Consider the following 57,671-nt stretch of genomic DNA (forward strand, 5'->3'; position numbering starts at 1 on the left):
TCATCGATCACCCTGCATGGTCACCGGAACATTCACGGATCGCATACAGCGCGCATGTGGATGAATATAACACGGAGAAGATCTTTATCATGACTGTCGATGGTAGCGAGAAAAGGCAATTGACTTTTGGCAAAAGTCGCGACAAGTTTCCCACATGGTCCCCGGACGGAAAATATATCGCATACATTGCTTACACGGACAATACGCCAAATTTGTTTGTCTTGGACATCTATGGGGAAAATCAGAAGCAATTGACGTTTGTAGATAAAGGAGAAACAGCTTTGTGGCCAACATGGTCCCCGGATGGAAGCGTGATCGGTTATTCATATAACAAGGCTGGCGATGAGATAGACTTTCGTCTTCGAACCATACGTCCTGACGGCACGGACATGCGAGAGATCATTTCTTCAAACGATCCCGATGTGAGCGATCATGAACCCGCTTGGTCACCGGATGGTAAAACGCTATATTTCCTTTCCAATCGGAGTAGCCAAATGGAAATTTGGAAGATGGACTATGATAAATATTTGCAACTTATCACAACACACGAAGAAATTGATGACAAAAATGTAAACCTTACACAGGTTTCTCATCTGGCAAGTGTCAATGTAAACCCTGATCATCGACCGAGAGTGTCACCGGATGGAAAGAAAATTGTTTTTTATGGTGTTGGTAGCGATTGGCACAATATCGGCACCAATCTCTACATCATAAATGTTGATGGAACGGGTTTGACAAATATTACAAAATCCATTGATGGAAATGAGTGGCCAAATTGGTAATTATTAAATGATAGTATGCATGAAAAAAAGTAAAGCACTACATAAATAATTATAATTAATAATACATAGCTATATGTCTGCGTCACACGACCATAATAATGAAAATGGATCAGAACCTCAAAAAAATATTGTGACGGAACAATCAAAAAAATCCAATAATATACCAAAGATCATCATCGGAATGCTTGTTGTGGTCGTTTTGATCCTTGTTGGTGCACTCTTTTTTGTTATATTGAAAAATAACGCGACTGATAAAAATGATAAAGCACCTGACGTGCAATCATCGGAAAATACGGCTACATCACCAAGTATGGAGAATGTCGCACCACCTGCAGTTGTACCAAGCGAATCAACAGATTCTACTACTGGCACACCTGTTACAACACCATCAGATATTTCTTCTGAGGCGACACAGGTTAAGAAATATCCTGATTTATATATTGAAAAATACGAATTTAATGAGGATCCAATCATGGGCGAGGAGTTCACTGTCAAAGTTAAGATTGGCAATAAGGGGACGGCAAATGCGGAGGATTTTCATTGGGCATGGTATGCGACCACAAATGACAAGGAATGTGAAGGTAAGGTTGATAGTTTGGCAGTTGGAGAGACAATAAAAGTTGAGTGCACATATACTTATGCCGGCTGGTCTCTTTACACTACACAGGTGGTTGTAGATTCTAAATCAGAGATCTATGAAAGCAACGAGAGTAACAACACAGCAACAAAACAAATTACACCGATCCATGATACGGCAAAAGCAGATTTATATATCAATGAATACAAATTTAATCATCCGCCAAAATCCGGAGAAGCTTTTACTGTAAGCATATCTATATATAATCAAGGCAATGCGGCATCCGGTTCATTTTGGTGGGAATGGTGGCCGACGTCGTTTGGCAAAGCATGTCGTGTTAAGGTGGATAACATTGTGGCACACGGAGGGAAAACGGTAACGTGTACATATACGTATGCAAGTTGGTCGACGTATGAAACAAAAGCAGTCGCAGATGCTGACAATGATGTGGCCGAAAGCAATGAGAGCAATAATGAGTATTCATAAGATGTCATACCAATCCATTAGTCGTGATTACAGGACTTCTCCGTGTATTTTTCTACGAATTATTTACATATGATGGGATATTTCATAGAGTAGTTTTTGTTTGACATGTGACTGATTTTTTGATACAGTGCGCCTATATTAAATAACAAATATCTGTTATATAACATGTTCTTACAACGATCAAAAAACTCAAGGAGATAGAAACTGTGAAAAAATACTTGTACATCTTGGATTGTGACGGTCCTTTGCGATCGGTATCATGGCAATTGATCTATGATTCTTATATGCCGATCAGCGAACGTTTTGACATTGATTTTGGTGCACTGTGTCCCGATCTTGTGGCACTCAAGGAATGGTTCGATCATGATTGGAAAAATAATCTCATGCGCATGGGTATTATTACAGAGAGGGATATGCAAGAGGCAGTGAGAATTTTTCATGACCATTATGATCAAAACACGCACACATTTCCATGGGTTGCAGAGAAAACGGAACAAATGAGTATCCATGGACATGTTGCTGTGCTTTCCAATAGCTCAACAGCAAGCATCATGCAATCACTCAATGGTGTCAAAAGACACATTGCTATGATTGCCGGCCATGATTCTGTCCCACGATCAAAACCGCACCCTGATGGTATTCACCAAATCATTGACGCGTTGAATGCAGATCCTGCATACGCAGTTATGATTGGAGATACCAATGCCGATATTGATGCAGGCAAAAAGGCGGGTATACGCACTGTCGCCGTATCGTGGGGACTCAGTGATACACCGGAAGCATTGCGCGCTCTTGGAGCGGATCAGATCATAACTAATCCAGAAGAGTTTTTGTCACTATGGTGATTGATCTTTTTTGAAAAACGTCCAGTTGGTTAAATACCGATTGGACGTTTTTATTTCTTTATGACAGTGTGGAATTACAAAAGAGGGAAGGGATCGTGAAATTTTCTTCAAAAATGGTGTCTACCATGATGTGATCACCTTCGGCCTCCTGCAACGAGAATATCTGAAGAAATAATTATTTCACATTTAAAAAAAGACCTGTGAGTGAAACATTCGCAGGTCTTTTCTTTTTTGTCATTCACTATGCACAGGGAAGAGATCTTTCAATTCCCTAGTTTACTTTACGAAAACTCACTGTGTATATCGGTTCATATAATGCATCATACTCATCGCGCACCTCCACGGTTTCCCCATCCATCATCGTCGAGAGGGAAATGTCAGAGATCATTTCTTGTAATGCCTTTACTTCGCCTTTTAATTCCTCCATGCGTTCCCATCGTGAACCCATGTCACGCTGTGCACTGAGCTCATGCTGTTTTTTGATCTCTCTGATGTCATTTGCTTTCTCAAGAACTGTTTGGTATTCGGCATCTTGTGCGAGGACATCTTTGAATTCTTTACGGATTTCCTTCATTTCTTTTTTGATGCTCTGAAATTCACTGAATACTTCTTGGACATCTTTCATGATATTTTTTGTTTAATTGATTAGTATAAAACAGAGCTAATTCTATCATAAATTTCACAAATTGACAAAATGTTACTTTTGTACTATAATAGGCGCTACAGTATAAATTTCCCGTTCTTTTCTTATCTTAATTTTTGCCAAAAAGGAGAGCAAAATTTATGAAAAAAATCAGCGTAGTATCATTTCTTGTTTTGATGTTTTTCTTTTTTTTGAAAGCATCATCCAGCTTCGCCGTGCAAGAGATCGTTTCCACATGCAAGGACGGCAATTTGTCTGTGTATGTAACATATCCCGTAATTGACACCGTTGGTCCGGGGTTTGGTTCGCAAGCTGTGGATCGCCCACAACAGCTAGGCACTGTTGTACGTCATGCATGTTATGATCCGGCAGAAAAACGAATCACAGCATGGCGTCAAGGCAAATACGGCGTTCACGCACATTATGGCGGGGATGAAGAGGAGCTACCGGAGATTCTCTCCGCGAAGTATGGCATCAATGCCAAGAAAGATCACATTGTTTTTGAAACAAAAACAGTGATCAGTCTCCCGGAAGGGAAGGTGGTCTCTTCGGAAGACCTCCAACTCTATTATTTTGAAAAAGAAAACAAGAACAAGATCAAGATAATAGCACTTACAATACGCTAAAAATTTTTTTTTGCATAAAACTGTTCGGTTCACAATGTGATCGAACAGTTTTTCTTTTTTCAAATTTCTTGGTGGCACAGTCACCAGACAGACTTTATGTCGCACAATGTAGAGCATCTATTTTGGATTTGTAGAAGGGAATTTCTATGTGTGATGTGTAAAAATTTTCGTGTCAGTAATTTATTATGAGAAAATTATCTTTCTGCTATGCAAATAATATCCTCTTGTCTTTTTATTTTTAGATTTTTTTATAATTTATATTTATAAAATAATTTTACAAATATAAAATATTCACGCATGTAAGTAAATAATAATATTTATTATAATGCACGGGATAAAAATATTATTGGAAAAATTTAGCATGAAGAAAAAAGCAAAGATTAGGCCGGAGAGATTCAATATGTGTTATTCTATGTAAAATAGCATATAAACATACAATATATAGATATAATAGATAGTATAAATATGATTACATACCGCATGGTGTGCTTTACTGGAATCTCCCGTGGTATGTACATATCACTCGCTCTATGTCGCACAATGAAGAGTCAGCTTTTTGCGAGAGGAGAGGAGTGATATTGGATTATAAACAATGCAGGACATACAATATCATATGCCTATAGATTATATAGACATGATGGGTGCATGATTTCGGTCATGATAACCATCGACCTGCGAGATCTTTCAAAACCATATAGTATACTTATGGTAAAAATATATGAAATCAAGAGCGGATAGTTATAATCAAGGAGGTTTTGTAAATTTGTTGTATGGAAAGAGAATAGTATGATCATTAGCGTAATGATGGCATCATAGCTTTGATGTGTGCGATTTTAATATAATAAAGGAAACTAGTAACATTGATACGAATATGATGCTATGTCGCATAATATACATTGTGCGACGTAGTATATAGAAAGACCCTATTTGGACAATCCTCCTCCAATACCTCAGTGAACGATCAGACTTTGTAATATTTTTTATAAAAGATTTATTTATGCAGATTTCCTCACTCTTTCTCTGCCTCTGCGGTGTGATGAACATCATAAAACAAAAAGGAGATTATTATCCCCCTACCGCATGCAATTTATTTTAGACAATGTATTTATTGCATGCGTTATGATGTTTTACTTTTCAAAAGAGTTTGTTGTGTGGTTGTCTTTTTTTGTTATAGTACATTTTTGATTCAAAAGAGTATACATATCATACCCATTAATTAATTTAAAACTCCCCTTCCCTTCAAAAAAGTTATCCACAGTTGTCAAATATCAAAAACCGTCAAAGGGTCATGACGGTTTTTTGGTGAAATTTTTTGGTCAGTTATTTTTGATCAATGTTCCTTCAAATTTTTCTCCGTTAAGATATGCGCGTATATTATCAAAATTTGTCCCCTTTAATGTCACCGCTTCCAAATCTTCCTTTTCTGCAAATTTTGCTGCGACAGGATCAAATGGTGCATTCATGCCAGGTATCCAGACGTCGGTTGTCATTTCGCGATATTGTGCCCAAGACATCTCCTCGATCTTTTGGGCATCAGGAAATTCCTTGGGGTCTTTATCATAGACATAATCAATGTTGGAAAGGTTAACAACTTTTTTGATCCCGAGATATCGTGCAAGAAGAGCGGAATCATAATCTGTGGAAAATCCCGGCTTCCATCCTGCGGCGATCATGACCGATTGGGTACATTGATGAAAGTCTTCCAGATCATGGGGATTGGTATTGATACGCGGATGTGCCACATCGCGAAATATTGTGCGAATGAGATGGGCGTTTAAACGTGTGGAATGAATGCCCAACCAATCCTTATCTTCGTCGTTCACATCTTGCAATATCTCTTGTGCCGCTTGCGCATAGCGACGTGCCGTCTTGCCTCCTCCGGTGATAAAAACAAAACGTTGCTGTTGTTCGGTAATTTGCTGCATAATCAGAGCGCGAAAGTCTTTCAAAAATTCTATATTGATATCATCAGGAACGATCAAAGATCCGCCAAGGTTCACAATAAAGGTTTTTTTTGCATCCATATTTTTTTGCATTATTTTATTATTTTTTATAAATTTTGTGTCATTATTATTTGCATGAGGTTGACTTGGTGTATCCTTTTTCAATAGCATTTTGATCGGAACGGAAACACCGCAGATTCTCGGGGTCGATCTTTGTAGCATAGGAACAATCCGGCGGATAATATTTTGTACCCTTGACACTTCCGACATAGACACAATCTTCGGGGCGCATGGCATTTGTTGAATCAGAGGAGTTTTTTTTCACAATGATCGGGTCTTGTGTGGCACGGAAAACCGTTATGGGCCGTTGAGCTGTTTGTGCTCCGGTAAACCACCCGAAAACATAGCACAATAAACCAACGACAACCATACCACTTATTGTCATAATAGCACTTTCATGGTCAAAAAACCATGTGCGGATCTTTTGGAGATATTTTCTCATAATCATTGACAATCTCAACCTTCTCGATTATACTAGCATAGTATATAAATTTGTAAAAGACGGGAAATTCCCTTTTACTTTTAATCGTATAATATTCAATTATGGCACATAGAAAAGCCGGCGGTTCCACAAGACTTGGCCGTGATTCAGAATCTAAACGTCTTGGAGTAAAGATCTATGGCTCACAAAAAGTTAGTGCGGGCAATGTGATCGTGCGTCAACGTGGCACAAAAATTCATCCGGGAGAAAACGTTGCCCGTGGTGAAGATGATACTATTTATGCAAAGAAATCCGGCATAGTTAAATTCATCGACAAAAAAGTTAAGGATTTTACCGGAAAACTCAAAAAGAGAAAATTCGTCAGTGTTGTGACAAAATAGTAACGATCAAAATCTTTCAAAAATACCCTGCCGGAATTGGCAGGGTATTTTTTATTTGGGTGTTATTTTTTTGATACGAGAACGAATGGCACCTTCTTGTCGTCCAAATATCTTCGCAATCGTTTTGATACTTTGGTGTTTTTTGATACATGCTAAAAGTCTCTTATCATCTTCCGGTTTCCATGGTTTACCTGCGTGAGGATACATATTTTGTGAATTTTGATGTGATTTTTTCTCTGATGAAGATGTGATTTTTTTATCCGGTTTCGCATGTATTAAAACTTTTTTCTTTTTCATCTCTTCCTGTTCAAGGGTGGCAGAAATATTTTGAAAAACATGGTCTTTTTTGAAAATGGTAGGATCGACTTGCAGAGCAATATCATTTATACCCAAGAGCGTAATATCTCGTAATGTGCGTACACGAGAAAGAGCTACATAACCCATACCGTACTCAAAACACTTTTTCAGGTCAATCTCTGCAGCATCAAGCGTCATACCTTGGCTTTTGTGTATTGTGATCGCCCATGCTAAGCGTAGAGGCAGTTGTTTGATTTGTGCTAGTTCCTCGCCATCTTCTTCAATGAGCCATTTTTCCGGGGAGACCCTGATCTCTTCTCCGTGTAAAGTTTTTACAATCGGAAAACGATCCTCATCAAAATCAATGACTGTGCCAATCGTACCATTGACATATCCTTGATCGAAATTATTGCGCACAAACATCACAAGTGCGCCTTTTTTGAGAATGAGCTCTTCCGGAGCGAGGCATCCATTTTTGATCGCCTCGACTAATTTTTCATTACCATCCGATACCATCCGATACAAAAAGGACTTTTCTTTGATTTTATGCAATTCGTGATTATTTACCCTATCAACATCAATATTGTGCGTAAAAAGTTTCGTGCGTTCTTGGGCGCTATCTATTTTTTGATTAGTGGCTTTTTTGAGCAAAAGGTGTGTTTTTTCTGTTACACACTTCCCTCTTATATCAGACAAGACACGCGAGAGAGCATCTTCTTTTTGTCGATATTGCTCTGATAAGTAACAAACTTTTAAATCCATTTCTTTCCAGCTCTGTGATTGATCGATGAATTGTACGGTCGTCCCGGCGTTTTTTCGTACAGGAGGCAATTGAAAAAAATCACCAGACAAAATGATCTGCATGCCTCCGAATGATTTTACATTTTCCCGTGCACTGCGTAAGATTTTATTGATCAGATCGATCTGGTACGCATGTAGCATGGAAATCTCATCAATGATGAGCACGTCAGTCTTTGTGAGACGCTTGTGCACAAGGGGATTTCTGATGATCTTTTTTATTTCTTTTTCGCTCAGATCTTCTTTTATGCCAATGCCCGACCATGAGTGGATCGTACGACCACCAATATGTGTTGCGGCAATACCTGTAGAAGCTGTAACGGCATAGGAAATGCGGTTTTGTTTTAAATAACCAATGTATGCATTAAGCAAAAATGTTTTGCCACTGCCTGCCGGTCCAGTTAAAAAGACATTATGCCCTCTTTTCAATATATTCAATGCAAGATCCTGTTTCATATAATGTAAAAATGCGGGCAGTAGTGGTGCAATGGCAAAAACCCTGTGTCATTATCGAATGCATACCCTTTTTAATTGACGTTTATTTTTTATTTTTTGCTGCTTTGACGAAAGCCATGAAAAGCGGATGTGGTCGTAATGGTGCGGATTGAAATTCCGGATGGAATTGCGTAGCAACAAAAAACGGATGTACAGACTGGGGCAGTTCCATGATCTCCATAAGGATCCCATCTGGTGATGTAGCAGGAAAAATAATTCCTGCATCGATCAATCGTGGGACATACGCAGGATTTACCTCATAGCGATGTCGGTGTCTTTCACTGATCTCTTTGGATTTGTATGCTCTGTATGCGATTGTGGATTTATTTTTGATGATCGCAGGATATGCACCGAGTCGATTAGAGCCACCAAAATCTTTTTTGAGAAGTTTTTTCTTTTGTTCAGGCATAATATCGATCACGAGATCTTTTGCTTGAGGATTGATCTCTGCCGTATGAGCATCCTTCAGTCCAAGAACGTGGCGTGCATATTCGATCACTGCGATCTGCATGCCATAACACAATCCAAAATAAGGGATTTTATTCTCACGACAATACTGTGCAACGCTGATCTTCCCTTCTATGCCACGCGAGCCATAGCCACCAGGCACAACGATGCCATCATAATTTTTGAGTTGCTGAAGAAGTTCCGGGGTTTTTTCATATGCGGTACTGTCGAGCCACGCCAATTCCGGTTTGCAACCATTGTGGATGGCTGCATGCTTGATCGCTTCAATTACACTGATATAGGCGTCAGAAAGCACAAAATCACCGGTTTCAAAATACTTGCCCACAATGCCGATTTTTACAGGTTTTTTTGCACTTTCGATTTTTTGTACAAATGTGTTCCATTCCTTCATATCCGTTTTGCGCGGTGTGAGGCCGAGTTTTTTCAAAACGATGCTACTGAGATTATCTTTTTCAAAATTGATCGGCACATGATAAATACTTTCAACATCCGGCGCACTGATCACACTTTTTTTATCCACGCTACAACTCATGGCGATCTTTTCTTTTCGTTTGTCATCAAGTGGCACTTCAGATCGTGCTACGATGATATCCGGTTGGATGCCGGCACCATTCAAAGTGCGTGCTGCGTATTGAGTTGGTTTTGTCTTCATCTCCCCAACCTTGCTTGGTAGCGGGACATAACTTACCAACACAAAAAGAACATCGCGAGGATATTTCAGTTTCATCATGCGTGCCGCTTCCAGGAACAAAATATTTTGATATTCACCAATCGTACCGCCAATTTCCGTGATAATGATTTCGGCATTTTCCCTTTTGGCTGCTTTTTCTATGCGGTCAATGATCTCTAATGGAATATGCGGTACAACCTCAACACATTTGCCGTGATAGTCGCCACGACGCTCACGTTCAATCACGGACTGATATACACGCCCTGTGGTCATATAGTTGGTACGAGGTAAAGATATGCCCAAAAAACGTTCATAATTCCCCATATCTTGATCGGTTTCATCACCATCTGCAAGTACAAATACCTCGCCATGCTCTGTGGGATTCATTGTCCCGGCATCAACATTGATATAGGGATCAACCTTTAGTGCTGTCACCGAAAAACCACGTGATTGCACGATTTTGGCGATTGAAGATGCTGTGATTCCTTTCCCTACGCCACTCATTACACCGCCTACGACAAAAATATATTTCTTTCTATTTTTTTTCTTCATATTAATTATATTAAAAATTGCATTTACACAGACAAAGAGTTGCTCCCCCGAAAAGAAACAACTCTGTGTTGTTATAAATGTATGATGTTGAAATAAACTATTTACTTGCAACCGTAACAATTACTCCAGCAGAAATATCATATCCATAATCGATGCGCACCTCACATGTTGTCAATTCTTTGATCGCAGTTTTTAGAAGAACGCTTTTTTCACTGATCTGCACACCTAATTGTTCACCAATTGCTGTGGCAATATCTTTTTGTGTCACAGAACCGAACAATTTGTCGCCTTTTGCTTGTGCGTAAACAGTAACTTTCTTTTTATCGATCTTTTTTGCATCTTCACGCAGACGCTCTTTCATTGCGTCAAATTCTTTTTGCCTCTTTATCTCATCACGTTTTACTGCTGCAATCACTTGCTCTGTGGCCGGCTTCGCGATTTTTTGTGGGATAAGACTGTTAAAAGCAAAACCGTCAGAGACTGTAACGAGGTCACCTTTTTTTCCGAGCTTCTTATTGTCTTGTAATAATATCATTTTCATCCTTTTGGTATTATACATGAGTTGTTTTTTTCATGCAAGAATCAACATGAACGACATATACCATTGTAAAATATGCCGTTAGCGCCTTAAAAAATTCGATGTCATTTCCCGCTTTTTCGCTATATGGAAGAGCGATACATGTGCGCAAACTCTGATTTTGTGCATCAGAGTACACAAAGAGAATATCTTTATGACGATAGCTTCGCGTTTGTGTTTCTTTGCAAAAAAGCGCATCCGGCAAATGTTTGAAATTATTCGTTCCATTGATCTTCCCCAAAGATTTCTTATCTTCAAGAGACAGGAAACGAAATGAAAAGATGTTTGTATAGGGCAACAATGCCATGGCGCGTGTTACGGCACTGCTATAATCGTCGGCATTCATGTGAGAAAGGTCAGAAAAAATTTCGTACATAATGTCCGTGCGACGATTGCTGTGCCCGATGTATGAATATGACTCGGATAGATCCTTTTGCGCTCTGGCAAATAATCTCTGCAAACGTACACGATCACGCAATGTCTGAAAAACTTGATAATCACGCATTCTATAGATGGTAAAACTTACAATTCCCGCAAGAAGCAAAATCAATGCTTCCACATCATCCTCTGAAAAAAACCACACGCCATGCAATACCATATACGGTGTCGCCACGATGACGACAAATATTGCGAGATAGAGAAAAAACATGATTTTATATATTTTTTAATGATTTAATATATTTTTTTAGACGATCCTTGATTTCTGGATGGTGTAATCCCATTTGAATTGTCGCTTGTACGAAACCGAATTTATCACCACAATCATAGCGCGTGCCATCCACCTCATAACCGTAAATTGGTCGATTATTTTCGATCATGCGCACAAAGGCATTGGCGAGACGAATTTCTCCCTTATCGTTGACCGATTCTTCCAATTTATCAAATATCTCCGGTGTAATAATATACTTCCCCACTGCGATCAAATTTGATGGTGCATCTTGAGTCTTTGGTTTTTCGACAAACCGACGAATTTCAAAAAGTCGATCATCGATTTTTACGGGATCCACAACGCCAAAACGGTGTACATCTTCGTCCGGCACGGTACATAAGGCAATGACCGGATCAGTGTATTTTTCAAAGACGTCGATCAATTGTTTGATTGCGGGGATTTTTCCATCAATGATATCATCGCCAAAAAGAACGGCAACAGACTCATCGGGATGCACGAGATGCCGTGCGCATAAAACCGCATGTCCATCTCCCAATGGTTCCGGTTGTCGTACATAACTAAATTTTGCGAGACCGGAAATTTTACGCACGGCGTCCAATAAATCATGCTTGTCTTTTTCTACAAGTGTACGTTCCAATTCAAATGATGTATCAAAGTGATCTTCTATTGCACGCTTGCCACGACCAGTGACAAATATGATCTCTTCGATACCGGAAGCGACTGCTTCTTCTACCAAATATTGAATCACCGGCTTATCAACAATCGGTAACATTTCTTTTGGTTGTGCTTTGGTTGCTGGCAAGAAACGTGTTCCAAAACCTGCAACCGGTAATATGGCTTTTGTGATCCTTTTCATAAAATATGTGTATTGCTGTTAAATTTTACTCTATTGTAGTAAGAAAAAAGCGATCGTGCAACTATTGTTGCCAGATCGCTCAGAAAAATCAATCTATATCACGACATGCATGCAATTGCGCCTTGCCGATCGCTTTATTGCGGTCAAAGCCTTTGTGTAGCGCTTCCAAAAGAATTGGGTCGAACTTTTCTACAAACCCTTTCTTGATCGCAAGAACATTTGCCTCGTGCCATGATTCGATTGTTCCTGCATCCAACCATTCACCCGCGATCTCATGCAATTGCAGAGTACCTTTCTGTAGATAATAATTGTGCAGATCAACAATTTCGTACTCTCCGCGCTCTGATGGCGTGAGAGTTTTCGCCACGTTAATCACGTCATTATCATAAATGTATGCTCCGGGAATTGCGAGACTGCTTTCCGGTTTGATGGGTTTTTCTACGATGTTTGTGACAATGCCCTTTTTGTTCACTGTCGCAACAGCAAACCGTTCCGGATCCGGCACTTTTTTGGCAAAAATACAGCCACCTTTGCGAAATTTTTTGACTGCATCAGCAATTGCCTCCACATCCTCAAAAATATTATCTCCCAGGATCATCGTCACATTATCTTCCCCGATGAACGGTGCACCAATTGTGAATGCTTCCGGTAATCCGGCGGGAATCTGCTGGACGGATGAAAAGATGGATATGCCATATGGACGTAAAAGTGGTTCAAGCATGTTTACAAAACTGCCACTGTGTTGCGGTGATGTGATGATGAGAATATCCTTAATGCCTGCCTTGAGCAACACATTGAGCGGATGAAAAATCATCGGCACACGACCGACCGGCAACATCTGTTTTGATGTTTGATCTGTGAGAGGCCACAATCGCGACCCTGTTCCTCCGGCTAATATAATACCTTTCATTTGCACCTTCCTTTTGGATTTTTTGATGGTTTTTTTCTTCATATAAAGAACGTTTAATCAGATTAAACAAATATTGGTAAAAAATCAAGTGTAGAGAGGAAATTTTTTGCAAAGTGCGCGTACCTCTTTGTGGATACGTATACTAAGTGCCTTGTTTGCATGATCATTGCATACATCATTGATCCACTGCGCAATCATGATCATTTCTTTTTCCTTCATGCCACGCGTTGTGATCGCTTGAACACCGAGCCGAATACCACTTGGGTCAAATGGACTGCGTGAATCATCAGGGACCATATTCTTGTTAAGTGTAATACCCACAGCATCGAGAGCGACCTCCGCTTGTTTACCGGTAATATTTTTACTTTTTAGTATATCAATGAGCAGGAGATGGTTTTCCGTTTTCCCAAAACAAATATGAAAACCGTGTTTTTTTAATTCCCTTTCCATCACTTTTGCATTGAGAAGAATCTGTTGTGCGTATTTTTTGAAAGATGGCTTGAGAGCTTCTCCAAGCGCAACGGCTTTTGCTGCGGTGTTGTTCATGTGTGGGCCACCTTGAAATCCCGGAAATGTTGCTTTGTCGATCGCTTGCGCAAACTTTTTTTTGCACAGGATCATGCCACCACGCGGTCCGCGCAATGTTTTATGTGTCGTCGTCGTCACCACATCACACACACGTACAGGATTTGGGATCACGCCTCCGGCGACCAGTCCGGCGATATGTGCCATGTCCATCATAAGGACGGCACCAACTTCATCGGCGATCTTGCGAAATTTTGTATAAGATAAATTGCGCGAATACGCAGAAAATCCCGCGAGAAGCATTTTTGGTTTGTGTTCAATCGCCAATGCGCGCAATTTTTCATAATCGATCGTGCCGTCTTTTTCTGTTTTGTAACGGATGAAATTATAGATCTTTGCCGGAAGTGTCACAGGATGTCCATGCGTCAGATGTCCGCCATGACCGAGATCCATGCCCAACACTGTATCGCCCGGTTCCAATAGTGCGCTGTATACGATCATATTTGCCGGTGCACCGGAGTGTGGTTGCACATTGACATGCTCGGCGCCAAAAAGTTTTTTGGCACGATCGATTGCGAGATTTTCAATTTTATCAGTAAACTCTTGTCCGCCATAATATCGTTTACCGGGATACCCTTCGGAATATTTGTTGGTCATCACACTTCCCAATGCCTCCAAAACCGCCGGAGATACATAGTTTTCCGACGCAATGAGCTCCAAACCCTCTTGCTGTCTCTTCAACTCATCGTGAATGATCTTATATACGGTCTTATCTTTCTTTTGTAATATGCTCATAAGGTGTTTTGAATAATCGATCTAAAAACTCTCACAATTATCATCATACAACCATCACACCAATCTGTAAAATAGCGCCACAATCACTTGTTTTGTCAATATTTACACACAACGACAGATTCTGTAGACTTCTTACAATATCGTTACTTTAACAAATTGATGCCAACCTTTAATCAAAAACGACAAGGAGAATAGGATGAATGATCAAGTGAAAATATTTGACCACGATGGTTGTATTGATAAAAAAATTGTCGGAAGATTTTTTGATTTCGTATGTAACACTTTCCCTAAAAAAACAAGGGGGGGCGTAGCGGAAAGAACTTAAGGGTAATTCAGCATATGCAACACCAATTTTTAAGGGACAAGTCCGGATAAAAAGAGATGACCTTGATTCTTTTGCCAAAAAAAATAATACTTCGGCAGAAAATCTCATGATCCAGTTTCATGCAAGTTCCAATTCCGCACCGCAAAGCACAGGAGGATCAAAAGAAACTCGTTCAAAGTTCCTTGCCGGATTACAGGCTTTGCTTTTTGCAAAAAATCCCCATATGAAAGATGGTCGTGTGTTTTGCGGAAAACTCAATGAGGGATCACCTGCCAATGGACAAAATCACTATGAAAGATTTTTGGCAGATGGCACAATGCCGGCATTTTGGCTTGATCTGATTGTGGATCCAAATAAGCGTGAGGCATTCACTGCGCAATACATGTCGCAAGAAAAAGATCCTGAAAAATCATCCGATGCATTACCCCATGCTTCTGAGCCGTCTGCAAACCAGGTAAAGATCATCACAAAATTTTGTGAACTACCGCAGGAATTCATCGATCCATGCTTTGGAAAAAATATTTCCTGCGCACGTGAAAGAAATCCTGTTACAAAAATCTAAAAACGAAACATGATCACAGTCGTCAAATGACAGCTGTGATCATTTTTATTTACGATCAATATGCGTAATTACCGTCGCACTGTTATATCGTCATCTTTTTCAAGTGCCTCAATAATGTACATGATCTGCACATCCACCTCCTCGGAGGCAAGTGTACGATCATCTGCTCCAAAAATAATATGAAATGCGAGTGAGCGCTCTTCTGTTTCTGCATTGTCATAAATATCAAAGACATCCACATCTTTGATGTTGGTGCCACCGGACGCATAAATGACCCGTTCTATATCCGCCACACGCGTGTATTGAGGTACGAGCAGAGAGAGATCACGTGTTACGATTGGATATTTGACAAGTGGTGCATAAAAGTTTTCTGCACGCATTTCCTGAAAAATTTGCACAATATTCAACTCACCCACAGCAACGCGGTCTCTTTTGATCCCATAAAACTTCTGTGTCTTTTTTGCAACTTCACCAACCCATCCCAACGCCTTTCCTTCTGTTGTACGCACGAGTGCGCGTCTCGACGGATGCAAATTTGGTATATGTTCTTCATTCTCATCAAACACATCGTCAAAATAGATTTCGCCGATATTGCATAGTGTGCAAATGTTTTCTATCAAACCTTTTATTTCATAAAACTGGGATCCGTCAATTTCCCGCGATGCAACGGCAAAACCGAGAACTAATTTTTCATCCGGCAACACATGTTTTGTAGGATCATAGATGCGTCCAATGTCACACAACCTGATCTCCGGGAAATAACTCAGGTTTTTTTTGATCGCACGGCATAGTTCTGGCATAAGCGATCGTCGCATGACCGCATGTTCCGGTGTGAGTGGATTGAGCACTGCAACGTGATTTTCATCATTCAAGCCAATCGCTTTTGCATCCTCGCGTGCATAAAACGAATATCCCTTGATCTCATCAAAACCGCTCGCAATGCATGCATCCATAAGCGTACGTTCACATTGTCGCAATTCATTTTTTTTCGGTGTTGAAATGTTTTCCTGCAGTGGTTTTTTTGTGATTTTCTCATAACCATAGACGCGTCCGATCTCTTCGATCAGATCTTCTTGTGTTGTGAGATCACGGCGGATCGTCGGCACAGTTACTACAAGTGTATCATTTTTCTCAGTCGTTTGGATTTGCATGCCAAGTCGCACCAAAATATCTGTTATTGTTTCTTCCGCAACATCTGCACCGAGTAATTTGCTCACCATCGATAATGACAGTTCGATGCCCCATTCCTTGACCGGGAGAGGATAAATGTCGCGTACTGCGACTACATGTGCGTGACACACCTCTGATAATAGCGCTACGGCTCGCTCTGTGGCATATGCGGTCAAATTTGGATCAATATCACGCTCATAGCGAAAAGCTGCATCAGTGAGGAGATTGTGCCGTCTCTGTGTATAGCGAATTGTCGGCGCATCAAATGACGCGCTTTCCAAAACGATCTCTGAGGTTGCTTCTGTGATCCCGCTTTCTTTTCCGCCCATGACACCGGCTATGGCAATCGGACGGACTCCATCCGTGATCACCATATCATCCTGCGTCAACGTTTTTTCTGTATCATCCAAAAGCATGATCTTTTCTCCTTCCTGCGCCTGACGTACAAGAATTTTTTTCACATGATCTGCAGAAAACGCATGGAGAGGTTGTCCGGTCTCCAACATCACATAATTGGTAATATCTACAACAGCATTAATTGATTTAACCCCACAAACACGCAATCGATCCACGATCCACTGGGGTGTCTCTCGGTTTTGTACACCATCCATTGCAACGGCGATATAACGATTACACTTTTTTGTATCGATCGTAACATCATACTGTGTTGCCACATCCGGCACAATGCCATTCAACACGATCGGGGACTTCCCTTCCAGTGCTCTAATTTCATTGGCTATGCCAATATGCGACAGACAATCATGCCCGCGATTTGGCAATATTTTGATGTCAATTACAGCATCATTGCGTCCTGTGTATTCTGTAAAAGATCCGCCAATCGGCGCATCAGGATTTAACACGATGATCGTATCATGGTTATTGCTGATCCCTAGCTCATCCTCCGCACAAATCATACCATTGGATTCCACGCCGCGAATTTTATTTTTCTTGATCGTAAGTCCACATGGCAATTCTGATCCTATCAAAGCCACAGGCACCTTTTGTCCCGCCTCCAAATTTGGTGCACCGCAGACTATTTGCAACGTTTCCGCGCCAATATGTACTGTCGCCACATGCAAACGATCGGCATCAGGATGTTGTTCTTTTGTAAGCACCTCCCCAATTACGACTTTTTCCAATCCTTTTGACATGTCGTCGATGCTTTCAATTTCAAAACTGTGCGTAAGCAATAACTGCGCGATCTCATCAACCGTTTTTGTCGTTCCGCTCAATTCTTTGATCCATTTGTAACTATATTTCATAAAATGTAATATTTAGTACCTTGATATACACATTGTTTAAAACTGCCTTGTAAATCGGAGATCGCCGCCATGAAACAAGCGAATGTCATCGATCTTGTATTTCATCATTGCCAGGCGTTCCAATCCAAAGCCCCACGCAAATCCTTGATATTTATTACGCTCATATCCGGCCATTGCAAAAACGTTTTGGTGCACCATGCCGGCACCGCCAATCTCGATCCACCCTGTTTTTTTACATACACTGCATCCGGTTCCCCCGCATGATGTACACGAAATATCAAATTCAAAACCCGGCTCCACAAACGGGAAATAACTCGGTCGCAAACGCACAGTAATATCTTTTTTGAAAAATTCCTTGAAAAATGTTTCTGCAATTGATAAAAAATTTGCTACACTCACATCCGGTCCCACCACAAGCGCTTCAAATTGATGAAATGTGTGCTCGTGTGATGCGTCAGTCGCCTCATTGCGAAACACACGTCCCGGTACAATGATTCTCAGCGGTGGTGTATGCGTTTCCATATAACGCACCTGCACAGACGATGTTTGCGTGCGCAAAACCGATCCTGCACCTTTCTCTCTTTCCTCCTCTTGTGAGATCCAAAATGTATCTTGCATGTCGCGCCCCGGATGGTCATCCGGCATGTTGACTGCGTCAAAATTATAAAATTCCGTATCGATATCCGGTCCATCTGCGATCTCAAACCCCAGCGATGTAAAAATATCCTCAATATCACGTTGCACGATCGTGATTGGATGCAAATGCCCGCGCAGAGCTTTTTTGCCCGGTGCGGTTACATCGATCCATTCAGATTGCGTATCAATTGCGTTTTCCAAATCCTCTTGTTTTTCATCAATTGCCTGCTGAATTGCGTGTTTGGCGTCATTTGCCAACGGACCAATCACTTTTTTTTCTTCTGCGGAGAGATCTTTTAATCCCTTAAGAATCGCGTTAAATGCAGATTTTTTTCCCAGATATGCAACACGTACTTCCTCCAACTCTCCCGAAGACTGTGTCATTGCAACTTTATCCAATGCGGTTTTTTTTACTCCCAAAATTGTATCTTTCATAGAGAAAATTATTATTGTCATTTGTTATCATAACACATGTGCACAAAAAGTGAAGAATGTCATACATAACTAAAAAGATCGGGTAACGAGTACTCGATCTAAAAAATATGTAAAAATTTTTATCGTATATTGCTACAGGATGACGTACTCCTTTTTTGTATACGCGTAGGTAACTGCCGCAATACCCATAGCCATCATTCCCGCGATAAACGTCGCAATGAAGCCAGGGCCTGTTGCGGGTGTTTTTCTAGTCGCAACTTCTTTCGATATTTTTTCGGTAACAACCTGCGTGTTCTGAGCTGTCTTTACTGTTTCATTTGGCTTTGTCACTGCAGTTGCACCTGCACCATCTTCTTTTTCCGATACAAGTTGTTTCAAAGCATCATCAACGCTCAAGGCAGACTCATCATCACCATTTTCGGCTTGTTGTGCATCATATCGATTTGACGAAAAAACAAGATACAAGAAAACGCCCACAAACACAAATGCGACAACAACCCCTGAAATAACCCATTGATTCTTATCCATAAAGATACGCTCATTAAAAACTTAATACGCCAGTGTACCATGCATCAAAAAATTGTCAAACTTCTTTTCCTCATTTATTCCCCCATTGGCGCAGAGAAGTTTAACGCGTCATCAATAAAACCTTTTACTGTTTCATATGTTGCTACGCCACTCGATACATGCCCGTTGATAAAATATGTCGGTGTAGCGACCACACCAAATTGGGCGGCCTCTGCATCATTATGCGTGACAATCTCTTTTACACGATCTTCCGCAAGACATCCATGAAATTGCTCAGCATCCATATGCAATCGCGTAATATATGCGTTAAACTTTTCATCTGCTTTTTCTCCCGTTGTCATGAACCGATAATCTGCAGTGACCAACCGCATAAATTCCTGATATTTTCCTTGTTCACTGGCACATACAGCACCTTGCGCAAGTTTCATTGCCAGCGCTTGTTGTGCATTTGATAGTGGCTTTACCACAAATCGCACACGATCACCAAATTCTCCCAATAATTTTTCTATAATTGGAAACATCACTCTGCTCTCATCAGTAGAAAAATCATCAAAAGCAATGATCGTTACAGGTGCTTGGGCGTTTCCTATGTGTATGCCATCTTGATCCGATGGTTGCGTGATATATTCACCGATCGGCACACCGGCACTCGGCGCATCAAAAAAATATGCCCCTTGCCCAGCTTCCTTAAAAAGAATCGCTGCTTGTTGATAGAAGTCTGATTCCGTTATATCTTTTGCAAACAAAAACGCCGGAATATATTTGATACCCTCTTTTTGCGCATACCGTTTCCCTTCCTCTGTGCGCACATCGATGCGATGTGCTTCTAATGTTGGAATATATGAACGCAAACGCATCAATACTTCATCTGTCACACAATCGGAACAATCATCCGCATCAAAAAAGTCAACCACGATTTTTGGATCATCATAACGCACCCATGTACTACCATCATATTCGATCACCTGTGCATCCTTGATCCCACGCGCTGAAAAGCCCTTTTGCGCAAAAAGCTGCACAACATCGATAAATAATGCACCCCCTGCAATTCCGCCAAATAACACGATCAGTGCAATATAGCTTTTTCTCTGTTTGCGCAGTCGGCCATTTTTTTCTTGACATGCAGTATTGCTTTTTATCACATCTTCCCGCTCCTCAACTATTATTGCCGCGTCATCAAATGTTGATGTACTTTTTTTGTCATTGTTTACCATAAGCATCTCGTTTTAAAAACAAAAAATGATCAGTGCTAAAAAAACAAAATTTCTACTCTGTGACCGCAGTAGGATCGCTATCTTCCTGCAGTACCGCTTGCTCTGCGCGATCAATATCATATAAGGTGCCATAGTCAATGACCGTTTCCGGATCATTAAACCCCGTCCGTACATGATTATTTATTACCCTTTTGGCGATTGCGCCCACAAGAAATGCTACAACAAAAAGAAAAATCAAGTTCCCACGAGAAAACCTCTTTTTTTCTCCCATAATCGATAAAATTACAAAAAAAACGATTTGATCCTACCCGCAAAATTATTATCATTAACGCTAGCATAATTAATTCGCATATGCAACTTGACATATGCGTTTTTTGTGATTTCTGTTTTTTTGGGATATTTCCCTTTCTATGCTAAAAAAGTTTCTGCACCGATGCATCAAGTGCGTGATTTACCAATGAATCAGCAACCGTGTTTTGCGCACGTGGCACGTGATGGAATGTTACCGCACCAAAATCAAGCACGCCGTTCCACACAGTGATAAAATACTTTTGCATAGTGGGTTTGGTGATCTTGTATTCATGACGCAATTGCTTTACGACCAATTCGCTATCCAATCTGCAGATGACATGCGTATTTTTTGCCTTTTGCGATCCGAGAAGCGCTTTGCATTTTTTGAGTGCAAAGATCAATGCCTGATATTCCGCATCGTTATTAGTTGCATCTCCAATCGTTTCACCATAACGCTTATCATACGTTTTGATCCACACACCAATTGCCGCCGGTCCTGGATTTCCCCGTGAACCACCGTCCGTGTATACAATAATCTCTTCCATAAAAAATCCTTTAAATATTTTACTCGCATTTCATTATATCATTATTTGCATTTTTTACTACACAAAAAATGAAAACCGCTTCGTTGTCGTTACAACAAAGCGGTTTTTTGAGGAGAATTCCCCAATGAATCATTTTAAAGGGATCTGAATGCATACATCCGTCCCCAGACCGGCACCGCGACTTGATATAGTGATTGTCCCTCCACACACATTTTCAATGGCTTTTTTGCAATATGCAAGACCAATACCCGATCCGCAACGACCTTTTGTTGAAAATCCACAATCAAACACATGCGGTAAAGTGTCTGCGGAAATTCCCACACCATTATCAATAACATCAATAGTGACTTGACCATCTTCTTCATAGACATTGATCCATACATAGGGATCCGTTATGCTTTCGCCAAGCGCATCAATCGAATTAATGATTGCGTTGAGCATGACGCGTGTATAGATTCCGGCGTTTTGTGAGACAACAACACGTGATTCTTCACATCGATCTCTTTGAAACCGGATATTTTGTTCAGATAGACCACGACTGCTACATGCACCCTTAAGCGCGCTGGAAATAATATCTTCGAAATTTCTTACACATGCAACATCATTTGATGAATACATCCGCACAACAATGACCTGTCGGAGTATCTCAGCACAGGCCAACACATTATGCAGATCGTCCTGACTGAGTTTTCTTTTACATAACTTGTACATCTGATGCTGTCCGCTCAATCCAGTAATGGCATTGTTGATATCATGGATATCATATTTCGTAAAAATACCAATATCCGGATCACACAACAAGCTAACCTGCTCAACAACTTTTCCGATGATCCCATACATTTCGTTGATCTTTTCTTTGCCCCTTTCCCCATGTGGCGTAAGAAGTTCTTGCGCCACCTTGGACATTCTTTCGATGCCCCACACCAGATAAGTCAACAGTGTGATTTTGTTGACAGGTTTTTCAGATGTGGATGATGTATCCTGAGCATCCTTTGCACTGCATGCCATACCAACCATTCTCGCAGAAATCAATGTCTCATCCATGCCAAATCCCCTCTCATAGCTATATTTTATTGTTAATATACATTGACACATTTTCAGTTCATGTCATTTTGTCTCATAATGACTTATTACCTTAACACATCTTCATAACAAAACCCGAACATCCAGATGAACTGTAGATTAACTTTTTTAGCTAAAAATAAGTGGCTTCCCAAAAAGAAAACCACTCCGATGGATCATTACACATCAGAGTGGCAAATATTTTATTTTACATTTCAATTGATCGTGGATTCCTCCCGAATACATATGACATTTTTGCGATGATTGTCCGAAGGAAACACTGTTGCGACAACGCCACGATTATTGCCGTAAAAGTTGACCAGCTCAATGAAGTCCTGACTTACATCATGCTGTCCGATCACATTGATCATTACTCGCTCATGTTCGATACTCGCCTTGATCCGGATTTCACTCTCCGCATCATTATGCGTGCGTACCAAATTGATCAATACTCTTTTCAATACACACAGACAACCAGATGCGTTATGGATGGTGGCATTTTTATCACTTTCAAAAGTACAATTGAAAGCAATATTATGCGCACCTACGAGCTTACCGGCTGATCTGACGGCCTCATCCACAACTTCTTGCAAGCCCATTGGTTCTTCAGCAACATTGATTTCATTTTGCAATCGCGACGTGCAATCTTTGATCGATTGCATCACAGCGCACAATCGTTTGGCCGTAATGCTCTTGAGGTCCGCGAGTTTCATGCCAAGAACGCTTTCCAAATGCTCCTGTAAAAAAGCACTGACGCTGTCAACACCTTTTAAATAGACATTCAAAACATCCACACAGCAGAGTAGCCCGTTGTTTGTTCGCTTGAGCTTATCCACGATACTTTTTTTCCACAGGTCGCCCTTGTTGTCGATGCAAAAACTGAGCACGCGACTCGCAACATTTCGTGTCAGCAGATATAATCCGTTAACATCTCTCTTTGCTACAACATTGGCTTGCACATCTTTTCCAAAATTTGCAAGTCTTTTTTGAGCCGCGTTACCTACCTGGGACAATGCCCTGGAAAGCTCGCCTAATTTTTTGAAAAACTCGTTTTTGGATGACTTGTTGATGAGGTCTCCACGCTCAACACATACCCCATTCTCACACAAGCCGCTTTCAATCGCAGAAATCATTTTCATGGCTATATCCTCTATACGTTTGATTGTTAAAAAACAATTTCTTTCTATTCCACCATACCTTATTATGATGATTTGATAGCCTACCATACTCAGATAACAAAACACGAACATCCAAATTAACTGTAGATAAACTTTTTTAGGGCTTTTTTGACAAAAAAAGCCCTTAAAAAAGGCTTTGAAAATAATCATGTTTTGAATAGTCTTTGCTGCTTTTTTACACAATCCTCCAACGATTACTCTTTGATCATACTCAATCAAACATCCACCCAAAGAGACTGAATTCTTTTTGTTGCTGCGTACAAAATCCATCAATAACATCCCGTTTTTCCAAAAGATCATCCAATTGTTGCTGTAAAACACGTTTTTTTGTTTGATCAGTCATATCGACAATTGCTTTTTGTACCGATGCGGATCCTTGCTCATACACAGTTGCACGTTCTGCAATGGCAGAAATATCTTTTACGTGCGGTCCGATCAAAAACAACACAAAAGCATTGCGTTCTTGGGCATGTGCGACCGACGTCATATCCGCGTCATATGCCGTCTGCATTGCCGTAATAGCTGCTTGTGCATTGGTTTGCAACTCCGTATCTTTTTGCAATAGTTCACGATTTTTCTCTTGCTCTTCCATGTCAATGGTATGCTGTTTTTCCTCATCTGCCAGCTCTTGCTTTGTTTTGATCTGTTGTTTTTGTTCTGCTAATTTTCTTGCAGCCTCTTCTTTTTGCATTTGCTCTGCCGCTATTTTTTGTGCATGCGTCATGCTCGCATCGGAAATTGTTGATGCAGATAATGAACATTCCGGCGCAAAATTTCCATTTTTATTTCCTGACAATTTGTTAGATGACATATTGAGCGAGGCTTCCCAAAATTCTGCTCCTGGATTTCCTCCGCTTGGCACCTGACAATTCATGCCGTATTTAGCGTTGTCCGTAATTGTATTGTTTTTGATCTTGACTGCACCGGATCTCCCCGTGCCTTTATAATATTGTGCCGTAATACCGCTTGCCTTATTTTTTTTGATTTTATTATCACTGATCGTCAAATCAGCTTTGCCCAAGATCACTTCAATACCGCTTTCGCCGTTACTAAAAATCTCATTGTCTGTAATTGACCCGGCGACATTTGATCGCACGTCAATTCCTTCTTCATCATTATCATAAATCTCACAACCGGTCACCGCAACCGTAATGCCTGATTGCAAATACATACCCTTATTGCCAGCATGGATATCTGTGTCACGTACCGTCACTTTTCCGCTTCCCGCAACCGTGGCAATGCCCACATCTGCGCCGACAATTGCGCTGTCCTCAATCTCTATGCTTGCATCATTATCCACGTCAATGCCATTTTTTCCAGATACTGTTACACCGGACAGCGTAGCACCATCTTTCAGTGTCACGGATCCTGTGATCGTGACACTGTCACGACTTTTCCCCTCTACACTCACATCCTCACCGATCACGATATTATCACTATATTCTCCCGCAGAGACAATGATCCGATCACAATCCTTATCCAATGCTTTATCAATATTCTGATAGGGATCATCATCACTGCCATCGCCACCACTATCTGCACTTTCATCAACATAACACTTATCGGATGCGTACACAAAAACAGGATCTCCTGCAAAGATCGATCCGAAAAACACAAAAAAAATCATCAAAAGTAAAAATAGGATTTTTTGTTTCATGAAGAAATTATAGCAAAGACTTATATGTCTTGCAATTGTGCCTTGACCATTATGCGTCGTGCGTTTGTGCCAAGTGGCCAACACGTCGTCAATGTTAATTCTTGTGATCGTGATTGTGCAAAGATCCGTGCATCATCCGAAGAAACTTCTTCTTTGAGCGACACAATATAGTCATAGGAGATCTTTTTGCCATTTACAAATGCCATCGTTACCGTGATCTTATCTCCTGGCGCAAGATCATTCAATCCTTTGAAAACATAATTATACGCACCACCTGACCATGCATAATTACTGCTATGTCCCGCGATATAGGCATTGCCACGTTGTCCCGGAAGCGCCGTGCCAGGATAATGTACAACACCGTTTTCAAGATCTTTTTGCAGGGCGCCTTCATCCGTGCTTGCAGAGAGTACAACCGGTGCTTCCACATCAATTTTGTCGATTGCGATCATAAAAGTGATTTGCGCTTTTCCTGGCGCGACAGGATCATAGCCATTGGCAATTTCACGTCCATCCGTATAGCCATCGCCATCCGTGTCGGCTTTTTTTGGATCAGTACCAAAAATATATTCATCATAATACGTCAGTCCATCATTATCAGGATCATCATCACCGTCGTCAACGACACGTCCGATCATTTCAATCTCCCATTTGTCAGGAATGTGATTATTATTTACATCCAGCACGCCCTCTCCGCTTGGAGAGTAACCATTCTTCACTTCACGTCCATCCGTATACCCATCACCATCCGTATCAGCATTTTTTGGATCGGTGTTATATGTATATTCATCAAGCAGCGTCAATCCATCATGATCTTGATCCAATTTGAGATCGATCTCATTTTTTACAACAACATTATATTTTTTCATCCACGCTTGTGCAATACCAAAATCTCTCTTAGTCGCAACGTCTTCCTCGGCGACATAAGCGATTTTGCGTGAACTATATGCGTTCATACCGCCGGAAATCACAAAATACACGATAAAAAACGTGATAACAAATGCCCCAATTGTCGATAAAATTCGCATATTCATTTTTTTACGTGATCAGATACTGATTTTTAATTATAACATTTTTTATTAGTTTTGTCAACGGATTGTTTTTTAACATGATACATGCTAAACGACAAAAAAAATTAGTGACCCGGAAAATTACCAGGCCACTATTCATCTTTTTTCCTTCGAAGCAACTTCTTTTTCAGTATAATTGCTTCCTGGGCTGTCTTTGGAGCGAGTTCTGTTATCTTACAAACGGCCTGCATCAACAGGATCGTCTCTCGAAACTCTTCCTCGGAAAAGTTACTCAGGATTTCCGCAATATCCACTTCAGTGCAAACATTGAAATATTCTGATATGGCACACTTTCGGGAACAATACCCATGAGCTGTAGCGGCATTCTCATCCTGCAACGCTATCATATACACATATTTGCACTTATGACGACGGTCGCAAGCAAAGCAATTCCGTTGTTCCCTCTTGTCCTTTTTGTCGCATGCAGAAAATTCAGGACACTCTTCACAATGACAGCGCTTCTTTCCGCCGATGCTCTCTATCGGTATCAAAACGTGACGATTCCCGCATCGAAGCACATCGTCGCATGCTAGACATCGTTTTTGGATCACACCACCGTCTTTTGTTAACAAGGTGCATCCATAGATGCAATCGCATCTGATGCATCGCGAAACGAGGACGTGCCTTCTAACTTTTCCGCTCATTGGCCTCACCTCCAGTTGTTAAAGTTTTAACCCATAATAACAAAGTACTCTGTGGCAAGATTATAGATGATAACTGCATTTTTGTCAAGTCAAAAAGGCAATGTCCAAAAAAAGAGCTGAGTACAAGAATTCAACACAATCCCTGATTTAAGATAGAATGGATTAATGAATATGCATCCAAAAAACACCTCACAATCACAATGTTGCAGGGTGCTTTAAAAGTGATTTTTCTCGATTCATCCTCATTTATTGCTGATCACTGTTTTGATCAAAAAACGGCGATGGTTCAGCGGATTGTTCCGATTGTGCATCTTGTGTATCACCATGATCTTCAATCGTTTCTTGCTCTTGCGGTTCAGCAGGAACGTCCTGCATTTCTATATGATCATCTCTGCCAAATAACCGAGAAAAAAATCCCATATGTCTTTATCATTAATTTTTTACAAGAGTATTATACCACAACTTACAAAAGTGGCGATAAGAGACGCACGATCGAATTACGCAGTCTGATAAAAAAATTCTTTTTTTTATGATCACCAAAAGTAAACCGACTACACATGATTAAATCATCTTTGAAGTCCTTTTCCATTTTTTGTGTAACATCACGATCAAAGATCACAACATTATTTTCATAAGAAAGTCGCAGGCTGCGAATATCCATATTGGTCGTACCGATCGAGCATACACACGAATCCACCATAACGGTCTTTGCGTGAAGAAATCCCGCATTGTAGTGATAGATTTTCACGCCGGCGAGAAGCAGTTCTTCAAAATATGTAAACGCCGCCCAATAAGGGATGCTTTTATCCACAACGCCCGTGATCATCAGCCGCACATCCGCACCGGAAAGTGCCACGATCTTCATCGCCTCAAAGAGATTGTCATCAGGGATGAAATACGGCGTTTGAATATACACATGATCTTGTGCCGACAAAATCATCGTAAACAATGACTGTTTGATCGGTTGCCAATATGAATGTGGCTCTGAGGAAATGATTTGAATTGGCAGATCACCATATACCCTACCAACATGCAGAGGAAAATATTTTTCTTTGAATACGGATTCTTTTTGTGCCTCTTCCCAATTGATCGCAAAGGCTGCCTGCAATGATAATACTGTTTCCCCATAAATACGCATATGCGTATCACGCCACGAGGGATATCTTTTGCCTCCTGTGATGTATTCTTGTCCCATATTCATTCCGCCCGTATAACCGATCACGCCATCGATCACAACGATCTTTCGGTGCAAAAAATAATTGATCGTTGTGATCTTGAGTGGTGATAGCGTGTTGTAAAACGGCACAACACGCACACCTGCTTTACGCATACGACGGAAATGTCCTCTTTGAAAGAAATTTGTAAAAAAAGATCCAATGGGATCAAAAATGATACGCACTTCTACACCTTCTTTTGCCTTTGCGATCAAAATGTCACTTATTTCTTGCGTCAGAGGATCCTTGCGCCAGATAAAATATTCCATGTGAATGAATTCCTGTGCGTTTCGCAGATCATTTTTGAGCGCATCAAATTTTTCTTCACCAGATTGAAAGATCGTAATTGCATTATTGACTGTGAGCAACGCATCGGAATTATTTTGCGAGATCTGCAACATACGCTCGATGTCAACAGAAAAACCACATTCTTTGACACTTTGAAAATACTCATTTTGTCGCGCACGGATCCCTTCCAAAAATTTTTCTGATTTTTCTCGCAATTCTTTGATCCGATTTTTTTTCTGTGTATTGTGCACTTTCCAATTGCGTCCAAAAAAAATGTAAAGGAAAAGACCGATAATAGGAAAAAGCAAGAATATAAGGATCCACGCAAGCGTTGAGCTTGTATCCCGGTTTTCCATAATGATAAAGATCATCACGACAGAAAGATAGACATAGATCAACAGAAACGCAAAAGCGGAAAAATCTTCTGCATGTGAGATAAGACTGTACATGATCTTTGATTGATTATTCTTAAACTATTTGCATCATAACTCACTTTTTGCATTCTGTCACGAAACAAAAACTGCCCTATTGTGTGGGCAGTTTTGAGAAAAAACAATAAGGATGTCCCTATGACTCATCCATACATCGCGCTTTTTGCATCAATTCCGGTGCGCAATATTTCTTTGCACAACTAAGTTTCCCATCATCGCTCACTGTACATGTATTACATCCGTCAAACCATGTCTTGCATCCCGGCATGACAGCATTTCCATTGCCATCTGTGATCACAGGCTCGTCTGCCGTCATATTTTGTTGTGTACATATGATATTTTTGCCATCGGACTCCATCATGAGAGTGGCTTCTCCTTGGTGTGTCCAAAACGTTACCACGCCATCGGAATACTTTGCACCGGATGCCGACATAACCAATGGAAGGATCACGTTTTCATGCACTTTGCCTGTAAAAAAGAGTTGTGCTGTTTGAGGCTCCACAGCATTATTGAAGTCAACTTTTACCTCCTGACTCTGACAATTATAGATCACTGCCATATCACTTGGTTCGCTCGTCACTTGTTCTTTTGTTGTATCCTTTTGTACGCTGCAACCAGCGAGAAGGATCACTGCGCCCATTATCCAAAAAATCTTTTTCATACCGTCTTGTCATGTAAATAATTATCCTCACACCCCCGTACCGTTCATGATAGATGAGCCTACTAAAAAATCAAGCGAGTTATCCACAGATGACATTTTGTGCTAAAATTCGACTATGCATAAAAATAACGATCAGTATGATGTCATCGTAATCGGTGGCGGACCATCTGGCATGATGTGTGCCGGACGCGCAGCACAATTAGGTGCACGCGTTTTGCTCGTGGAAAAAAACGCCACACTCGGCAACAAACTCCTCTTGACCGGTGGTGGCCGATGCAATATCACCAATGCAATCTTTGATACTACTGCCTTTCTCAATAATTTTTCTGAAAACAAGAAATATCTTCATTCCCCATTTGCACAGTTTGGCGTACAAGATACATTTGATTTTTTTGCCGCACATGATCTGCCACTTGTCGTAGAAGCACGCAATCGCGCCTTCCCCAAAACACAGCGAGCACAGGACGTTTTGACTGTTCTAATTGATTATATGAAAAAAGGCGGCGTCACAATACACACCAATACACGCATCACGTCTCTCCATCATGAAAATCAAACGATCATTTCTCTACGCGATCACAGCAACAAAGAATACTTTGCAAAAAGATTTGTGATCGCGACCGGCGGGCTTGCCGCACCGGAAACAGGGTCAACGGGAGATGGCATGACATTTCTCAACGCACTCGGACACACAACACAAAAATCCAATCCCAATCTCGTACCACTCAAAACTCCATCAAAATGGATTCATAACCTTTCCGGCATTTCGTGGTCATTTATGAAAATCCGTTTTATCCAAAACGGCAAAACATGTATCCGCAAAACAGGAAAAATCCTTTTTACACACTTTGGCATATCGGGGCCGTTAGTGATCAATAGCGCATATGAGGTCAAGAAATTGCTCGAAAAAGGTCCTGTGGAGGCCGTGATCGATCTTTTCCCCGATACAGAAGAATCTGAGTTGGATCGCAAAATACTCAAACTCCTCACACAAAATGGAGACAAAAAATTAAAGAACATCCTCCCTGATATGATCTTTAAAAAAATCGCCCATGAAATTCTCGACCTCCCGCACGTGCAATTGTCTGAAAAATTCGCAAAAGACATCACACGTGAGGAAAGAAAAAACCTCGTTCACACGATCAAAAATCTCACCTTTCCCATCACTGGCACGTGTGGCATGGACAAGGCGATCGTTGCTGATGGCGGCGTCGTGCCTTCGGAAATCGATTTTACCACAATGACATCTCGCCTCTATCCCAACCTGTCAATCCTTGGTGATGTGATCAACATCAATCGTCCGTCCGGTGGCTTTTCACTACAGTTATGCTGGACAACCGGTTTTGTCGCCGGGACACATATTGCATCCTCACTCAAAAAATAACTATGACGACACATCCACTCAAAGAAACACTTGTTGACATCCGAGATGGTTTGCATCTCACACGCAAAAGCCTCTTGCGCTCGGTCGAATTTCAACTTTTTTTTGATATTGCCTATATTTTCTTTTTGATCTTTATTGCAAACATGTTTCTGCGGATTTCCGTTGATTTTTTTGACAAGATCCTCTTTCATCTCCGTGTCGGTAGTGCCATGGAGCACATACCCTATCTCTCTTTTATCAATTTTCATGCAGTATTTGTCCTCATTGGCGTTTTGTTCTTTTTTGCCCTCTTTTATTTGATCGAAACAAATGCGATCATCATCATCACATCGTCATACTACCGCAATACGCCGATTTCCTCTCTGCGCGCGTTTTTGCGTTCATGCATCAAAACACCTCACGTTCTCATGGTTCGCATCATTGAATTACGGATGCATTTTTATATTTTGATCGGACTATATTTCTTCTGGCAGATCATTTTGCAGGTCTTTCCACATACATCCTTTCTGCATTGGGGAAATATCGGCCTCATGATCTATTTGGTTATATTGGTCATTGCGATCCTTTTTCACTACACCATGAGCACCTATGTCATCTGCCTGGAAAAAAATGAATCTCCCTACGACTTTGACGATCAAATCACCGTACATGCGAGTAAAAAACGCACACGATCCACGATCGCTTTTTACATGCTCTTTTTACTGATCGCGATCATCTGGATCATCTTTTTTTCCATGATCATGAAGGGCATGATATTTTTTTCTCATCATCACCCCCTTTTTGTGTCTGATATATTGACACTATTCATTGCAGGAACGATCATGAGCATCTTTGTATTTTTGTCGATCACCAAAACATTGCGCATCAGTATTCTGACAATTATCTACTATGACGAACGCTATGCACAACACAAAACAACGCCAATTATCGTACCGATGCGATCGCGAGGGCAAAAGAAGATTCTTACGATGATCATTATACTCACCATTGTTGCTCTGGGTATGTGTATCATTACATTTTCTGTTTACACCAAAACAGCATTGCTTGTATCGCATACGGAGGACTTCCTCCATGAACAACGGTCATACTCACTCAAAAACGTACCTCGTTCCAGTGATGCGATTGCCAATCGTTTTTTTTCCAAAGACTATACGACAATTGACATCATCGAAAACACATTATTCTCCTATATTTCTATCCTCATCAAAAAATAATAACCCATGTGCTACTCACAAAAAAACCGCACGACATCATGCGGTTTTTAAAATACTATGTATACACCTTTATTTACGCCATTGGTGTTGGATTTGGCGTTGGCATTGGTGGTGCCATCGGTTGCAACGGCTTGGTATATGTTGCCGATCCAAACGCAAGCATCGGGAAGAAGATGATGCTCAGAAAGATCAGACCCAATGTATACCCAACCCCCTTGCCAAATGCCTTGCTCAACTCATGATAGATCATGATGATCACGACGAAGTTTACAAATGGGATAAAGAGAAGCACGATCCACCAGATCGGCTTATTGACGATTTGTAATAATACGATTGCATTGTAAATTGGAATGATCGATGCCCATCCCGGTTGTCCCGCTTTTGTAAAGATCTTCCACATGGACACAAGCATCAACACAATAACTGCAAACCAGATGAGAAACATCACAAGTCCCACACCCGCCATAGCAGCTGCAGCTGCCGGATCGATCTCTTGTTGTGGCATGCCGGTTCCTGTGTAATAACCGTCTATCGTATAATTATCTCCCGTCGTATAATCTGCGTCCGACGCAGTATAATCACCGCTGTAATACATATCTTCTGTTGTGGCATTGGCGATGGCCAGTGTCACACCGTCACCAACATGCAGTGTTGGAGTTGCTGTAGCATCCATATTTTTTTATTAAATACTTATGCGTCCATTATAGCAAATATCGCAAAAAATGGACAATCACATTATTGTTTCTCGTCGGGGTACGCGGGATCGAACCGCGACTACAAGACCCCCAGCCTTGCGTACTACCACTATACGATACCCCGCATAATCTTTTTTATATTATAACATTGTTTTCCTGTCGGGGCGCCGAGAATCGAACTCGGTCTACATGAACCCGAATCATGCGTACTACCGGTATACTACGCCCCGCACTACAAACATCATCCATTCTACCCAAAAAATAGGATGATTGCAACCGATGACCATCCATCGCATTTTTTCACGCACATTATGTGCACATATTATGAACAGACGCTTTTTACAAAGGTCTGCTATAATACGTACATCGTTAAATACTATCCTTTTTCCCCTATGGCAGAAAAAACAGAAATGCGTATGCCCCCTCAAGCGTCCGAAGCAGAAAAAACCGTCCTCGGCGCACTGATGGTAGACAAAGATGCGATCACCAAAATTGCAGATTTGATCGCGGTTGGCGACTTTTACAAAGAAGCACACAACACGATCTATGGTGCGATGCTCAAACTCTATGAGCACAACGACCCGATCGACGTGTTGAGCTTGTCCAATGCCCTCGAGGAAAACAACAAGATCGACTCGGTTGGCGGCGCATCATATCTCGCGTCACTGGTGCGTGGCGTCACAAGCGCATCTAATATCACCTACTACGCCAAGATCATTCAAAAAAAGGCGGTACTTCGCCGCTTGATCGCCATTGCGTCAGAGATCAATGAGTTGGGTTATAATGAGGCTGAAGATATTGAAAAGGTTCTGGACGATGCAGAGCAAAAGATCTTTAGCGTGTCACAAAAATCTCTCAAACAAGAATTCACACCGATCAAAACCATTCTCGGAGAAGCATTTGATCGCCTCGATGATCTCCACAGGAACAAAGGTGTGATGCGCGGCGTCCCTACGGGATTTCCCGATTTGGATGAATTACTCTCCGGATTGCAACGATCCGATCTTATCATCCTCGCGGCGCGCCCGTCAGTCGGTAAGACGTCCCTTGCCCTCGACATCGCGCGACAAGTGGGCACACAATCAAAAATTCCCGTCGGGATCTTTTCTCTGGAAATGTCCGCGGATCAACTCGTTGACCGCATGATCGCGGCTGAATCAAGTCTAGACCTCTGGCGTCTGCGCACCGGCAATCTCAAGGATTCCGATTTTACAAAGATCAATGAGACAATGGGTGTTCTTTCCGAGGCACCGATCTTTATCGATGACACGTCAAGCGCAAACATCATGGAGATGCGCACGATGGCGCGTCGTTTGCAAGCGGAGCACAATCTCGGTCTCATCATCATCGATTACCTCCAGTTGATGGAAGGACGTCACAATGAGAACCGCGTGCAAGAAATTTCCGAGATCTCCCGCGGACTCAAGATGCTCGCGAAAGAACTCAATATCCCTATTGTTGCCCTCTCACAGCTTTCTCGTGCCGTTGAATCCCGCCCGGATCAACGACCGCGACTTTCCGATTTGCGTGAATCAGGATCCATCGAGCAGGACGCCGATGTCGTAATGTTCATCTATCGTGAAGACCGTGTAAATCCTGACACTGAGAACAAGGGTGTCGCTGAGATCATCGTGGCAAAACATCGCAACGGCCCCGTCGGCGTAAAACAACTCTATTTTCACGAAGAATCCGCCTCCTACAAAAGTCTCGAAAAGCACCACAACACATAAAAAAGATCACTAATTCCCACACTTTCAACTTTCAACTTTTAACTTTATAACTCAAATGTATCATTTCCCCCTACTTTCAACTTTTAACTTTCCACTCAAATCTATTATTTCCTCTACTTTCAACTTTCAACTTTTAACTTTCTACTTAAATGTATCATTTTCCCGTACTTTTAACTTTCAACTTTTAATTTTATAACTTGAATCTATCCTTTTCCCGTACTTTTGACTTTCAACTTTTAACTTTCTACTTATTATATGTTTCCCAATTCGTTCCAAAAACTCATCAACCGCTTCAGTGCCCTGCCCGGCATCGGTCCAAAAATGGCAGAGCGCCTCGTCCTGCATCTGTACAAAAACAGCAAAGACCTCGTTGATGATTTTGCCACAGACATGCTCAATATCAAAAACGTCACAACGTGTACGCAATGCTTCAACATTGCCGAAGACTCCTTGTGCGCCATCTGCCAAAATTCCGCACGCGATACGACCAAATTGTGCATTGTCGAAGAGTCGCTGGATATTATCCCCATCGAGAGATCACGTGCTTTTGACGGATTGTATCATGTCCTCGGAGGCACCCTCAAAAAACAAGAGTCCCACCACCTCACGATCGATGCCCTTCTCACAAGAGTGACAAAAGATCATTTCTCAGAGATCATCATCGCGACGAATTTTACGACAGAGGGCGATTTTACAGCGATGCATGTCCAGAAACTCCTCCTGCAAAATACCACAGGTGTGACGATTTCTCGTCTGGCACGCGGACTTGCGACAGGATCGGACATTGAATACGCCGACGACATGACCATCCGCAGCGCCCTCACCAACCGCCAAAATTTCTCGTAAATGTCTGAATCCTATATGGGTCAAAAAAAAGGACCTCACTTGCGTAAGGTCCAGGTTGGCGTGAAACAATTGGTTTGGAAGTTTATGTGGACAAGAGCATTGCTCGTCCATCAATTGTTTCACTATATATTATTAACAGGGTGCCCCTTCCGGGACATTTTTGATTGATCGCATTCTAGCATCATTGCATTTTTTGTCAAGGTCATAAGAAGTGAGCAAGTCATTTTCACTTACTATCCATTGCATAAGATAGTTCGAACTTCATCCCATAGAACCATCAAATTTTGGCAAAATTAAAAAGCAATTCTCTTATTCGATGGAATTGCTTTTTTTCAAATGACGTTTGTCATCTCATGCCAAAGAGTTGATATCATAGATAATATTACCATCACACGCAAAAGAAATTACACCACAATAACGACCGCTGAATGGTACCGTGATTGGAGGGATGTAAATTTGTTCATGATTTATATCTGTAAGAACTCCCACTTCCATTTGCATTTTGCCGTCCCACAAAGAAATCACTTCTACCTTTTTATTGATAAAACGACGCATTGTTTCAATTTCTTCTCCTTTTGGCCGCCTCATCTTTGTCATCAATTTATCATAATCCTCTTTCACCATTGACTGTAACATAAATTCTCCTTTTGCGATGAATGATTGGGAAACTATTTTTTTTGTAAATAACGATTATATAATTTATCATGATAATAAACACTTGTCAATCTAAGTATTTTATTGCATAGAAAAATTCAAACTTCATCCCACAAGGCCAGTAAATAAAAACATACTTTGCAAGGTAGTTATTAAACTATAGCTTATCTATTTTTTAATCTTTCTTGCATTTTTTCAATAAATTTTTCTTTTTCACCATCAATAAAAGTATATTGTATTTCTTTGTCAAAAATATCTTTTACGGTTTGCCATTGTATGTTTTCTGGTACAGGATAAATATGAAAATGAAAATGTGATTCTAATCCACCGCTTTTAAGAATTATTGATTTTCCTACCCGCAATTCTTTCAATAATTCTTTTTCTACTTTATATACAGCATCAGAAAAATATTTACTCTCAGATTCTGTAAGATCAGAAAAATTCAGTTTATGATCTTTCCATACAACCAAAACATGCCCTTTTACAGCATCATCTTGATCCATCATCACAAAAACATGATCATCCTCAAAAAGAATATCATCTCGTTCTTTCAACTTATCGACAATTTTGCAGAAAAAACAACACATAGTAAATTCATTATATCAATAATTCATGTTCAATAAAAGCTCAAATTTCATCCCTTGCCTGCCGGTAGGCAGTCTTTAGCAATGGCATATGGAGCGAAGATGGGCAGAACTTCAATAAAACTTTTTTTCTTTGTAAAAAAGAAAACGACTTATGCAGGAGCATAGTTGTACTATGCTCCGATATTTTTGTTATTATATGATGAATGAAAGGAGCAGGTTATAAAACCTGCTCCTGCAAAATGCTTACACTTTTATTGTGTTATAAATAAAATTAAACGACCCTATTCATTATGAATGGGTCGCTTTAATAATTGGGCTTTGGAATATCTTATCGATGGATGATCTGACCATCAATAAGAAACGCCTCTTTACCGCCTCTTGTACTTACACCAACAGGCACTTTGTGCACTTCATCACCTCTCAAAAAATGAAGACGTCCACACGTGTCGCATGGAAAGGCGACGTCTGAACAGTGGCAACCCACTTGTACAGAAACACTTCCATCCATATTTATCTTCCCCGTACAATCATCCACAATGCATTTCATGTCACCCTCCATTATGAAGAACTTGAATTTCTTGATTTGTGAGACTATTCTCAAATAAAAACAATATCACAGCATAACATCTTCTGTCAATAATCGTTTTTTCAATTAAATAAACGCATACTATAAGAAGGGAGTAAAAATAAAGAAAATAAAAAAAACGACCCTGCTTATTATGAGTGGGGTCGTTATACGTTTTTGCTAATACGATCATTTCGTTGGATAAATGATCATCGTTGCTGACCAGTTCGTGTGTTGACCCGTTTCGAGCATTTGACCGCCGACGTGATCACCTCCGAGATGTTCACCTGTAGGAAGCACTGTTTTCAGTGTAAAATGAATTTTTTCTTCCTTGGTGATACAAAATATCTTTTTATCACGCGACTGCCAATGTATTTTTATTGGCAGGTTGCCGTTATTTCCTTTCAAGACAGTGTCGATGGGAGCATCATTATTATCTTGCGGAATTTCTATGACACCCTCATAGGTCGCCTCAGGAAATTTATACTCTGATCTCTTCTTTTCCCCTTTTTTAAACCGCCTAACAGTTAATGCAATTTGCATGGCACACTCCCTTGTCAGTTGATATTTTACCTCGTAAGAACGCATATCCTGTTTTCTATTATAGATTTTTGAAAGAATTTAGCAAACATAGACAAAAAAACGACTCTGCCCATTATAAGCGAGTCGTTTTTATTCGATTTTTTGATCACCAATTCTTTTGGCATTCACTACTGCCTAAAAAAGGGTGCTCCTCAGACTCGGGTATTAGGACAATTACCTGCCCGAGATAGCGAGTGCTGACTTCATAGGTTTCCCCGGCAGAGTTTCTCAACTCGCCTTTCCACTCCTCATGAGAGATACAGATTTCATTGAAAAGCTGTATCTTACCCAGATGCTTGCCTTTCCATCTGCCGAAAAAGTACGCAACAGCAACAAGTGCTGCTACAAACAAATAGACCTGCCATTGTTCCATGACGTCCTCCTTTTTTCATGGTTCAATCATCAATCAACATCGGCATCATTTTCCTGATGGCCGCCTGCATGATGTCCGCATATCCCAGAAAGGCCGTCTGTTCGATCACGTATTCACAATCCGACCGCGTGTTCAAGAATTCTTGAACGATTTTTTCCAGAATTTTCCGAGCAAGAGACATCCTCCCCATGTAGCATGCTTTATGAAATGCAAGAGAGGCCGTAGTTACGTCAGTTAATCTGTCCAAGTTCTCCTCTTCGTTATTGTCACATACTCGGCTGATGCCATATGCATCCGCGATAATCTGTGGCGGCAAAATAGTCCTTCTGGAAATTTTGGCACAATCCGTCCAATCTCTTGGTTTGTCCATGATTCTATCTCCTGCGATGAATTTTATGGTTTTTTGCTAATGAACTACTAACTGTTAACGATAGCACATTTTAACTATTCTGTCAACTGTCTTGCAAAAGTTCACTTGTGCTATTTTGAAAAAATAGGTGGCATGGTTTATATTTTTTTACTCTAAAAAATTAAAAGGTCACCGACTTATCGATGACCTCGTGATTCTGCTTTGCAGATATCATTGTTCAACTTTCTTTTTGCAAATAACCCTCGGGGAGATACACGATCGATAAACCCGGCTCCTTGTCCTCCCATGCGATTTTATAGCCCCACACCCACACATCGCCACGGTTGTGAAATATCCATTTGATATCCTCGACCTTCCCAAACAGACCGTGACATTGGACCCGCTCGGAAATCGTATATTTAGGATCTCTCTCCGGCTCAGGTCTTTCATCAGAATTTTCTAACATTTTTTCCTCCGTATGTTATGTGATAGAAATATTATGCCAAGGAACTGAAAGCGTATGGTACACAGGATATTGAGAAATGTCAATGCATCAGACACAAAAAAACCACTCTTTCGAGCGGTTTTGAAAGTCTTTATGCAACTTTTGTGATCTGTACTTCTGTATACGCCTGACGGTGTCCGAATTTGAGTTTGTAGCGCTTTTTGGCTTTGAACTTGATGCCCCACACTTTGTCATGGCGATCTTGTTCCGTGATCTTGCCTTCTACCGTTGCTTTTTCTACAACCGGCATACCGACTGCCACCTTTTTCTCATCACCGACAAGCAAAACCTCCGCAAAGGTCACTTTATCGCCGACCTCTCCTGCAAGTTTTTCTACCTTGATTTTATCACCTTCAGAAACTTTATATTGTTTTCCGCCTGTTTTGATTATAGCCAACATGGTCTTAAAATATACATAAAAATTACACCCAAAAACGCAGTGACATCCTGTCACTACAGTCCTTCCAATATACTACGTTTGTATTTGTGTGTCAATATTTGGGTGTCAACAAAGGGTTGCCTCGAGCATCTATTTGTCCTTTTTCTCCACATATTCCCTTAATGCGTCACGATAATGGCGTAATTGCGGGACTTTGGTCACCGAGAGCACGGAAGATGCTGGACGTTTGGCAGGACGTGGAAATGTTTCCGGCGGCACAGGAACAATCTCCGTTGTAAATCCGAGAATATCAAATAATTCCTTGGCGCCGTCATACCACGAAGCCACACCGTCATTTGCCACATGAATAATGCCTGACAAAAGATTCTTCTCTATGATGTCTTTGCTCACGCGCGCAAGATCCGGCGCATAGGTGAATTTACTCACTTCCCCGTCAACTGCTTTTACCATGTTAAATTGCTCTGCACCGGCTTTGCCGGATTTATCTCCCAATTCACGCATCATGTCAAAAAAACTTTTTTTGCCCACAGCAGAAATTGCTGGTTTGCCAAAAAGTTTTGATAGGCGAATGATATAGTAGTGGTCGGCATATCGTGCGACATTTTGCTCGCCATGCAACTTGGACAACCCATAACGCGATAGAGGATGCGGCGCATCGTCTTCACGATATGTATAATATGATGGACGATTCCCTGAATTTTCACACGTGTACTTCACGCATGCATCATCACAAAACACACCAACCTCTCCCTCACTATGTTTTGGACACTCTCCATCAAAAACATAATCCGTAGAATAATGCACGAGTTTCGCTTGGATATTCTTTGCGATTTTTGCCAATTCTTCCGGCACATCACTATTCAATATTTCCGCTTTGAGGTATTCCTGATCATCCTCTTCGCACGCATCCACAGCATTATATGCAACCGCATTGAAAATCACATCCGGCAAAAGATCCGTAACCTTTTGTCGCAGTGCCACGAGATCAGTCACGTCGATATCTTCTTGATCCCACGCTGTCACCTCATACTCTTTATCGCCCTTATACACTTCTACCAATTCCTGTCCGAGCATCCCCTTTGCACCGAGAATCAATATTTTTTGCATACAAAAAATTTATTTATAATCTTTATTTTTGTTTGAGGGTCTTGATGATCAACATTGTCACGATCACAAAAACCGCTACCAATGCGATATAGGGGATCCATGAATATTTTTCCATCAAACGACTTTCCGTGCCGTCACATGCATCGCCGATGCCGTCAAAGTCTTCATCAGCCTGCACACGATTGACAGTGTCCGGACAATTATCCAACGCATTCATCACACCATCATGATCGAAATCTTCACATGCATCGCCTATGCCGTTACCATCTTTATCAACCTGATCGCTGTTTGACACAGTAACACAGTTATCATCACGATCGATCACGCCGTCACTATCCGCATCAGCTTTTTTATACAGGGGATTATCCGTTATGGACATCGGCGTTATGATCGGCATAGATTTATCCTTGTTGAAGTTTGGCGCTTCCTGCTCCGACACTTTTACACGCTCTGACGCATTGAAATACACATCATATGTTTTTTGTGGTACAGCCACAAAGCGCACGAAACGTTCTATCGCTTGCGGGATCCCTTGTTCGGAAAATGTGATCTCATTGACACGAAGCGGTTTTGCATACTTTAGTGTAATGCGAAAATGATCAGATGTGCTTTTGGGGAAATTGATCGTTGATTGGTTGTAAAATTTTTCCGGAAGTAACACATGTTCTTTACCACTCACATCGATGGATGCGATACGTATATGCGTTGGCTTTGTGATGTAATCATCCAATTGAAGAGACAGCGTATCTGTTGTAAACGGCCGGTTTGCCGTAATATCAATGTCCACTGTATTTTCAGAAGCAACAGACGTCTCTCGTTCACTCGCGCGTGTTTCATTATCATACTGGTCGGTCACAGTAGTCACGTTATCACTGACAACGTGCCCCTCCACGAAAGGAAATTCTGCAAATGTCTCATAGGAAGCATCTACCATATTATGCGCATCGCCACCTCCAAAGGAATCATTTGCTGTGAGGTGCAATGACTGACTTTGTGTATGTGTGATCACGGTTGATGGTGTGATAGCACCAGACTCATCAGCGACAAGTGTAAGCAGTTGCGCACTCTCTTCGAATGATAACGGGACATCAACCATTTTTGGTACAACGATATTTCCCGGATCAACATGCGCTCGTGACATGAATGCACTTTGTTGCTCTGAAGTAATCGTTATTGCTTGCGCGTACACAACACACGTCGTTAGGAGAATACCACCCACGATCACTATCGGTGCAATGAATCTTTTCATAGATTATTTTTTACTTGTACGAATAAACGCTGTGGAGATAAGCAATGCTCCCAACACAAATGATGTGATGATACGCATTACGATATCCATTCCCCAGAACTCAACAAACAAAACGCGCAGGACAACCAAGCCAAATAGTATGCCTCCCACAACCATGTACGGCTTATAGCTCTCACGGATACCTAACACATAAAAGATCACACCGGTGATCGTATAGAGCACAAGTGCGACAAATGTCGCCACATCATAATCAGACATGAAAATGTGCGTAACAAACCACACAATGAGCAGTGCATAGATACCGCCGGTATATGCAAAAGTACGAAAAAGTGCCATATTTCCTCCACTGCGCGTATCTACAAGCCGCAAAACACCCGCGGCAACGGCAAATGCTGTCACGCAGATCATGGTCACAGCAAATAATGCGGACATCTGACTCATGGTGTCATAATCCGGTGCTAAGAGATAATCAAAGATCGTTGCCACATAATATAACGACATCAACACCGGTATGACATAAAGAATGATGAAAAATGCACGCATACCACTTGTCACATTTTGCCGCATCAAATATAAAACGATCAATACAACTGCTGCCGCTTCGACAGCATATGCCGTTACCAGGATAGGACCATCAAATTGCAATGCTGTAGCCACTGCAAAGAGCATTGCTCCTACACCGGCATAGATCACCGTCGGGGATCTGTGTCCTGTGCGCACGAATACAATATATGATGCCCCTACAAAAAACAGTGTACCAATTAGGATCAAAGGCACTTCCAACACTTCCGGCGCAAAGCTCAGCATCCACACCAAGAACAAAAACCCGATACCAATTGCGGTTACCAGATCATACGCATGCGGTTTTTGTGATTTGATCACAGAGGCTACACTCGCAACATAAAATGTCGCCGCAAAAAGAAAAGCGATAATAATGTTGGTCACACTTTCAATGTCCGCACTATCATATGCATCGATCATATAGCCGATCGAATAAACCCCGACAACACACAACATAAAAAATGTCAGTCCGCGCCATTGGGTAAATGATACGATCCACAATGTGCCAAGCGTCAAAATAAACAAATAGGCGAAAATCGTGTTGATACCTACACCAGAAAAAAAGAATAACGGAATGATCGCACCAAAAAAGATCATAGATGATGTGAGTGCGACACTCTTTTGTTTGAGAGATACCAATGTCACAAAGCCAACCGCGATCAACATCACAAAAAGTCCCATGCTATGCATGATCAGATCGAAATACATACCCGCCAAAGTCGAAATGAGCATTGCACCGCTACCAATGATGAGGAAAACATTTCCTTGCGTACGCTCTTTCTCAGCGCGCAATGTGCCAAACGCAACACATGCCACCGCAAAAATATAGCCCAAAACAACGCGCGCTGCCGGAGAAAGCCACCCTACTCTTGCCGCATATGTCACAAACCATCCTACAGCGGCAATAACAAAAAATCCACCGACTTTCATCGGCCAATCTTTCGCCAACCATGCAAAAAATCGTTCGATTGCATTCGGACCTGTCGGCGTAATATATACAGGAGCAGAAGCTACTGGCGCTACAGGAGGAGCTTGCGGTATGACATTTATTGTGTCGTGTTCCGGTGCGCTCGCAGACCCTTGTGCCGTAGCAGATGTGTTTTCTGTATGATGCAAGCGATCGAGATATGCTTGTTCCGATGCTGATAACTGTCGACCATATACCGCCTGCTCTACATTTACAGACTGTACAGCCTGTGCAGTTTGTTGCTGTGATTGCGGTGTAAGATGGTCCACTTTTTCTGATAATGCATGCACATCAGATCGTAACGCATCCACATCTTTGCGCAGTCCCAAAAGAAGCTCCAAGAGCTTGTCCATATTTTTGTGTTTAAAAAATTATGTCTTTCTTTTTTGTATTATATCATATAAATCTGCCAGAGATTGCCACGTCTGCAAAAAAGGCAGGCTCGCAATGACAACACATCTTACAAGAGCAGGTTTGTAACCTGATCCCTTCTTTTTATTACACAAAAAAACACGCGGAGCACAGTACAACTGTGCTCCTGCAATAATTCTCTACTTCCTGTCTCCTTTACCAATTGATGGAATTTCCCCATCATATGGTGCAAGCGCAATTGTTACATCATTTTCTTTACACGCCTTCATCCGCGCCAAGACGCACGCACGATGCATACCCTCCGCCAGAACGATCTTCCCTTCGTGCACAATGCCGGTGAGCATCGTCTGATGCGGGAAATTTTCTTCGATTTCGCGCATTTTGGGATTGTCTGCGACCATTGGATGCAACAAAATATCAGCGATCCTTTTTGTCGATGCACCATCATAACATTTAGCCTGCCATCCGCGCGATGGTACGCCATACATCAGTGACACATCATGCGCAGGATCGGCGATGCGATAAACTTCCCATTGCCGTGACTCCGGTGCCAGCGATGCGATATAACTGCGACGCCACATATCCCACGAATCAAACCCCCGTTCTATCCAATGCTTCTCCCATCCTTTTTGATATGCCTCATAGGAACGCCACACAGCAAAGATGTCCCGCCAGTCAATATCGTGTATATATGTAAGTGATGTATATTGTTTTGGAATATTCATAGAATCTATTAATTATTTTTACGATTGTTTTGTAACAATCTTACAGATTTTTGAACTAGAGCAATGCTATCCACGCCATTATAGAATTTGACTGCATTAAGCGATTGGATATCAACCCATTCAAAACCGCTAATATAGTTTTTTTCATCTTCTACAAGATTGTCAATATGTGGATCTCCACTATATCGATCACATGCATAATACATGAGTATAGAATGTAATAATCTTCCATCTCTAGGAGAAACAAAAAAATCATCTGTACAAGAAATCAACGTGCTCTCCTTGATGACAATGCCAACTTCTTCATGCACTTCTCTTCGCAATGCCTCATAAATCCGTTCACCTTTTTTTATACCTCCGCCAGGAAAATCATATCCATCCCACTGCCGCGATAATAATACCTTTCCATCACAAATGATTACCGCATACACCGAAGGGCGAAAAATAAGATCCTGTGCCATATGTTCGCTCTGTTCGCCATGAATATCTCTACAAATTATTTTTTTCATAAAACTTTATACTCGATAAATTATCATTTATTTTTTTATGCGCGTATAATGCGTGAGCGAAAAAATTGTTCTTGAAATTCTGTAAGTGCACGAATCTGCATATCATTATATGTTACCCCATTTGGTACCACGATCAACTTATCATCCATATCATCCAGCCGTTGGATATACGCGATCACTACACCGTCAAATTTTTCACACGGCTCAAAAACACCCAGTATATACGCATCAATCTCTTCCCCATCAGGCATCATTGTATCCGGCACAAAGCCATAGTTGAGTGGATACACAAAACCGTGCTGTGGATGCCGTGAGCCCATTGGTCGATCAATTGTCACAGACACCGGCTTATTGAGAAAGTCTTTCGCCTCAGTCATAAAAATAGCAACTAGTTATTTTATTGATTACCGATCTTCTCTGCAAAAAAGGCGATGATATCCTTGTCCCCGACCAAACAGTTCTCCCCCGTCCACAGCAATGGCACCACCCCTACTTTATTTTTCTCCAGACCGCATTGCTGTGCTGTACGTGTTAATTCTTTGGCATTCTCTTCATTATTGTAGACCTCTTTTTGTTCAAATGGCACTTTTTCTTGTACATTATTTTGTGCGACATATTCCTCCACATTCTTGCAATGTGGACATGTATCGCCATAATAAAAAATAATTTTCTCTGAAAGTGGCGTTTCCATAGAATCATCCGGCAAAATGAAATACAAACCGATGCCCGCCAGCACAAGTCCGATCGCCACACCAATAAAAATATTTTGTTTGTTCATAGCATATTTTTAATTTTATTACTCTCATCTTATCATTATCCGCCTCATAAATCCACATGCGGATAGTAACAATAAAAAACACCGGCAACATGTTGCTATTGTCCGGTGCATAAAATTCATTGAATAAAATTGATGGCATTACGACCAATCAAATACTCTTCCTGCCATCGAGTCGATCGTTTCGCAATCTTCTGACAAAACGGTGGCGGATAATTTATCCTTGGCTATTCCATCCAAAATACTGACCAGAACGGTTCTTTCTTTGAGAAGGTCGCCGATTACTTCCAGCAAGCCTGCTTTGTCCATATCCTTGCATGCGTTCATGCTTATTGAGTCTGTTTTTGAAGCCATAATTCGTTCCTCCCACATGTTTACATTGCGTTTAAAGTACTGTCATCATCTTTCGGATTATTCTAAACAATACCAGACCATTTGTCAAAACTCTATCTGCCTACCGGTAAACTGGCAAATCCATCGCATCAATTTGAACGTAAGCGAGAATATAATGATTCAAATGAACCTCTTATTTTTTTCTACAACAAAAAATACGCACCAATTCTTTTTAAGAATTGGTGCGTAAACATGCGTCATTAGGATGATGTTTGCATCTGACTTATATGCGTAATGACATGTTTGTCATGAGTCGTCTGCTGACCCCCATGATGCATAGCCAGACGCATAGCCTCTTTCAAAATGGTTTTCTGACCCAAATACGTTTTCAGTTCCACAATCGACACTTCACCCACCTGATCCAGCGATACGAGAAGTGTTTGTGGATTATTTGCAACCATGCGAACAAATTGAACATTGGTCACATCTTTCGGGAGAAAAAATCTTTTGAGAAATCTCCTTATGGATGGATCAAGGATATCAACAATATTTTCGCACATATTGCCGGAAAATCGGCAATAAAATTTATCTTTCCGAATCGGGAAATATCGATACTGTGCCACCTCTCTCCTATCCATTTCTTTCGTTAATGTAAAAACGATTTGAATGGACATCAAACTTTTCTTATCCTTTCTTGATTCTCGTTGTCTGAATCGCACACGAGGTCTTCTGGCATTATACACCGGCAACTTATTGCCAATGTACCGATCATAGTATTGGCTGACGGATGGGTCTTGACTGAACACACTGCCGTCAATTCCCATAGTGGCAAGATCATATCGTGCAACAAGCATGTCAAATATCATTCTTGCTGTTTCATGAGAATCATAATAAAACCGAGATTCGAGATATGATATCTGACTAAATCCCAACCGTTTCAATCCTCGCTTCAATCTGAGATACAAAAGTTCTACAAAACTAACTTCTCCTCCAGCCACAATAAATACCGCTACGACAAAACTAAAAAATGACAGAAGCCACGCAGGAGTTTCCGGCAGACAAAGCAATCCTACGTACATGATGGCAAAATACACCGGATCATGTATCAAAACATCTTGCATCAAACTTTTACTGCCCTTTCGCAATGCCTTACCAAAATAGCAGCACAAGCTCCTCCTGTTTTCCTGAATAGTTGATCTGTAAATTTTAAATGCTTCCCAAAAATGCAATGGAAAAAATCCCACCTTTTCCACTACCGGACCAATGAGCGACAATAAAAAATTTAGGGTGACATACACTCCGGCAAAGCGTGCGACGACATCCGTTCCAGCCGTGTTCGTAAAATACAATCCCAGCCAAAACGTTGCCCCTGTGTTCACCACAAGTGCCAACACTTCATCACTGCCAAATCGCTTGAACACATCCCAAAAAGGACTGCCTGGCAAAACGATCATGTCTGTACCGTCTTTCAACATATGATCCTCCAATATAGAAGATGAGACATCTTATTAAATAACATTCCAAAAACCGACAGTACAGGCTACCATACTTCGTGTAAAAAATCAAGAATGTCTTTCGGTCAAATCGGCATCTACAAATTCATCGTGTTAAAAAGATAGCCGATGAAAATAATGCCTGCGCCAACTACAGTCGCGAAAATTGCGATCAGTTTTGGTTTCATGATCCTGCGCAAGATGAGAAACTCCGGCAGAGACAGCGCCGTTACCGCCATCATAAACGCAAGCACCGTCCCGAGCGCCACGCCTTTTTCAAAAAGTGCGCTCACGATCGGCATCACGCCCGCCGCATTGGCATAGAGCGGGATACCTACGAGTGTTGCCAATGGTACCGCATACCATTTGTCCGCACTTGCATACTGTGCCAAAAAGTCCGCAGGCACATAACCATGGATCCATGCACCCACCGCCACACCGAGGATGATATACGCACCAACTTTTACAATGATATCCCATGTGTATTTGTATGCATAATGCATACGCTCGTTCCATGTCATGTGTGTCATATCCGCATCGCGTACTGTATTTTTTCCAAGATCTTCGATCAGGTTTTCTACATTCAATCGTCCGATCACCATCCCCGCCGCCACAGCAATTACCAGACCACTCGTGATATAGATCAGTGCAACTTTGAGTCCAAAGCTCCCCAAAAGCATCACCAACGCCACTTCATTGATCATCGGCGACGCAATGAGAAAAGAGAACGTAATCCCCAACGGCACGCCCGCCTCCACAAAACCCAAAAAGAGCGGCACTGCACTGCATGAGCAAAACGGCGTGATAATTCCCGTTGCCGCTGCAATGATATGCCCGACAAATTTATTATGTCCTGCAAGAAATGTGCGAATCTTTGTCGGCGCAAGAAATGTCCGCACCACAGAAACGGCAAAGATCACCACTGCAAGTAAGATAAAAATTTTCACCGTGTCAAAGATAAAATAATTTACCACCTCGCCCAGCAATTCATCATGTGATAGACCCAGCAGGTCATATGCAATAAGATCTGCAAATATTTGTATAGGGTAAAAGATGCTCATAGTTATTGTATGTTATTTATAATTTATATGTTGTCATTATCGTATATACATCAAATCCTTCTGTCCGACTGGACATCTTCCTTTGCAAAAGGAAGAATTTTATCTTTCCATAACGCAAAAAATCATTATTTTAATTTTCAACAGGGATTTTTTATATCTGCAATTGAGAAACAAAAAAGTACAGTGAAAAAACCACGAGCAAGATCCCAAAAAGCATTTTGATCGTGGAGGATTTCGTCCGGAGATCCATCTTTGCTCCCAGATATGCCATGGGGATGACACCCCCACTCATCGCAAGACTGACAGTCAGGTCAATATGTTCCAACTGATAATGAATGATACATGCGGGGATGACCAGCACCGCAATCGTCAATAGCGATGTCGCGACAGCTTTTTTCATTTCCATGCGCAAAAGTTTGACAAAGACCGCTACGAGAAATATGCCTCCCCCATTTGCCAGAACGCCGGAAATTACACTGCACAAAAAAGCGATAGCGGTAATATATATGGATGAAGCTTCATTTTGCTTTTTCAGCGATTGTGTTGTGTTTTTTTCGGCGATGCCATTTAGCGCAAAATTCCATCCGATCGCAAAGATCGCCACAGCGGTAAGGATCATCAACACTTTACCCGAAAAAAATCGCGACGCGTAGGAGCCAGCGATAATACCGGGCAATCCACCCAAAACGCTATACGCAAAAACGCGCATATCCACCAAATGCTTCTTCCAGTACACCAGCAATGCGACAATAATTGTTACGATCGATGCCGGCAAAGGCGTACCCAGTGCGATATATGGCGGAAGATGGAGAAAGATCCGCAAAAGTGGTGTATCGATGCTACTGCCCCCGATACCAAAAAATGCGGAAAGAAATCCCGTAAAACATCCGATGATAATTGCTGTGATCGTCATTTTTGTTTTATAACTAACGCTTTACACAGTGTATCATATCATCGCTATGTGTATCAATGACGCGTGATGCTTCGTTATATTTTTTACTCCTCACCCCAACACCTGTCATTCCCGTGAAAACGGGAATCTACTATCAATATTTGTCGTATAATAATTCTGGATTCCCGTTTTCACGGGAATGACAATTGATCGTATGAAGAAAAATATTAGAATAATTATATATATTAAGTAAGTATTTTAATAAAAATGGGTTTTTCAGATTGGCAGTTCTTCGATAAAATTCAATAATGCAATATAACAAAAAAATGGACTTTTCTCTCATATCATGCTAAAAAACAGTGAAGAGATTGGAGGCTCTTTAAACAAAGGCACCTTTACAACACAATATTCAACCGGAGAGAATATATCATGGAGAGATTGATTGTCATCGTATTATCTGGCGCGTTTGGAGCAACGTTCTACTTTGTGTTAGAACTGCTCCTAAAAAAAGAGTCCGCACAAATGTATGTGCGGAAAAGACCTTATCTGCATCCCAATGCTATCTGTTATTGGCGAACAGGATTGGCGATTGTTGGGTATTTCCTGTACTTTTTTTTGGCAAAAGAACCATTCTGCGGATCGGTTTTTTTTCTCGCCTTTAGTGCATCATTGGAAAATGCAGGCATATTCATTTTTACATTTGCCGCAGTATTGGATGGTGTCGATGGACTAGTGGCACGAAAGTGTGACTTGGTCTCACAGCAAGGAAAGTCCCTTGATCCGCTGTGCGACAAATTAACTTATCTGCCACCACTTGTCAGTTTTTCCTTTTTAGGGATCATGTCTATCAGGCTGGTTTTGATCCTGGTCGTGATCGAATTTTTCGGACAATTCTTTGCAAGAAAAATTTTGGATCATCTCAAACGTTCCGTAAGTGCAAATAATTTCGGAAAGATCAAAACGATTATTTGTTTTGCTCTCGTGATCTACTGCGCATTGCTGGACAAAAATCCGCATTACGTCAACATCTGCAACTACGTTCTCATCTCCTGCATTGTTCTTGCGTTGGCATCAATTGTATTCAAATTCATACCCAGCACATTATATGCCAATATTCTTACAGGATTGAATTTTGCATGCGGTGTCACAGGATTGGTCTTCATCTATCATGGCCACCTTGTCTGGGCTGACATTGCCATTATTACCGGTCAAATATTTGACCTCTTTGATGGCAGAATGGCAGAAAAGTATGGCGGAACACCACATGGTCACATTTGGGATGATATTGCCGATTTTGTTACATTCGGCCTTTGCCCCGCATATATGATTGCCTCATTGGGAGGAATCTATGCATGGACTTTTGGCCTTTTGTTCCTCGCCTGTGTCACATATCGTCTCATACGATTTGCCACAGTTGATAAAAAGAGGACTGATTTGCCTGCCGGTATTTTTAACGGACTTCCCAGTCCTGCCGGCGCATGGATCATCCTTGGCTCAGCATTGGTCTTTGATCCTTTTTTGCTTTTTGTTGCAACTGTACTCTCTTCCGGACTCATGGTGAGCCACATCTGCTTCGCCCATTTCGGCCGCGTGATCATGGAAAAAATGCCCAAACCATTGCGACTGCTTAATGAAGCGCTGGTCGTTATCCTTTTGGCATATATTGCAAAAACGCAAAGTATTGCAATGTTTGGTTACTTTCTCCTTTCTTTGGCCATAATCTATGTAATTACCGGGAGAAAAATGGCCATTGACGCATGTGCCGCTCAAACGAGCGTTACTCTCATGTAACTGACATAAGAAATGCGCGAATCCCCAAACCTCTACAGACCGTCCCCACAAAATCATGTGTTGGACGGTCTTTTTTATGAAATATTTGACAAATTATTGTTTTAATTGTATTTTGTGAGGTAACTGTTACTAGATTTGTATTATATAGTTAAATGAACAGATTTGTGAATGATCTCATTTTTCCGTTCTTATAGTACCGACCTGTCTATAAAATAATCACTAATACACCATTATAATGAAACTCCTCATCGTAGAGTCCCCATCCAAGACAAAAACGATCAAAAAATATCTCGGAACAGGCTATCAGGTCACATCCAGCATTGGACACATCCGCGACCTCCCCAAATCCAACAAGGATGCGATCGACATCGAAAACGATTTCAAACCGCGCTATGTGGTCTCTCCGGACAAAGAAAAAGTGGTAAAAGACCTCATCGCACTGGCAAAAAAAGCCGATGAAATTTATCTCGCAACCGATCCCGATCGTGAGGGTGAAGCAATTGCATGGCATGTCGCTGAGATCCTCAAGGATGCCGGCATCCCCAAATCAGACATGCAACGCATCGTCTTTCATGAGATCACCAAAACCGCCGTCAACGATGCCCTCCTCCACCCTAAAAAGGTGGATCAAAATTTACGTCGTGCCCAAGAAGCGCGTCGTGTTTTGGATCGTTTGGTAGGCTATGATCTCTCCGGTGTGATCTGGCAAAAGGTCCGCTATGGACTCTCTGCCGGTCGCGTACAATCCCCTGCACTACGCATCATCGTAGAACGCGAAAAAGAGATTAAGGCGTTCATCCCGGAAAAATATTGGACGCTCTCCGCTGACTTTTTGACCAAGAAAAAAGACCCTGTCACACTCACATGCAAAGAAGAACCGCGCGACGAAAAAGAGGCGCAACGTATTGCGACTGTCGGACAGAAAAGTACATGGCAAATTACAGACGTCAAAGAATCCATGCAGAAACGTCGTCCTTATGCGCCGTTCACCACATCCACACTTCAGCAAGCAGCGTCATCGCGTTTGGGATTCTCCCCATCGCGCACCATGCAGACCGCACAGAAGCTCTATGAAGCCGGACATATCACATACATGCGCACAGACTCCACCACTCTTTCCCAAGACGCACTCAAAGCGATCAAGGGCGTCGTCAGCTCGACCTATGGTGCAGATCAATACGAGCTTCGCATATTCAAAACCAAAAGCAAAAACGCCCAAGAAGCGCATGAGGCTGTCCGTCCGTCAGATGTACGTGTAGAACATGCCGGCATTACCGATGATCAAAAACGTCTCTATGAACTCATCCGTGTGCGTGCGATCTCTTCACAGATGATCGATGCAAATGTCAAAAAAACCCGCATCACCGCAAACATCACGGACGGCGCTATCCCTGATTTTACCGTGACAGGTTCGCGCATTATCTCTCTCGGCTGGCTTGCCGCTGATCCCTCTGCACGCAAAGACGATGTAGAAGTACCGCTTGTCGTTGCCCAGGAGCCGTTGAAACTCGTGGCGTTTCATTCAGAAGAAAAAGAAACCACACCTCCGCCACGCTATAGTGAAGCGGGACTCGTCAAGGAACTGGAAAAACGTGGCATCGGCCGTCCAAGTACTTACGCTTCGATCATCCGCACGATCCAAACACGCGGTTACGTAGAGAAAGAAGGTCGTTCTCTCAAACCGACAGATACCGGCGAGGTCGTCAGTGATTTCCTCTCTGCACATTTTGCCACATATATCAGTGACACATTCACGGCAGAAATGGAAGACGAGCTCGATGAGATCGCACGCGGTGAGCGCGACTATGCCAAAACCCTTTCTGATTTTTATAAACCTTTTCACAAAGATGTAAAGTCCAAAGCCAAACTCGACAAAGCAACAGACCTCGGCGAGGCTGATCCTCAATTTATTTGTCCAAAATGCAAAGGTCCGATGATCATCAAACTCGGCAAGAACGGTAAATTCCTCAGCTGTAAAAAATTCCCCGATTGCGATGGCGCGCGATTGATCGACGGCAAAGAAATGCAAGGACCCAAAGAAACCGGTGAAGCCTGCCCCAAATGCAAAGACGGCAAACTCGTCGAACGTGAAGGACGCTTTGGTAAATTCATCTCCTGCTCCAATTATCCCAAATGCAAATACATCAAAGAAGACCCCAAAGAAGTGGAAAAGAAAAAAACCGGTGTCAAATGTCCGATGTGCGGCAAAGGTGAAATGATGGAACGTAGTGGACGCTTCGGGATCTTTTACAGTTGCACAGAATACCCCACATGCAAAAACGCGATCAAGACCAAGCCGACAGGAAAAATTTGTACCTACCAGCGCGAAGACAAAGGCGGTCAAAAATGCGGTGCGCTCATGATGCTCGGAACAAAAACGATTCCGGAAAGATGCAGTGATAAAACATGCCCAAATCACCGTCCGGACAAACTCAACAAAAAATAAAAACCACCAATTGATTCCCTACTCGTTCAGTAGGTTTTCAACTGATGGCTTACCGTCATTTTTCTTGAGAGATGTTTACTCCTTCGCCGGAGATTCACTCTCCCTCGTCTGCGCCAGCTCTTTGGTCCATTTTGCCATGGCTTCAAAGAGCAACTTTTTAATTTTCGGATTTTCGCAGTCATTATTGAGCCTGAGTGCGAGGTTCACTTTTTCAGCTACAGGTATCCCTTCATCGATCTTGCTGAGGATAAATGCAACCATCTCACGGACCGGCTTTATGGCAGCAGGGACACTAGATAGAGACTCATCTGCAAATTGCACTAAACCGAGATCTTTCATTTCACTCAGATAACCACTATTGGACATACACATCAGAACGTCCGACACCGAATATTTTCCATCTGATTCCACCTTGCCACTGGTAAGTATTTTTTTCTCCATAATCCACCTCTTTTTTGAATGATTGCGATAATACGCACCACCTCCAGAAACGCAATAAAAACACGCTTTTTACGTCTAAAATCAACAAAATTGTAAAACGACTACAATTTGCCATTATACATCCAAATTGATGTTTTGTCAAACTCCGGAGCTACAAATAGATATAATTTTTCTACATACAATCAATTGTCATTCCCGTGAAGCTTGTCCTCGAGAAATCGGGGAACGGGAATCTACTATCAATATTTGTCGTAAAATAATTCCGGATTCTAGATTCCCGTTTTCACGGGAATGACAGGAGGTTTTCAAATTGGCGGTATACACAAAAATGAAAAGTCCTATCGGTTGGATAACTAATAGGACTTTTTTGTGTAGAAAAAACTTTTTCAGCCAATCTGAACTTTTTTTCTTCCATTATCCGCAGTGACAACCTTCAAGCTTCCCTCGGCAAAGAGTTGAATGCATTGTGGATAGAGAATCCACTCTTGTTTCAATCCTTTTTCTTTGAAGTTATCCAGCGTGTCTCCCGGTAAAATTGGGACGGTAATTTGACCAATGATCGGACCGGTATCCTCACCATAATCGACGAAATGCACTGTGCTTCCCCCAACCTTGCATCCATAGTTGAATGTATCCTCATACCCGTTTGTTCCGGGAAATGAGGGCAAAAGTGCTGGATGAATATTCATGATCAGCGGTTTTGCCGGATCTGTGTTGATCTGATCGATAAAAAATGCTGTCAGATTTCTCATAAATCCCGCAAGGACGAGAAGATCAAAATCGAATTGTTCCATATGCTCCAATAAGATCATCTCAAATGCCATTCTTCTGTAAAGCCACGCAATCTTATCCTCATCCGAAGTAATTGACCGTGGTACGATATGCAGACTTTTTTTCATAAAGTCGCTATCACTTTCCGTCAATACTTTCTCTGCCGGATCGAATGACCGCGCAGCTCTCATAAATTCCTTGTAATTGACTGCAAACGTCGGAATGTGATGTTTTTTCGCACGTGCAAGACCTTTGACGTCCGGCACATCAGATCCCACAAAAACCACTTCGCCATCGATCAACCCGCTCTCACATGCGTCAATGATCGCTTGCAAGTTTGAACCGCTCCCAGAGATCAACACACCGATTTTTAATCTTTTCTTTTCCTGATGCGCCATATTCTCCTCCTCTGAATTTATGTGATCACTTTTCTTCTTACACGTTTTTAACGTACCATTACTTTTTATAAAGCAAGTCTTTCATTGTAAACAAAGGCGCAAAAAATAGCAAATAAAAAAAGTGGGATATTAGTAAATATGTAATGCTATTTTGATTAAATTTTATAACAATCAAGCATATATAAGGCTCAAATATTACACTATGCAATTTCGCTTAAGGTATGATTTACAGCTCAATGTAACTTAATGCCAATTTATAGCCTAACCGTGCTTAAAAGCTAATTTTTTAGCATTACAAATATACTATTATCTCAAAAAAGTCGTTTTTCTCTTAAATAAGAGAAAAACGACTGTCTCACAAATGCAACTCACTCAGGATTTTTTGAAGAAAGGATCTTCCCTTCCTTGAATCGTGAATGAATGATGATCTCACTGTCCGGTGATTCTGTTGTCACACCGACAACCGATGCATCATAATTATCTTTTTTGGCTTCATGGATTAGTCGCATAGCATCGGCAGTTGTGTGACAAATAACCAACATGCCACATCCGCCATGAAATGTGCTGTGTGCATACCAATCACTCAAGCGCAGATCAGGATATAACCATGAGATCTCCTGCGCTTCTCGCAAGATCTCCGCAGGCGCAGGCATGCTGTGTAATTGCGCACCCACACCTTCCGGAAGAATGTCTCCCAGTTTTTCCCATACACCTCCCCCGCTTATATGAGCAATACCGGCAATGTTGACAATAGATCTGCCAACACTCCCATCTTTTCGCCACCCGTTTACACGCGTAAGAAGTGGTGCATAGATCGCTGACGGCTTTGCACATTTCGCAACGAAATCATGCAGACCATCATTTTTTTCTTGGATGAAATGTCTTTGGGTAATGTTGGTGAGCTTCGTACCTCCATTGCAGCGATATCCCGGCTCCCAAAAACCGACAATGATCATTCCTGGCGCGATTTTTGATCCATCGATTAATTTATCTCGATGTGCCAAACCGACACATGATGCACCCCAATTCGCGATCAGCATAGTACTTGATCGATCATCACAAAATGCCGTAATACTGTTTTTCATGATCGCAACTTCGCCGGTGACATTCACACCTCCAATGCCTCCCAGAGCGTGTCCATATCCGCGCATCAACGATGCAAAAAGATGGAAGTTTTCTTCTGTCAATTGTTTGATATTGAGATCATTGGCATAGACAATGGGAAATCGGCCAGAGCGTGCAAAATCATCTGCCGTCATTGCCAATATTTCCCACCCAGCAAAATAAAATGTTTGCGCATCACCAAGTAGTGCGTGAAATTGCAGTTTACCGCCCGCACCATCATTTTCCTTCTCCTCCATCATTGTCCACCGCGTGACATTACCATCTTCATCAGTATCATAATCCGCAAGCTGCTTGAGAATGTGTTTTTGCCACACCCAACCGATTGGTCCGCGAAAATTCCCCGGCTGATGTGGCACGACAATAACTGCGGGACAGTTCTTGTGGCTTTCAAAACAAACTTCTTTTGCAAGTCGTGATGCACGATCCCCAGGATCGATCACTTCTTCCTTGTATTGATCTTTTTTCATTACCTTATCTCCTTCTTGTAAATGTGAAATTGCATTATTATAGCAGGATATATTATCCCAGAACACGTTAAAGAACATGGCTGTATCTAACCAGAGTTCATACAAAAAGTCAATTAAATCAGACCTACGCTAAAATTTCTTCCAGCAACTCCGGAAATGCGCTTTTTTCCCATTCTCTCGTTCTGTAATGCCCTCTGCCCGATAATGCGATAATTCTTCCTCCAAGTGCGTGATGAAAGATCTCCAAACTTTTCTTTCCATCATCCGATTCGTTGTCCGCAGTAAACATCACGATGTCCCCCACCCGATTTACAATTGTCTCATCAATATCGTATGTATAAAATGCCGCCCTCACGGTATCATACGGATCAAAAACTTTCCATGGTGCGACCAAAACCAGTTTTGCGATCTTTTGTTTCGTCTCACCCAACCATCGCACCAAAAAAGAGCAACTGCAACTATGTCCGACGAGAACCGTATTCTCATTTACATGATATTTTTCAAATTCTTTTTTAAATCCCTCATATTCCTGCGCCCAAGATGTCGGCATTGTTGGCGTTTGTGCCGACACACCTCTTTTCACCAGCTCGTCTCTTACCCACGTCGTCCAATGATTTTCCGCGGTTCTTTGTTCCAATAGCACAGCATGCTCCGCATCATACTCGCACCCATGTACGATGATGCAATTTTTTTGTACGTGTTCCATAAGATCGTTTATTTTATCAAAGCACTAT

General features: G+C 41.5%; 62 protein-coding genes and 2 tRNA genes (2 of these 64 only partly in view). 14 read left to right on the forward strand and 50 right to left on the reverse strand.

The window, feature by feature from the left end; all coding sequences use genetic code 11:
• The 3 genes from WC819_01105 to WC819_01115 all read left to right on the forward strand — a co-directional run.
• Positions 1 to 782, forward strand: partial view of a hypothetical protein gene (locus tag WC819_01105; GenBank protein MFA5985930.1) — the 3' portion only. 310 nt of this gene lie to the left of the window's left edge; 782 of the gene's 1,092 nt are visible here — the last part of the coding sequence; its start codon lies beyond the left edge, outside the window; it ends in the stop codon at positions 780 to 782.
• A 73-nt stretch (positions 783 to 855) separates the two neighbouring features.
• Positions 856 to 1,845 carry a CARDB domain-containing protein gene (locus WC819_01110; protein ID MFA5985931.1) on the forward strand — a complete coding sequence of 330 codons (990 nt, stop codon included), beginning with the start codon at positions 856 to 858 and terminating at the stop codon, positions 1,843 to 1,845.
• 206 nt (positions 1,846 to 2,051) lie between these two features.
• Positions 2,052 to 2,690, forward strand: coding sequence for an HAD-IA family hydrolase (locus WC819_01115; protein ID MFA5985932.1), 639 nt, complete (start codon positions 2,052 to 2,054; stop codon positions 2,688 to 2,690).
• A gap of 271 nt (positions 2,691 to 2,961) precedes the next feature.
• Here the strand turns inward: WC819_01115 and WC819_01120 are convergent, their stop codons facing one another.
• Complete coding sequence (locus tag WC819_01120; GenBank protein ID MFA5985933.1) at positions 2,962 to 3,315, reverse strand: hypothetical protein; 354 nt, start codon at positions 3,313 to 3,315, stop codon at positions 2,962 to 2,964.
• A 158-nt stretch (positions 3,316 to 3,473) separates the two neighbouring features.
• Between WC819_01120 and WC819_01125 the strand changes: the two genes are divergently transcribed.
• Positions 3,474 to 3,959, forward strand: coding sequence for a hypothetical protein (locus tag WC819_01125; GenBank protein ID MFA5985934.1), 486 nt, complete (start codon positions 3,474 to 3,476; stop codon positions 3,957 to 3,959).
• Positions 3,960 to 5,275: 1,316 nt separating this feature from the next.
• On the opposite strand, the gene pyrH is transcribed toward WC819_01125, so the two are convergent.
• Together pyrH and WC819_01135 are read right to left on the reverse strand one after the other, a co-directional pair.
• Positions 5,276 to 5,983 carry a UMP kinase gene (gene pyrH, locus WC819_01130; GenBank protein MFA5985935.1) on the reverse strand — a complete coding sequence of 236 codons (708 nt, stop codon included), beginning with the start codon at positions 5,981 to 5,983 and terminating at the stop codon, positions 5,276 to 5,278.
• A 46-nt stretch (positions 5,984 to 6,029) separates the two neighbouring features.
• Positions 6,030 to 6,404, reverse strand: a complete 375-nt coding sequence (locus WC819_01135; GenBank protein MFA5985936.1) for a hypothetical protein — start codon at positions 6,402 to 6,404, stop codon at positions 6,030 to 6,032.
• Positions 6,405 to 6,505: 101 nt separating this feature from the next.
• Here WC819_01135 and rpmA point away from each other — a divergent pair, with 101 nt between their 5' ends.
• Positions 6,506 to 6,784, forward strand: a complete 279-nt coding sequence (gene rpmA / locus WC819_01140) for a 50S ribosomal protein L27 (protein MFA5985937.1) — start codon at positions 6,506 to 6,508, stop codon at positions 6,782 to 6,784.
• 51 nt (positions 6,785 to 6,835) lie between these two features.
• Here the strand turns inward: rpmA and WC819_01145 are convergent, their stop codons facing one another.
• The 7 genes from WC819_01145 to glyA form a co-directional block, all read right to left on the reverse strand.
• Positions 6,836 to 8,335, reverse strand: coding sequence for a PIF1 family DEAD/DEAH box helicase (locus WC819_01145; GenBank protein MFA5985938.1), 1,500 nt, complete (start codon positions 8,333 to 8,335; stop codon positions 6,836 to 6,838).
• Positions 8,336 to 8,417: 82 nt separating this feature from the next.
• Positions 8,418 to 10,064 carry a CTP synthase gene (locus WC819_01150; protein MFA5985939.1) on the reverse strand — a complete coding sequence of 549 codons (1,647 nt, stop codon included), beginning with the start codon at positions 10,062 to 10,064 and terminating at the stop codon, positions 8,418 to 8,420.
• Between the two features lie 97 nt (positions 10,065 to 10,161).
• Positions 10,162 to 10,599 carry a 50S ribosomal protein L9 gene (gene rplI, locus WC819_01155; protein MFA5985940.1) on the reverse strand — a complete coding sequence of 146 codons (438 nt, stop codon included), beginning with the start codon at positions 10,597 to 10,599 and terminating at the stop codon, positions 10,162 to 10,164.
• 16 nt (positions 10,600 to 10,615) lie between these two features.
• The gene (locus WC819_01160) at positions 10,616 to 11,290 is read right to left on the reverse strand and encodes a hypothetical protein (GenBank protein ID MFA5985941.1); all 675 of its coding nucleotides are present in this window, start codon (positions 11,288 to 11,290) and stop codon (positions 10,616 to 10,618) included.
• A gap of 4 nt (positions 11,291 to 11,294) precedes the next feature.
• On the reverse strand, positions 11,295 to 12,167 hold the full coding sequence (gene galU, locus WC819_01165; protein ID MFA5985942.1) for a UTP--glucose-1-phosphate uridylyltransferase GalU: 873 nt from the start codon (positions 12,165 to 12,167) through the stop codon (positions 11,295 to 11,297).
• An 88-nt stretch (positions 12,168 to 12,255) separates the two neighbouring features.
• A complete protein-coding gene (locus WC819_01170) occupies positions 12,256 to 13,119 on the reverse strand; it encodes a sugar phosphate nucleotidyltransferase (GenBank protein ID MFA5985943.1) in 864 nt (287 codons plus the stop codon).
• Between the two features lie 42 nt (positions 13,120 to 13,161).
• Positions 13,162 to 14,397, reverse strand: coding sequence for a serine hydroxymethyltransferase (glyA, locus tag WC819_01175; GenBank protein ID MFA5985944.1), 1,236 nt, complete (start codon positions 14,395 to 14,397; stop codon positions 13,162 to 13,164).
• Positions 14,398 to 14,593: 196 nt separating this feature from the next.
• On the opposite strand from glyA, the gene WC819_01180 reads away from it, so the two are divergent.
• Positions 14,594 to 14,722, forward strand: a complete 129-nt coding sequence (locus WC819_01180; GenBank protein MFA5985945.1) for a hypothetical protein — start codon at positions 14,594 to 14,596, stop codon at positions 14,720 to 14,722.
• Positions 14,723 to 14,828: 106 nt separating this feature from the next.
• The gene (locus WC819_01185) at positions 14,829 to 15,284 is read left to right on the forward strand and encodes a hypothetical protein (protein MFA5985946.1); all 456 of its coding nucleotides are present in this window, start codon (positions 14,829 to 14,831) and stop codon (positions 15,282 to 15,284) included.
• 68 nt (positions 15,285 to 15,352) lie between these two features.
• Here WC819_01185 and pheT read toward each other — a convergent pair whose 3' ends face one another.
• The 10 genes from pheT to WC819_01235 form a co-directional block, all read right to left on the reverse strand.
• Entirely contained in the window at positions 15,353 to 17,716 is a 2,364-nt protein-coding gene (pheT, locus tag WC819_01190) for a phenylalanine--tRNA ligase subunit beta (protein ID MFA5985947.1), read from the reverse strand.
• 36 nt (positions 17,717 to 17,752) lie between these two features.
• On the reverse strand, positions 17,753 to 18,787 hold the full coding sequence (pheS, locus tag WC819_01195) for a phenylalanine--tRNA ligase subunit alpha (GenBank protein MFA5985948.1): 1,035 nt from the start codon (positions 18,785 to 18,787) through the stop codon (positions 17,753 to 17,755).
• 132 nt (positions 18,788 to 18,919) lie between these two features.
• Complete coding sequence (locus tag WC819_01200) at positions 18,920 to 19,315, reverse strand: hypothetical protein (protein ID MFA5985949.1); 396 nt, start codon at positions 19,313 to 19,315, stop codon at positions 18,920 to 18,922.
• Between the two features lie 74 nt (positions 19,316 to 19,389).
• Positions 19,390 to 20,529: a thioredoxin domain-containing protein gene (locus tag WC819_01205; protein MFA5985950.1), complete on the reverse strand. Its 1,140-nt coding sequence runs from the start codon at positions 20,527 to 20,529 to the stop codon at positions 19,390 to 19,392.
• A gap of 52 nt (positions 20,530 to 20,581) precedes the next feature.
• Complete coding sequence (locus tag WC819_01210) at positions 20,582 to 20,800, reverse strand: hypothetical protein (protein ID MFA5985951.1); 219 nt, start codon at positions 20,798 to 20,800, stop codon at positions 20,582 to 20,584.
• Positions 20,801 to 20,942: 142 nt separating this feature from the next.
• Complete coding sequence (locus WC819_01215) at positions 20,943 to 21,365, reverse strand: ribonuclease HI family protein (GenBank protein ID MFA5985952.1); 423 nt, start codon at positions 21,363 to 21,365, stop codon at positions 20,943 to 20,945.
• Between the two features lie 129 nt (positions 21,366 to 21,494).
• Entirely contained in the window at positions 21,495 to 22,409 is a 915-nt protein-coding gene (locus WC819_01220; GenBank protein ID MFA5985953.1) for a HAMP domain-containing sensor histidine kinase, read from the reverse strand.
• Positions 22,410 to 22,642: 233 nt separating this feature from the next.
• Complete coding sequence (locus WC819_01225) at positions 22,643 to 23,566, reverse strand: hypothetical protein (protein MFA5985954.1); 924 nt, start codon at positions 23,564 to 23,566, stop codon at positions 22,643 to 22,645.
• A 250-nt stretch (positions 23,567 to 23,816) separates the two neighbouring features.
• Entirely contained in the window at positions 23,817 to 25,262 is a 1,446-nt protein-coding gene (locus WC819_01230) for a right-handed parallel beta-helix repeat-containing protein (protein ID MFA5985955.1), read from the reverse strand.
• A 20-nt stretch (positions 25,263 to 25,282) separates the two neighbouring features.
• Positions 25,283 to 26,296: a sortase gene (locus WC819_01235; GenBank protein ID MFA5985956.1), complete on the reverse strand. Its 1,014-nt coding sequence runs from the start codon at positions 26,294 to 26,296 to the stop codon at positions 25,283 to 25,285.
• A 344-nt stretch (positions 26,297 to 26,640) separates the two neighbouring features.
• On the opposite strand from WC819_01235, the gene WC819_01240 reads away from it, so the two are divergent.
• Entirely contained in the window at positions 26,641 to 26,865 is a 225-nt protein-coding gene (locus tag WC819_01240; protein ID MFA5985957.1) for a hypothetical protein, read from the forward strand.
• Between the two features lie 357 nt (positions 26,866 to 27,222).
• Here WC819_01240 and WC819_01245 read toward each other — a convergent pair whose 3' ends face one another.
• The 3 genes from WC819_01245 to WC819_01255 form a co-directional block, all read right to left on the reverse strand.
• Positions 27,223 to 27,396 (reverse strand): hypothetical protein, encoded by a 174-nt coding sequence (locus WC819_01245; protein MFA5985958.1) that lies wholly within the window; start codon positions 27,394 to 27,396, stop codon positions 27,223 to 27,225.
• 43 nt (positions 27,397 to 27,439) lie between these two features.
• Positions 27,440 to 28,927 (reverse strand): cardiolipin synthase, encoded by a 1,488-nt coding sequence (gene cls / locus WC819_01250; protein MFA5985959.1) that lies wholly within the window; start codon positions 28,925 to 28,927, stop codon positions 27,440 to 27,442.
• A 118-nt stretch (positions 28,928 to 29,045) separates the two neighbouring features.
• Entirely contained in the window at positions 29,046 to 29,570 is a 525-nt protein-coding gene (locus WC819_01255) for an MliC family protein (GenBank protein ID MFA5985960.1), read from the reverse strand.
• Between the two features lie 115 nt (positions 29,571 to 29,685).
• On the opposite strand from WC819_01255, the gene WC819_01260 reads away from it, so the two are divergent.
• The gene (locus WC819_01260; protein ID MFA5985961.1) at positions 29,686 to 30,954 is read left to right on the forward strand and encodes an NAD(P)/FAD-dependent oxidoreductase; all 1,269 of its coding nucleotides are present in this window, start codon (positions 29,686 to 29,688) and stop codon (positions 30,952 to 30,954) included.
• A 2-nt stretch (positions 30,955 to 30,956) separates the two neighbouring features.
• Positions 30,957 to 32,168, forward strand: a complete 1,212-nt coding sequence (locus WC819_01265; protein ID MFA5985962.1) for a hypothetical protein — start codon at positions 30,957 to 30,959, stop codon at positions 32,166 to 32,168.
• 73 nt (positions 32,169 to 32,241) lie between these two features.
• Here WC819_01265 and WC819_01270 read toward each other — a convergent pair whose 3' ends face one another.
• The 3 genes from WC819_01270 to WC819_01280 form a co-directional block, all read right to left on the reverse strand.
• Positions 32,242 to 32,841 carry a DUF5684 domain-containing protein gene (locus WC819_01270; protein ID MFA5985963.1) on the reverse strand — a complete coding sequence of 200 codons (600 nt, stop codon included), beginning with the start codon at positions 32,839 to 32,841 and terminating at the stop codon, positions 32,242 to 32,244.
• A 75-nt stretch (positions 32,842 to 32,916) separates the two neighbouring features.
• A tRNA-Pro gene (locus tag WC819_01275) sits at positions 32,917 to 32,987 on the reverse strand.
• A 35-nt stretch (positions 32,988 to 33,022) separates the two neighbouring features.
• A tRNA-Pro gene (locus tag WC819_01280) sits at positions 33,023 to 33,093 on the reverse strand.
• Positions 33,094 to 33,255: 162 nt separating this feature from the next.
• On the opposite strand from WC819_01280, the gene dnaB reads away from it, so the two are divergent.
• Positions 33,256 to 34,593, forward strand: coding sequence for a replicative DNA helicase (gene dnaB, locus WC819_01285; GenBank protein ID MFA5985964.1), 1,338 nt, complete (start codon positions 33,256 to 33,258; stop codon positions 34,591 to 34,593).
• A 255-nt stretch (positions 34,594 to 34,848) separates the two neighbouring features.
• The gene (recR, locus tag WC819_01290; protein MFA5985965.1) at positions 34,849 to 35,439 is read left to right on the forward strand and encodes a recombination mediator RecR; all 591 of its coding nucleotides are present in this window, start codon (positions 34,849 to 34,851) and stop codon (positions 35,437 to 35,439) included.
• Positions 35,440 to 35,790: 351 nt separating this feature from the next.
• Here recR and WC819_01295 read toward each other — a convergent pair whose 3' ends face one another.
• The 19 genes from WC819_01295 to WC819_01385 all read right to left on the reverse strand — a co-directional run bounded on the left by WC819_01295 (position 35,791) and on the right by WC819_01385 (position 49,519).
• A complete protein-coding gene (locus tag WC819_01295) occupies positions 35,791 to 36,075 on the reverse strand; it encodes a hypothetical protein (GenBank protein ID MFA5985966.1) in 285 nt (94 codons plus the stop codon).
• Positions 36,076 to 36,257: 182 nt separating this feature from the next.
• Entirely contained in the window at positions 36,258 to 36,680 is a 423-nt protein-coding gene (locus tag WC819_01300; GenBank protein MFA5985967.1) for an HIT family protein, read from the reverse strand.
• A 328-nt stretch (positions 36,681 to 37,008) separates the two neighbouring features.
• A complete protein-coding gene (locus WC819_01305; protein MFA5985968.1) occupies positions 37,009 to 37,227 on the reverse strand; it encodes a hypothetical protein in 219 nt (72 codons plus the stop codon).
• Positions 37,228 to 37,434: 207 nt separating this feature from the next.
• The gene (locus WC819_01310; GenBank protein MFA5985969.1) at positions 37,435 to 37,788 is read right to left on the reverse strand and encodes a hypothetical protein; all 354 of its coding nucleotides are present in this window, start codon (positions 37,786 to 37,788) and stop codon (positions 37,435 to 37,437) included.
• Positions 37,789 to 37,933: 145 nt separating this feature from the next.
• Positions 37,934 to 38,200, reverse strand: coding sequence for a hypothetical protein (locus WC819_01315; GenBank protein MFA5985970.1), 267 nt, complete (start codon positions 38,198 to 38,200; stop codon positions 37,934 to 37,936).
• A gap of 22 nt (positions 38,201 to 38,222) precedes the next feature.
• Positions 38,223 to 38,570 (reverse strand): hypothetical protein, encoded by a 348-nt coding sequence (locus tag WC819_01320; GenBank protein MFA5985971.1) that lies wholly within the window; start codon positions 38,568 to 38,570, stop codon positions 38,223 to 38,225.
• A 217-nt stretch (positions 38,571 to 38,787) separates the two neighbouring features.
• Positions 38,788 to 39,015, reverse strand: a complete 228-nt coding sequence (locus tag WC819_01325; GenBank protein MFA5985972.1) for a hypothetical protein — start codon at positions 39,013 to 39,015, stop codon at positions 38,788 to 38,790.
• 130 nt (positions 39,016 to 39,145) lie between these two features.
• The gene (gene rplU, locus WC819_01330; GenBank protein ID MFA5985973.1) at positions 39,146 to 39,454 is read right to left on the reverse strand and encodes a 50S ribosomal protein L21; all 309 of its coding nucleotides are present in this window, start codon (positions 39,452 to 39,454) and stop codon (positions 39,146 to 39,148) included.
• Between the two features lie 129 nt (positions 39,455 to 39,583).
• On the reverse strand, positions 39,584 to 40,561 hold the full coding sequence (locus WC819_01335; protein ID MFA5985974.1) for an NAD(P)-dependent oxidoreductase: 978 nt from the start codon (positions 40,559 to 40,561) through the stop codon (positions 39,584 to 39,586).
• A gap of 22 nt (positions 40,562 to 40,583) precedes the next feature.
• Positions 40,584 to 41,810, reverse strand: a complete 1,227-nt coding sequence (locus WC819_01340; GenBank protein ID MFA5985975.1) for a thrombospondin type 3 repeat-containing protein — start codon at positions 41,808 to 41,810, stop codon at positions 40,584 to 40,586.
• A 3-nt stretch (positions 41,811 to 41,813) separates the two neighbouring features.
• Positions 41,814 to 43,691 (reverse strand): DUF2339 domain-containing protein, encoded by a 1,878-nt coding sequence (locus WC819_01345; GenBank protein MFA5985976.1) that lies wholly within the window; start codon positions 43,689 to 43,691, stop codon positions 41,814 to 41,816.
• Positions 43,692 to 43,889: 198 nt separating this feature from the next.
• Positions 43,890 to 44,435, reverse strand: a complete 546-nt coding sequence (locus WC819_01350) for a hypothetical protein (GenBank protein MFA5985977.1) — start codon at positions 44,433 to 44,435, stop codon at positions 43,890 to 43,892.
• Positions 44,436 to 44,443: 8 nt separating this feature from the next.
• Positions 44,444 to 44,944: an NUDIX domain-containing protein gene (locus tag WC819_01355; GenBank protein ID MFA5985978.1), complete on the reverse strand. Its 501-nt coding sequence runs from the start codon at positions 44,942 to 44,944 to the stop codon at positions 44,444 to 44,446.
• 35 nt (positions 44,945 to 44,979) lie between these two features.
• The gene (locus WC819_01360; protein ID MFA5985979.1) at positions 44,980 to 45,321 is read right to left on the reverse strand and encodes an inorganic diphosphatase; all 342 of its coding nucleotides are present in this window, start codon (positions 45,319 to 45,321) and stop codon (positions 44,980 to 44,982) included.
• A gap of 20 nt (positions 45,322 to 45,341) precedes the next feature.
• On the reverse strand, positions 45,342 to 45,722 hold the full coding sequence (locus tag WC819_01365; protein MFA5985980.1) for a hypothetical protein: 381 nt from the start codon (positions 45,720 to 45,722) through the stop codon (positions 45,342 to 45,344).
• Between the two features lie 138 nt (positions 45,723 to 45,860).
• A complete protein-coding gene (locus WC819_01370) occupies positions 45,861 to 46,046 on the reverse strand; it encodes a hypothetical protein (protein MFA5985981.1) in 186 nt (61 codons plus the stop codon).
• A gap of 266 nt (positions 46,047 to 46,312) precedes the next feature.
• Complete coding sequence (locus WC819_01375; protein ID MFA5985982.1) at positions 46,313 to 47,527, reverse strand: hypothetical protein; 1,215 nt, start codon at positions 47,525 to 47,527, stop codon at positions 46,313 to 46,315.
• Between the two features lie 116 nt (positions 47,528 to 47,643).
• Positions 47,644 to 48,606, reverse strand: a complete 963-nt coding sequence (locus WC819_01380) for a permease (protein ID MFA5985983.1) — start codon at positions 48,604 to 48,606, stop codon at positions 47,644 to 47,646.
• A 151-nt stretch (positions 48,607 to 48,757) separates the two neighbouring features.
• Positions 48,758 to 49,519 carry a sulfite exporter TauE/SafE family protein gene (locus WC819_01385; protein MFA5985984.1) on the reverse strand — a complete coding sequence of 254 codons (762 nt, stop codon included), beginning with the start codon at positions 49,517 to 49,519 and terminating at the stop codon, positions 48,758 to 48,760.
• Positions 49,520 to 49,927: 408 nt separating this feature from the next.
• On the opposite strand from WC819_01385, the gene WC819_01390 reads away from it, so the two are divergent.
• Together WC819_01390 and topA are read left to right on the forward strand one after the other, a co-directional pair.
• Positions 49,928 to 51,289: a CDP-alcohol phosphatidyltransferase family protein gene (locus tag WC819_01390; GenBank protein ID MFA5985985.1), complete on the forward strand. Its 1,362-nt coding sequence runs from the start codon at positions 49,928 to 49,930 to the stop codon at positions 51,287 to 51,289.
• A gap of 235 nt (positions 51,290 to 51,524) precedes the next feature.
• Positions 51,525 to 53,735 (forward strand): type I DNA topoisomerase, encoded by a 2,211-nt coding sequence (gene topA, locus WC819_01395; GenBank protein MFA5985986.1) that lies wholly within the window; start codon positions 51,525 to 51,527, stop codon positions 53,733 to 53,735.
• 75 nt (positions 53,736 to 53,810) lie between these two features.
• On the opposite strand, the gene WC819_01400 is transcribed toward topA, so the two are convergent.
• The 5 genes from WC819_01400 to WC819_01420 form a co-directional block, all read right to left on the reverse strand.
• Positions 53,811 to 54,176, reverse strand: a complete 366-nt coding sequence (locus tag WC819_01400; GenBank protein ID MFA5985987.1) for a hypothetical protein — start codon at positions 54,174 to 54,176, stop codon at positions 53,811 to 53,813.
• A gap of 386 nt (positions 54,177 to 54,562) precedes the next feature.
• The gene (gene purN, locus WC819_01405) at positions 54,563 to 55,345 is read right to left on the reverse strand and encodes a phosphoribosylglycinamide formyltransferase (GenBank protein ID MFA5985988.1); all 783 of its coding nucleotides are present in this window, start codon (positions 55,343 to 55,345) and stop codon (positions 54,563 to 54,565) included.
• A gap of 368 nt (positions 55,346 to 55,713) precedes the next feature.
• The gene (locus tag WC819_01410; protein MFA5985989.1) at positions 55,714 to 56,937 is read right to left on the reverse strand and encodes an AIR synthase-related protein; all 1,224 of its coding nucleotides are present in this window, start codon (positions 56,935 to 56,937) and stop codon (positions 55,714 to 55,716) included.
• A 124-nt stretch (positions 56,938 to 57,061) separates the two neighbouring features.
• Complete coding sequence (locus WC819_01415) at positions 57,062 to 57,643, reverse strand: alpha/beta hydrolase (protein MFA5985990.1); 582 nt, start codon at positions 57,641 to 57,643, stop codon at positions 57,062 to 57,064.
• 24 nt (positions 57,644 to 57,667) lie between these two features.
• On the reverse strand, positions 57,668 to 57,671 hold the end of the coding sequence (locus tag WC819_01420; protein ID MFA5985991.1) for a DUF917 family protein. The gene runs 986 nt beyond the window's last position; only the last 4 of its 990 coding nucleotides appear in the window; the start codon falls outside the window, past its right edge; its stop codon occupies positions 57,668 to 57,670.

Source organism: Parcubacteria group bacterium, from assembly GCA_041660065.1.
Lineage (GTDB): Bacteria > Patescibacteriota > Minisyncoccia > Moranbacterales.

Bases quoted from the DNA above. Each gene is read 5' to 3' on its own strand.
- WC819_01110 (MFA5985931.1), top strand. From the start codon at position 856: ATGTCTGCGTCACACGACCATAATAATGAAAATGGATCAGAACCTCAA.
- WC819_01120 (MFA5985933.1), bottom strand. From the start codon at position 3,315: ATGAAAGATGTCCAAGAAGTATTCAGTGAATTTCAGAGCATCAAAAAA.
- WC819_01125 (MFA5985934.1), top strand. From the start codon at position 3,474: ATGAAAAAAATCAGCGTAGTATCATTTCTTGTTTTGATGTTTTTCTTT.
- pyrH (MFA5985935.1), bottom strand. From the start codon at position 5,983: ATGGATGCAAAAAAAACCTTTATTGTGAACCTTGGCGGATCTTTGATC.
- WC819_01135 (MFA5985936.1), bottom strand. From the start codon at position 6,404: ATGAGAAAATATCTCCAAAAGATCCGCACATGGTTTTTTGACCATGAA.
- rpmA (MFA5985937.1), top strand. From the start codon at position 6,506: ATGGCACATAGAAAAGCCGGCGGTTCCACAAGACTTGGCCGTGATTCA.
- WC819_01145 (MFA5985938.1), bottom strand. From the start codon at position 8,335: ATGAAACAGGATCTTGCATTGAATATATTGAAAAGAGGGCATAATGTC.
- WC819_01150 (MFA5985939.1), bottom strand. From the start codon at position 10,064: ATGAAGAAAAAAAATAGAAAGAAATATATTTTTGTCGTAGGCGGTGTA.
- rplI (MFA5985940.1), bottom strand. From the start codon at position 10,599: ATGATATTATTACAAGACAATAAGAAGCTCGGAAAAAAAGGTGACCTC.
- WC819_01160 (MFA5985941.1), bottom strand. From the start codon at position 11,290: ATGTTTTTTCTCTATCTCGCAATATTTGTCGTCATCGTGGCGACACCG.
- galU (MFA5985942.1), bottom strand. From the start codon at position 12,167: ATGAAAAGGATCACAAAAGCCATATTACCGGTTGCAGGTTTTGGAACA.
- WC819_01170 (MFA5985943.1), bottom strand. From the start codon at position 13,119: ATGAAGAAAAAAACCATCAAAAAATCCAAAAGGAAGGTGCAAATGAAA.
- glyA (MFA5985944.1), bottom strand. From the start codon at position 14,397: ATGAGCATATTACAAAAGAAAGATAAGACCGTATATAAGATCATTCAC.
- WC819_01180 (MFA5985945.1), top strand. From the start codon at position 14,594: ATGAATGATCAAGTGAAAATATTTGACCACGATGGTTGTATTGATAAA.
- WC819_01185 (MFA5985946.1), top strand. From the start codon at position 14,829: ATGATCCAGTTTCATGCAAGTTCCAATTCCGCACCGCAAAGCACAGGA.
- pheT (MFA5985947.1), bottom strand. From the start codon at position 17,716: ATGAAATATAGTTACAAATGGATCAAAGAATTGAGCGGAACGACAAAA.
- pheS (MFA5985948.1), bottom strand. From the start codon at position 18,787: ATGAAAGATACAATTTTGGGAGTAAAAAAAACCGCATTGGATAAAGTT.
- WC819_01200 (MFA5985949.1), bottom strand. From the start codon at position 19,315: ATGGATAAGAATCAATGGGTTATTTCAGGGGTTGTTGTCGCATTTGTG.
- WC819_01205 (MFA5985950.1), bottom strand. From the start codon at position 20,529: ATGGTAAACAATGACAAAAAAAGTACATCAACATTTGATGACGCGGCA.
- WC819_01210 (MFA5985951.1), bottom strand. From the start codon at position 20,800: ATGGGAGAAAAAAAGAGGTTTTCTCGTGGGAACTTGATTTTTCTTTTT.
- WC819_01215 (MFA5985952.1), bottom strand. From the start codon at position 21,365: ATGGAAGAGATTATTGTATACACGGACGGTGGTTCACGGGGAAATCCA.
- WC819_01220 (MFA5985953.1), bottom strand. From the start codon at position 22,409: ATGGATGAGACATTGATTTCTGCGAGAATGGTTGGTATGGCATGCAGT.
- WC819_01225 (MFA5985954.1), bottom strand. From the start codon at position 23,566: ATGAAAATGATTTCTGCGATTGAAAGCGGCTTGTGTGAGAATGGGGTA.
- WC819_01230 (MFA5985955.1), bottom strand. From the start codon at position 25,262: ATGAAACAAAAAATCCTATTTTTACTTTTGATGATTTTTTTTGTGTTT.
- WC819_01235 (MFA5985956.1), bottom strand. From the start codon at position 26,296: ATGAATATGCGAATTTTATCGACAATTGGGGCATTTGTTATCACGTTT.
- WC819_01240 (MFA5985957.1), top strand. From the start codon at position 26,641: ATGAGCTGTAGCGGCATTCTCATCCTGCAACGCTATCATATACACATA.
- WC819_01245 (MFA5985958.1), bottom strand. From the start codon at position 27,396: ATGGGATTTTTTTCTCGGTTATTTGGCAGAGATGATCATATAGAAATG.
- cls (MFA5985959.1), bottom strand. From the start codon at position 28,927: ATGTACAGTCTTATCTCACATGCAGAAGATTTTTCCGCTTTTGCGTTT.
- WC819_01255 (MFA5985960.1), bottom strand. From the start codon at position 29,570: ATGAAAAAGATTTTTTGGATAATGGGCGCAGTGATCCTTCTCGCTGGT.
- WC819_01260 (MFA5985961.1), top strand. From the start codon at position 29,686: ATGCATAAAAATAACGATCAGTATGATGTCATCGTAATCGGTGGCGGA.
- WC819_01265 (MFA5985962.1), top strand. From the start codon at position 30,957: ATGACGACACATCCACTCAAAGAAACACTTGTTGACATCCGAGATGGT.
- WC819_01270 (MFA5985963.1), bottom strand. From the start codon at position 32,841: ATGGATGCTACAGCAACTCCAACACTGCATGTTGGTGACGGTGTGACA.
- dnaB (MFA5985964.1), top strand. From the start codon at position 33,256: ATGGCAGAAAAAACAGAAATGCGTATGCCCCCTCAAGCGTCCGAAGCA.
- recR (MFA5985965.1), top strand. From the start codon at position 34,849: ATGTTTCCCAATTCGTTCCAAAAACTCATCAACCGCTTCAGTGCCCTG.
- WC819_01295 (MFA5985966.1), bottom strand. From the start codon at position 36,075: ATGTTACAGTCAATGGTGAAAGAGGATTATGATAAATTGATGACAAAG.
- WC819_01300 (MFA5985967.1), bottom strand. From the start codon at position 36,680: ATGTGTTGTTTTTTCTGCAAAATTGTCGATAAGTTGAAAGAACGAGAT.
- WC819_01305 (MFA5985968.1), bottom strand. From the start codon at position 37,227: ATGAAATGCATTGTGGATGATTGTACGGGGAAGATAAATATGGATGGA.
- WC819_01310 (MFA5985969.1), bottom strand. From the start codon at position 37,788: ATGCAAATTGCATTAACTGTTAGGCGGTTTAAAAAAGGGGAAAAGAAG.
- WC819_01315 (MFA5985970.1), bottom strand. From the start codon at position 38,200: ATGGAACAATGGCAGGTCTATTTGTTTGTAGCAGCACTTGTTGCTGTT.
- WC819_01320 (MFA5985971.1), bottom strand. From the start codon at position 38,570: ATGGACAAACCAAGAGATTGGACGGATTGTGCCAAAATTTCCAGAAGG.
- WC819_01325 (MFA5985972.1), bottom strand. From the start codon at position 39,015: ATGTTAGAAAATTCTGATGAAAGACCTGAGCCGGAGAGAGATCCTAAA.
- rplU (MFA5985973.1), bottom strand. From the start codon at position 39,454: ATGTTGGCTATAATCAAAACAGGCGGAAAACAATATAAAGTTTCTGAA.
- WC819_01335 (MFA5985974.1), bottom strand. From the start codon at position 40,561: ATGCAAAAAATATTGATTCTCGGTGCAAAGGGGATGCTCGGACAGGAA.
- WC819_01340 (MFA5985975.1), bottom strand. From the start codon at position 41,810: ATGAAAAGATTCATTGCACCGATAGTGATCGTGGGTGGTATTCTCCTA.
- WC819_01345 (MFA5985976.1), bottom strand. From the start codon at position 43,691: ATGGACAAGCTCTTGGAGCTTCTTTTGGGACTGCGCAAAGATGTGGAT.
- WC819_01350 (MFA5985977.1), bottom strand. From the start codon at position 44,435: ATGAATATTCCAAAACAATATACATCACTTACATATATACACGATATT.
- WC819_01355 (MFA5985978.1), bottom strand. From the start codon at position 44,944: ATGAAAAAAATAATTTGTAGAGATATTCATGGCGAACAGAGCGAACAT.
- WC819_01360 (MFA5985979.1), bottom strand. From the start codon at position 45,321: ATGACTGAGGCGAAAGACTTTCTCAATAAGCCGGTGTCTGTGACAATT.
- WC819_01365 (MFA5985980.1), bottom strand. From the start codon at position 45,722: ATGAACAAACAAAATATTTTTATTGGTGTGGCGATCGGACTTGTGCTG.
- WC819_01370 (MFA5985981.1), bottom strand. From the start codon at position 46,046: ATGAACGCATGCAAGGATATGGACAAAGCAGGCTTGCTGGAAGTAATC.
- WC819_01375 (MFA5985982.1), bottom strand. From the start codon at position 47,527: ATGTTGAAAGACGGTACAGACATGATCGTTTTGCCAGGCAGTCCTTTT.
- WC819_01380 (MFA5985983.1), bottom strand. From the start codon at position 48,606: ATGAGCATCTTTTACCCTATACAAATATTTGCAGATCTTATTGCATAT.
- WC819_01385 (MFA5985984.1), bottom strand. From the start codon at position 49,519: ATGACGATCACAGCAATTATCATCGGATGTTTTACGGGATTTCTTTCC.
- WC819_01390 (MFA5985985.1), top strand. From the start codon at position 49,928: ATGGAGAGATTGATTGTCATCGTATTATCTGGCGCGTTTGGAGCAACG.
- topA (MFA5985986.1), top strand. From the start codon at position 51,525: ATGAAACTCCTCATCGTAGAGTCCCCATCCAAGACAAAAACGATCAAA.
- WC819_01400 (MFA5985987.1), bottom strand. From the start codon at position 54,176: ATGGAGAAAAAAATACTTACCAGTGGCAAGGTGGAATCAGATGGAAAA.
- purN (MFA5985988.1), bottom strand. From the start codon at position 55,345: ATGGCGCATCAGGAAAAGAAAAGATTAAAAATCGGTGTGTTGATCTCT.
- WC819_01410 (MFA5985989.1), bottom strand. From the start codon at position 56,937: ATGAAAAAAGATCAATACAAGGAAGAAGTGATCGATCCTGGGGATCGT.
- WC819_01415 (MFA5985990.1), bottom strand. From the start codon at position 57,643: ATGGAACACGTACAAAAAAATTGCATCATCGTACATGGGTGCGAGTAT.